Annotated in this window: 50 protein-coding genes, 1 pseudogene and 1 riboswitch (1 of these 52 only partly in view); of the genes and pseudogenes, 14 read left to right on the forward strand and 37 right to left on the reverse strand. The window is 71.2% G+C overall.

From position 1 onward, the window contains the following. The 5 genes and pseudogenes from AB0M27_RS24175 to AB0M27_RS24195 form a co-directional block, all read right to left on the reverse strand. A pseudogene (locus AB0M27_RS24175) lies at positions 1 to 128 on the reverse strand (sensor histidine kinase KdpD); the annotation flags it as partial. A 136-nt stretch (positions 129 to 264) separates the two neighbouring features. Next, complete coding sequence (locus AB0M27_RS24180; protein WP_365723952.1) at positions 265 to 987, reverse strand: ABC transporter ATP-binding protein; 723 nt, start codon at positions 985 to 987, stop codon at positions 265 to 267. Positions 988 to 1172: 185 nt separating this feature from the next. Further along, on the reverse strand, positions 1173 to 1937 hold the full coding sequence (locus AB0M27_RS24185; protein ID WP_365723953.1) for a DUF3710 domain-containing protein: 765 nt from the start codon (positions 1935 to 1937) through the stop codon (positions 1173 to 1175). A 1-nt stretch (position 1938) separates the two neighbouring features. Then, complete coding sequence (dut, locus tag AB0M27_RS24190; protein WP_365723955.1) at positions 1939 to 2490, reverse strand: dUTP diphosphatase; 552 nt, start codon at positions 2488 to 2490, stop codon at positions 1939 to 1941. Further along, positions 2487 to 3071 (reverse strand): PaaI family thioesterase, encoded by a 585-nt coding sequence (locus tag AB0M27_RS24195; RefSeq protein ID WP_365723956.1) that lies wholly within the window; start codon positions 3069 to 3071, stop codon positions 2487 to 2489. Before AB0M27_RS24195 ends, dut begins: the two co-directional genes overlap by 4 nt. 58 nt (positions 3072 to 3129) lie before the next feature. Here AB0M27_RS24195 and AB0M27_RS24200 point away from each other — a divergent pair, with 58 nt between their 5' ends. Further along, a complete protein-coding gene (locus tag AB0M27_RS24200) occupies positions 3130 to 3594 on the forward strand; it encodes a DUF3093 domain-containing protein (RefSeq protein WP_365723958.1) in 465 nt (154 codons plus the stop codon). Between the two features lie 58 nt (positions 3595 to 3652). On the opposite strand, the gene AB0M27_RS24205 is transcribed toward AB0M27_RS24200, so the two are convergent. From AB0M27_RS24205 to AB0M27_RS24220, 4 genes are all read right to left on the reverse strand, one after another. Continuing rightward, the gene (locus AB0M27_RS24205) at positions 3653 to 4567 is read right to left on the reverse strand and encodes a hypothetical protein (protein WP_365723960.1); all 915 of its coding nucleotides are present in this window, start codon (positions 4565 to 4567) and stop codon (positions 3653 to 3655) included. A 13-nt stretch (positions 4568 to 4580) separates the two neighbouring features. Then, entirely contained in the window at positions 4581 to 4877 is a 297-nt protein-coding gene (locus AB0M27_RS24210) for a DUF4193 domain-containing protein (RefSeq protein WP_003997302.1), read from the reverse strand. A 416-nt stretch (positions 4878 to 5293) separates the two neighbouring features. Further along, entirely contained in the window at positions 5294 to 6604 is a 1311-nt protein-coding gene (locus AB0M27_RS24215; RefSeq protein ID WP_365723961.1) for a HAMP domain-containing sensor histidine kinase, read from the reverse strand. Between the two features lie 6 nt (positions 6605 to 6610). Further along, entirely contained in the window at positions 6611 to 7264 is a 654-nt protein-coding gene (locus tag AB0M27_RS24220; RefSeq protein WP_031165802.1) for a response regulator transcription factor, read from the reverse strand. Between the two features lie 416 nt (positions 7265 to 7680). On the opposite strand from AB0M27_RS24220, the gene AB0M27_RS24225 reads away from it, so the two are divergent. Beyond that, positions 7681 to 7854 (forward strand): hypothetical protein, encoded by a 174-nt coding sequence (locus AB0M27_RS24225; protein ID WP_023546087.1) that lies wholly within the window; start codon positions 7681 to 7683, stop codon positions 7852 to 7854. 81 nt (positions 7855 to 7935) lie between these two features. Here AB0M27_RS24225 and AB0M27_RS24230 read toward each other — a convergent pair whose 3' ends face one another. Both AB0M27_RS24230 and AB0M27_RS24235 read right to left on the reverse strand, forming a co-directional pair. Next, positions 7936 to 8751, reverse strand: a complete 816-nt coding sequence (locus tag AB0M27_RS24230; protein WP_365723963.1) for an inositol monophosphatase family protein — start codon at positions 8749 to 8751, stop codon at positions 7936 to 7938. An 8-nt stretch (positions 8752 to 8759) separates the two neighbouring features. Then, complete coding sequence (locus tag AB0M27_RS24235; protein ID WP_365723965.1) at positions 8760 to 9887, reverse strand: ferrochelatase; 1128 nt, start codon at positions 9885 to 9887, stop codon at positions 8760 to 8762. A 172-nt stretch (positions 9888 to 10059) separates the two neighbouring features. Between AB0M27_RS24235 and AB0M27_RS24240 the strand changes: the two genes are divergently transcribed. Then, positions 10060 to 11298 carry an MFS transporter gene (locus AB0M27_RS24240; RefSeq protein ID WP_365723967.1) on the forward strand — a complete coding sequence of 413 codons (1239 nt, stop codon included), beginning with the start codon at positions 10060 to 10062 and terminating at the stop codon, positions 11296 to 11298. Next, positions 11258 to 12577 carry a D-arabinono-1,4-lactone oxidase gene (locus AB0M27_RS24245; protein WP_365723969.1) on the forward strand — a complete coding sequence of 440 codons (1320 nt, stop codon included), beginning with the start codon at positions 11258 to 11260 and terminating at the stop codon, positions 12575 to 12577. The genes AB0M27_RS24240 and AB0M27_RS24245 overlap by 41 nt, the downstream gene beginning before the upstream one ends. Here AB0M27_RS24245 and AB0M27_RS24250 read toward each other — a convergent pair. Further along, complete coding sequence (locus tag AB0M27_RS24250; RefSeq protein WP_365723971.1) at positions 12501 to 13229, reverse strand: hypothetical protein; 729 nt, start codon at positions 13227 to 13229, stop codon at positions 12501 to 12503. The two genes, AB0M27_RS24245 and AB0M27_RS24250, sit on opposite strands and share 77 nt — an antisense overlap. A 479-nt stretch (positions 13230 to 13708) precedes the next feature. On the opposite strand from AB0M27_RS24250, the gene sepH reads away from it, so the two are divergent. Continuing rightward, positions 13709 to 14749, forward strand: coding sequence for a septation protein SepH (gene sepH / locus AB0M27_RS24255; RefSeq protein WP_365723973.1), 1041 nt, complete (start codon positions 13709 to 13711; stop codon positions 14747 to 14749). Between the two features lie 144 nt (positions 14750 to 14893). On the opposite strand, the gene AB0M27_RS24260 is transcribed toward sepH, so the two are convergent. Further along, a complete protein-coding gene (locus AB0M27_RS24260) occupies positions 14894 to 15745 on the reverse strand; it encodes a sulfurtransferase (protein WP_365723975.1) in 852 nt (283 codons plus the stop codon). A 320-nt stretch (positions 15746 to 16065) separates the two neighbouring features. Here AB0M27_RS24260 and AB0M27_RS24265 point away from each other — a divergent pair, with 320 nt between their 5' ends. Further along, positions 16066 to 16857: a VOC family protein gene (locus tag AB0M27_RS24265; RefSeq protein ID WP_365723977.1), complete on the forward strand. Its 792-nt coding sequence runs from the start codon at positions 16066 to 16068 to the stop codon at positions 16855 to 16857. 100 nt (positions 16858 to 16957) lie between these two features. On the opposite strand, the gene AB0M27_RS24270 is transcribed toward AB0M27_RS24265, so the two are convergent. From AB0M27_RS24270 to AB0M27_RS24285, 4 genes are all read right to left on the reverse strand, one after another. Further along, positions 16958 to 17608 carry a thymidine kinase gene (locus AB0M27_RS24270; RefSeq protein WP_365723979.1) on the reverse strand — a complete coding sequence of 217 codons (651 nt, stop codon included), beginning with the start codon at positions 17606 to 17608 and terminating at the stop codon, positions 16958 to 16960. A gap of 44 nt (positions 17609 to 17652) precedes the next feature. Then, the gene (locus tag AB0M27_RS24275; RefSeq protein ID WP_365723981.1) at positions 17653 to 18843 is read right to left on the reverse strand and encodes a nucleotide pyrophosphatase/phosphodiesterase family protein; all 1191 of its coding nucleotides are present in this window, start codon (positions 18841 to 18843) and stop codon (positions 17653 to 17655) included. Then, positions 18843 to 19430, reverse strand: coding sequence for a DUF5998 family protein (locus AB0M27_RS24280; RefSeq protein ID WP_351805959.1), 588 nt, complete (start codon positions 19428 to 19430; stop codon positions 18843 to 18845). Before AB0M27_RS24280 ends, AB0M27_RS24275 begins: the two co-directional genes overlap by 1 nt. A gap of 153 nt (positions 19431 to 19583) precedes the next feature. Then, a complete protein-coding gene (locus AB0M27_RS24285; protein ID WP_365723983.1) occupies positions 19584 to 22463 on the reverse strand; it encodes a GNAT family N-acetyltransferase in 2880 nt (959 codons plus the stop codon). A 178-nt stretch (positions 22464 to 22641) separates the two neighbouring features. Between AB0M27_RS24285 and AB0M27_RS24290 the strand changes: the two genes are divergently transcribed. Next, positions 22642 to 22923, forward strand: coding sequence for an HPr family phosphocarrier protein (locus tag AB0M27_RS24290; protein WP_053655224.1), 282 nt, complete (start codon positions 22642 to 22644; stop codon positions 22921 to 22923). Between the two features lie 145 nt (positions 22924 to 23068). Here AB0M27_RS24290 and AB0M27_RS24295 read toward each other — a convergent pair whose 3' ends face one another. The 4 genes from AB0M27_RS24295 to AB0M27_RS24310 all read right to left on the reverse strand — a co-directional run bounded on the left by AB0M27_RS24295 (position 23069) and on the right by AB0M27_RS24310 (position 27915). Then, positions 23069 to 23755: a GntR family transcriptional regulator gene (locus AB0M27_RS24295; protein ID WP_365723986.1), complete on the reverse strand. Its 687-nt coding sequence runs from the start codon at positions 23753 to 23755 to the stop codon at positions 23069 to 23071. Between the two features lie 199 nt (positions 23756 to 23954). After that, on the reverse strand, positions 23955 to 24701 hold the full coding sequence (locus AB0M27_RS24300) for a M23 family metallopeptidase (protein ID WP_365723988.1): 747 nt from the start codon (positions 24699 to 24701) through the stop codon (positions 23955 to 23957). Between the two features lie 12 nt (positions 24702 to 24713). Further along, positions 24714 to 24877, reverse strand: a riboswitch (cyclic di-AMP (ydaO/yuaA leader). A gap of 249 nt (positions 24878 to 25126) precedes the next feature. Beyond that, on the reverse strand, positions 25127 to 26515 hold the full coding sequence (locus AB0M27_RS24305; RefSeq protein ID WP_365723989.1) for a pitrilysin family protein: 1389 nt from the start codon (positions 26513 to 26515) through the stop codon (positions 25127 to 25129). Continuing rightward, on the reverse strand, positions 26512 to 27915 hold the full coding sequence (locus AB0M27_RS24310; RefSeq protein ID WP_365723991.1) for a pitrilysin family protein: 1404 nt from the start codon (positions 27913 to 27915) through the stop codon (positions 26512 to 26514). Before AB0M27_RS24310 ends, AB0M27_RS24305 begins: the two co-directional genes overlap by 4 nt. A 381-nt stretch (positions 27916 to 28296) precedes the next feature. Here AB0M27_RS24310 and AB0M27_RS24315 point away from each other — a divergent pair, with 381 nt between their 5' ends. After that, positions 28297 to 30756, forward strand: coding sequence for a DNA topoisomerase IV subunit A (locus AB0M27_RS24315; RefSeq protein WP_365723993.1), 2460 nt, complete (start codon positions 28297 to 28299; stop codon positions 30754 to 30756). Here the strand turns inward: AB0M27_RS24315 and AB0M27_RS24320 are convergent. After that, positions 30753 to 31841: a GTP-binding protein gene (locus tag AB0M27_RS24320; protein WP_365723995.1), complete on the reverse strand. Its 1089-nt coding sequence runs from the start codon at positions 31839 to 31841 to the stop codon at positions 30753 to 30755. The genes AB0M27_RS24315 and AB0M27_RS24320 overlap by 4 nt on opposite strands. A gap of 66 nt (positions 31842 to 31907) precedes the next feature. Next, positions 31908 to 33074 carry a citrate synthase/methylcitrate synthase gene (locus AB0M27_RS24325; RefSeq protein WP_365723997.1) on the reverse strand — a complete coding sequence of 389 codons (1167 nt, stop codon included), beginning with the start codon at positions 33072 to 33074 and terminating at the stop codon, positions 31908 to 31910. A 113-nt stretch (positions 33075 to 33187) separates the two neighbouring features. Between AB0M27_RS24325 and AB0M27_RS24330 the strand changes: the two genes are divergently transcribed. The 4 genes from AB0M27_RS24330 (at position 33188) to AB0M27_RS24345 (ending at position 37929) form a co-directional block, all read left to right on the forward strand. Continuing rightward, positions 33188 to 34471 (forward strand): citrate synthase, encoded by a 1284-nt coding sequence (locus AB0M27_RS24330; RefSeq protein WP_365723999.1) that lies wholly within the window; start codon positions 33188 to 33190, stop codon positions 34469 to 34471. Positions 34472 to 34525: 54 nt separating this feature from the next. Continuing rightward, positions 34526 to 35467 carry a sucrase ferredoxin gene (locus AB0M27_RS24335; RefSeq protein ID WP_365724001.1) on the forward strand — a complete coding sequence of 314 codons (942 nt, stop codon included), beginning with the start codon at positions 34526 to 34528 and terminating at the stop codon, positions 35465 to 35467. Between the two features lie 105 nt (positions 35468 to 35572). Beyond that, complete coding sequence (locus AB0M27_RS24340) at positions 35573 to 37252, forward strand: sensor histidine kinase (RefSeq protein ID WP_365724003.1); 1680 nt, start codon at positions 35573 to 35575, stop codon at positions 37250 to 37252. Then, a complete protein-coding gene (locus AB0M27_RS24345; protein ID WP_365724005.1) occupies positions 37249 to 37929 on the forward strand; it encodes a response regulator in 681 nt (226 codons plus the stop codon). The genes AB0M27_RS24340 and AB0M27_RS24345 overlap by 4 nt, the downstream gene beginning before the upstream one ends. Positions 37930 to 37939: 10 nt before the next feature. Here the strand turns inward: AB0M27_RS24345 and AB0M27_RS24350 are convergent, their stop codons facing one another. The 3 genes from AB0M27_RS24350 to AB0M27_RS24360 form a co-directional block, all read right to left on the reverse strand. Continuing rightward, positions 37940 to 38998, reverse strand: coding sequence for an ABC transporter substrate-binding protein (locus tag AB0M27_RS24350; protein ID WP_365724007.1), 1059 nt, complete (start codon positions 38996 to 38998; stop codon positions 37940 to 37942). A 134-nt stretch (positions 38999 to 39132) separates the two neighbouring features. Next, a complete protein-coding gene (locus AB0M27_RS24355) occupies positions 39133 to 40011 on the reverse strand; it encodes an ABC transporter permease (RefSeq protein WP_365724009.1) in 879 nt (292 codons plus the stop codon). Next, complete coding sequence (locus AB0M27_RS24360) at positions 40001 to 40816, reverse strand: ABC transporter ATP-binding protein (RefSeq protein ID WP_365724011.1); 816 nt, start codon at positions 40814 to 40816, stop codon at positions 40001 to 40003. Before AB0M27_RS24360 ends, AB0M27_RS24355 begins: the two co-directional genes overlap by 11 nt. Positions 40817 to 40974: 158 nt before the next feature. On the opposite strand from AB0M27_RS24360, the gene AB0M27_RS24365 reads away from it, so the two are divergent. Then, positions 40975 to 41667 carry a response regulator gene (locus AB0M27_RS24365; RefSeq protein WP_365724013.1) on the forward strand — a complete coding sequence of 231 codons (693 nt, stop codon included), beginning with the start codon at positions 40975 to 40977 and terminating at the stop codon, positions 41665 to 41667. Between the two features lie 27 nt (positions 41668 to 41694). Here AB0M27_RS24365 and AB0M27_RS24370 read toward each other — a convergent pair whose 3' ends face one another. The 6 genes from AB0M27_RS24370 to AB0M27_RS24395 all read right to left on the reverse strand — a co-directional run bounded on the left by AB0M27_RS24370 (position 41695) and on the right by AB0M27_RS24395 (position 49344). Then, positions 41695 to 43287 carry a cation acetate symporter gene (locus tag AB0M27_RS24370; protein ID WP_365724015.1) on the reverse strand — a complete coding sequence of 531 codons (1593 nt, stop codon included), beginning with the start codon at positions 43285 to 43287 and terminating at the stop codon, positions 41695 to 41697. Beyond that, a complete protein-coding gene (locus AB0M27_RS24375; RefSeq protein ID WP_365724017.1) occupies positions 43284 to 43832 on the reverse strand; it encodes a DUF485 domain-containing protein in 549 nt (182 codons plus the stop codon). The genes AB0M27_RS24370 and AB0M27_RS24375 overlap by 4 nt, the downstream gene beginning before the upstream one ends. Before the next feature lie 69 nt (positions 43833 to 43901). Continuing rightward, complete coding sequence (locus AB0M27_RS24380; RefSeq protein WP_365724019.1) at positions 43902 to 44591, reverse strand: response regulator transcription factor; 690 nt, start codon at positions 44589 to 44591, stop codon at positions 43902 to 43904. Further along, entirely contained in the window at positions 44588 to 45739 is a 1152-nt protein-coding gene (locus AB0M27_RS24385; RefSeq protein WP_365724021.1) for a histidine kinase, read from the reverse strand. The genes AB0M27_RS24380 and AB0M27_RS24385 overlap by 4 nt, the downstream gene beginning before the upstream one ends. Continuing rightward, positions 45736 to 46257, reverse strand: a complete 522-nt coding sequence (locus AB0M27_RS24390) for a DUF1453 domain-containing protein (RefSeq protein WP_365724023.1) — start codon at positions 46255 to 46257, stop codon at positions 45736 to 45738. The genes AB0M27_RS24385 and AB0M27_RS24390 overlap by 4 nt, the downstream gene beginning before the upstream one ends. A gap of 963 nt (positions 46258 to 47220) precedes the next feature. After that, on the reverse strand, positions 47221 to 49344 hold the full coding sequence (locus AB0M27_RS24395; protein ID WP_365724025.1) for a DNA topoisomerase IV subunit B: 2124 nt from the start codon (positions 49342 to 49344) through the stop codon (positions 47221 to 47223). A 441-nt stretch (positions 49345 to 49785) separates the two neighbouring features. Between AB0M27_RS24395 and AB0M27_RS24400 the strand changes: the two genes are divergently transcribed. Further along, complete coding sequence (locus AB0M27_RS24400) at positions 49786 to 50013, forward strand: hypothetical protein (protein ID WP_365724027.1); 228 nt, start codon at positions 49786 to 49788, stop codon at positions 50011 to 50013. 101 nt (positions 50014 to 50114) lie between these two features. Here the strand turns inward: AB0M27_RS24400 and AB0M27_RS24405 are convergent, their stop codons facing one another. The 5 genes from AB0M27_RS24405 to AB0M27_RS24425 form a co-directional block, all read right to left on the reverse strand. Continuing rightward, positions 50115 to 50975: a serine protease gene (locus tag AB0M27_RS24405; protein ID WP_365724029.1), complete on the reverse strand. Its 861-nt coding sequence runs from the start codon at positions 50973 to 50975 to the stop codon at positions 50115 to 50117. A gap of 122 nt (positions 50976 to 51097) precedes the next feature. Next, positions 51098 to 52645 carry an RNA polymerase sigma factor gene (locus tag AB0M27_RS24410; protein ID WP_365724031.1) on the reverse strand — a complete coding sequence of 516 codons (1548 nt, stop codon included), beginning with the start codon at positions 52643 to 52645 and terminating at the stop codon, positions 51098 to 51100. Positions 52646 to 53092: 447 nt separating this feature from the next. Continuing rightward, positions 53093 to 53980 carry a FadR/GntR family transcriptional regulator gene (locus AB0M27_RS24415; RefSeq protein ID WP_365724033.1) on the reverse strand — a complete coding sequence of 296 codons (888 nt, stop codon included), beginning with the start codon at positions 53978 to 53980 and terminating at the stop codon, positions 53093 to 53095. Between the two features lie 162 nt (positions 53981 to 54142). Beyond that, positions 54143 to 56668, reverse strand: a complete 2526-nt coding sequence (locus tag AB0M27_RS24420; RefSeq protein WP_365724035.1) for an ATP-binding cassette domain-containing protein — start codon at positions 56666 to 56668, stop codon at positions 54143 to 54145. Between the two features lie 162 nt (positions 56669 to 56830). Continuing rightward, positions 56831 to 57054, reverse strand: the 3' end of a protein-coding gene (locus AB0M27_RS24425) for an NUDIX hydrolase (protein WP_365724037.1). The gene runs 535 nt beyond the window's last position; the window shows 224 of its 759 coding nt (coding positions 536-759); its start codon lies off the right edge, out of view; the stop codon is at positions 56831 to 56833.

Here is a 57054-nt window from a genome sequence, read left to right on the forward strand (position 1 = left end):
TGCTCGACGAAGCCCACGACACAGTCGGTGCCCCGCTCCACACGGCGGTGCGCCTCGGCGAGCATGGCGTAGGTCTTGCCCACGCCCGGTGCCGCACCGAGATAGATCCGAAGCTTGCCGCGTGCCATGGCCCCATTGTCTTCCCGTGACTGCTGCGTACGCAGCGTCGACCTTACGGCCAACAATCACGGCAAACGGGACAGGGGGACGTGCGGCGGACAACTTTGACGCATCCCTGATGAGAGTGCGGGCGGGCCGGCTGGTTCAGTGCTCGACGATCTCGCCGTCGCGCAGTTCCAGCACCCGGTCGGCCAGGTCGAGGAGCGTCGCGTCATGTGTGGCGACCAGGGCGGACGGGGGTCCGTCCTGGTCGGGGGAGGCAGGCCGCTCGCCGCGTACGACGGCCCGGAGCAGCTCCATGACGGCGTGCCCGGTCTCGGCGTCGAGCTGGCCGGTCGGTTCGTCGGCGATGAGCAGGGCCGGCCTGTTGGCGAGGGCGCGGGCGATGGCGACCCGCTGCTGCTGTCCGCCGGACAGCTCGCCGGGCCGTTGGGCGGCGTGTCCCGCCAGCCCGACGAGGGAGAGCAGCAGCTCGACCCGCTCCTCGCGCTCGCGCGGGTCGGCGCGGCGCAGCCTCAGGGGTACGCCGACGTTCTCGGCCGCCGTGAGGATCGGGATGAGCCCGAAGGACTGGAAGACGAACCCGATCCGGTCCCGGCGCAGCCGCAGCAGCTCGCTCTCGCCCAGCTCCCCCAGCTGCCGCCCGTCGACCTCGACCCGTCCCCGGTCGGGCGTGTCGAGCCCGCCGACGACGTTCAGCAGGGTGGTCTTCCCGGACCCCGAACGCCCCTTGAGCGCGACGAGCTCACCGCGCCGCACCTCGAGCGAGACGCCACGCAGGGCGTGAACGGCCGCGGCACCCCGCCCGAACGACTTGTGGACGTCCTCGACCCGAACCATGGTCTCGGTGACCACCCGACCGCCCATACCGCCTCCCCCGTCGACCGGGCGCCAGTATGGCGCCCCGAAAGGGGCGCGGGGAACTGCGCGAGCAACCACAACGAACCCGCACTCGGCAACGGCGGCGATCCGCCGACGGCGGGACCCCGCGAAAACGGGCCGCACCCCTCAGAGGCACGGCCCGTGTATCCCTGCTGAACCCAGCGGGGCGCCTAGCGGACCTCGGTGATCTCCGGCCCGCGCTGAAGCTGGCCCATCCCACCCGAGAACCGGGAGGACTCGTCCTGCTGGACACCCTCGGGCACCATCTGCGCGTCGTTCGGCAGCTTCAGGACGATCGGGTCGCGGGGCGCCATCGGCCCCTCACCACGCACCACGACGGCGTCGCGGAAGATCTGCTCCAGCAGCCCGGCGGCCTGCGGCTGCACCGCGCCCTGCCCGGAGATCACACCGCGCAGGAACCACCGCGGGCCGTCCACGCCCACGAACCGCACGACCTGGAACCCACCCGTGCCGTCCGGCAGCTGCACCGGCACCTGAGCGCGCAGCTCCCAGCCCAGCGGGCCCTCGACCTCGTCGACGATGCCACCCTGCTGCGTGATGCCGGACGCGATCTCCTCGCGGACCTCGCCCCAGATCCCCTCGCGCTTGGGCGCGGCGAAGGCCTGGAGCTGGATGGCGCTGTCGCGCAGCACTACGGTCGCGGCGACGATCGCGTCACCGGCGACCTCGACCCGCAGCTCCATGCCGTCGACGCCCGGGACGAAAAGACCACCGAGGTCGACACGTCCCTCACCCGGCTCGCGCACCTCGCTGCTGTCCCAGGGCCCGTCGGGCCGGGGCCCGGGCTCCAGCCGGACGCGCTCGCGCTCGGCCTCCACTTCCTCGTCCGCCTCGGTGTCGACGCTGTCGACGACCTGCTCGGCCTCGCCGGCCGCGTCCTCGGCGGCACCCTTCTTCTTGCGACGTCCGAACACGTCACTGTCCTTCCCGGTCGGATACGACCGAAGCGTATCGATTCCCACCCGTCGGACCGCCCTCGGCGGCCTGACCGTTTGTGCCGCTCTCGCCGCCCACCGCGGCATGGCCGCCGGTGGACCCGAAGCCCCCTTCGGCCCGCGTCGAATCGGGAAGCTCCGCGACCTCCTGGAAGCGGACCCTCTCGACCTGCTGGACGACCAGTTGGGCAATCCGGTCGAAGCGCTCGAACCGCACACTCTCACGCGGGTCGAGATTCACCACGATCACCTTGATCTCCCCACGGTACCCGGCATCAACCGTCCCCGGGGCATTGACGAGGGCGACACCGCAGCGAGCGGCGAGACCGGAGCGCGGGTGCACGAAGGCCGCGTACCCCTCGGGCAGGGCGATCGACACCCCCGTGGGAAGAACGCCGCGCTCCCCGGGCCCCAGTTCGCACGGCTCGGTGGTGCGCAGATCGGCTCCGGCGTCCCCCGGATGCTCGTAGGCCGGAAGCGGTACGTCGGGGTCGACACGCCGGAGCAGCACGTTCAGGGGGCCGCGGCTCACGGGTTCACCTCGAAGGCGCGGGCGCGGCGGATCTGATCCGGGTCGCTCATGGCGGCCTGGATCTCCTCCTCGCGGCCGTGGTCGATGAAGTGGTCGACCTTGACCTCGATGAAGAGGGCGTCGGCGCGGACCGCGAGGGGCCCGTCGGGGCCGCCGATGCGTCCGGTGGCGGTGGAGTAGATCTTGCGCCCGGCGACGGCGGTGACCTCGGCCTCCAGGTACAGCGTGGTGCCGACGGGCACGGGCCGCGCGAAGTCGGTCTCCAGCCGCCCGGTCACGGCGATGGTCCGCAGCAGCCAGTTCAGCGAGCCGAGGGTCTCGTCGAGGGCCGTGGCCAGCACTCCGCCGTGCGCGAGGCCCGGGGCACCCTGGTGGGCGGGCTGGACGGTGAACTCGGCGGTCAGCGAGACGCCGTCACCGGCCCGCGCCTCCAGGTGCAGTCCGTGCGACTGCCCGGGGCCACAGCCGAAGCAGTGTTCGTAGTGGGCGCCGAGGAGTTCTCCGGGCGCGGGCGCGTCGGGGTGCCGTACCGGTTTCACCGCGTCGGCGGGGGGCTGAAGGGTTGCGGAACTACCACTCACAGGCGCAGACCTTACCCGCGCGTCGGCCGTAACCGGATGCCGTGCCAAGCTTGGCTTCATGCAGCTCTCCGCCACCCCCTACGAAGAACGCCTCACCGCCCCCCGCTCGTGGTGGTTGATCAGCTTCCTCGTGGGCGTCTCCTTCGCCCTGATCCTGCTTCCCTTCGGCACCCTGCCGCTGCTCGGCGGACTGGTCGGCGGTACGGCCGCGGCGGCGGTGGTCGCCAGTGCGTACGGCTCCCAGCGCATCCGGGTCGTGGGCGACTCGCTGATCGCGGGCGAGGCGAAGATCCCGGTGGCGGCGCTGGGCGAGGCGGAGGCGCTGGACGCGGAGGAGGCCCGCGCCTGGCGGACGTACAAGGCCGACACCCGCGCCTTCCTGCTGCTGCGCGCCTACATCCCCACGGCGCTGCGGGTGGAGGTCACGGACCCGGAGGACCCGACGCCGTACCTGTACCTCTCGACGCGCGAGCCGGAGCGGCTGGCGGCGGCGATCGAGGCGGCGCGCAAGGCGATCGCCTAAGGCTCTTCGCGAACGCCTGGAGCTCTTCGCCCGACGGCCTGGAGTCCTTCGCCGGCGCCTAGAGCTCTTCGGGAAGGTCGCGCAGTTTCAGCGGTTCCGCCGGCTCCTCCAGCGGCGGCAGCTCGGCCAGCTCCTCCCAGGGGACCTGGATCTTGCGCAGGTCGGCCCGGACGTGGGCGGCGAGTCTCTTGGTGTCCCGGCGGTTCATGACCGCCCCGACCGCGGCGCCCACCATGAACGGCATGAGGTTGGGCAGGTCGCGGACCATCCGCTTCATGATCTGCTGGCGCAGTTCGCGTTTCATGCGGACGCTGAGGGCCGCGTCGTACGTCGACGGTTTCATCACGTCGATCCCGCGCTCCCCCGACCAGGAGGACAGATACGCGGCACTGCGGGTCTTGAGGTTCCCAGGCGGTCGCACGCCGTAGACCTCGTGCAGTTCGGCGACGAGCTTCAGCTCGATCGCGGCGACCCCGGTGATCTCCGCAGCCAGTTCGGTCGGCATCGCGGGAGGCACCGGCAGCATCGCCGCCGCTCCGATCCCGGCTCCGACCGTCGAGGTGCCCGCCGCCGCGCCCGCCACCAGCTTGTCGGCGAGTTCTTCGGGTCCGAGGCCCGGGAACTGCCGACGCAGGGTCGCGAGGTCGCGTACGGGGATGCGCGGGGCGATCTCGATGATCCGGTCCGCGAGGTAGGCCAGGCCCGCGCGGGCGCCGCTGCCGCCCCTGCGGACCCCTTCCCGGGCCATGTCACGGGCCTTTTCACCCATCACCGCCGCCCGTCGCCGGGCGACGGGCGCGGGCTGCCGCACCGGCGCCGGGTGGTCCGCCCGGTCGGTCGCCGGTTCGAGCGGGGCCACCACTCCTGGTGCGCCCCGCTCGTCGTCACGCGCGCCGTACGGGCCGTCGGACGGCCCTTCGTCCGCTTTCCCGAGGGAGAAGCGGCGCTTCCGGGGAGGGGTCGAGCCAGCCACGGCCGACCCGACCTCAGTCGCAGTCGCGGCAGATCGGCTGACCGTTCTTCTCACGGGCCAGCTGGCTGCGGTGGTGCACCAGGAAGCAGCTCATGCAGGTGAACTCGTCCTGCTGCTTGGGCAGCACCCGGACGGCCAGCTCCTCGTTCGAGAGGTCGGCGCCGGGCAGCTCGAGGCCCTCGGCGGCCTCGAACTCGTCTACGTCCACCGACGAGGTGGACTTGTCGTTCCGCCGGGCCTTCAGCTCTTCCAGGCTGTCCGAGTCGACGTCATCGTCGGTCTTGCGTGGAGTGTCGTAATCGGTTGCCATATCGCTCTCCCCCTCTGGGTGTCTGCGGTGTCTCCAGCGCACGTAACGCGTGAGAGGCCGGACTTGTGCCCGACCTGAGGCGGAGATTTTGCCTCACATCAAGGTCTGTTACTCAATCGACACCCAACCCGACCCCTCAAGAGTGATCGGCTTGGATGGCGGTGAGGACCGTACACGGTTCGAATGCCGCACCTCAAAGGCGCCTCACCGTGTACTTCCCGTGATCATGAGCCCTGAAAACTGGGACTTTCCCGGCTTTCTGCCATGTTTCATGATCACAGAGAGTACATGGCTGAAAATCCGTGCATGTGATCGATCACACAAGGGGAAGCTCATTCGGCGGATGAAAAATTCCGCGTGAAGCGAACATCGCCCGCGTGTGTCCATTCCGTGCCCCCCGGCGACCCCGTCACGGATCACAGCGGCAGGGTGACCCGCATCACCAGACCGCCCCCCTCGCGGGGCTGCGCCACGATGTGGCCGCCGTGCGCGCGGGCGACGGACCGGACGATGGACAGCCCGAGGCCGACCCCCTTGTCGCTGCCCGTGCGCTCCGTACGGAGCCGTCTGAAGGGCTCGAAGAGGTTGTCGATCTCGTACGCCGGCACCACCGGCCCGGTGTTCGTGACGGTCAGCACCGCCTGGCCGTGCTCGACCTCCGTGGTCACCTCGACCCAGCCGCCCTCCCGTCGCCCGCCACCGCCCTTGTTCGGAAGCGCTTCGCGCTGCACCTCCTCATTGGCCACGTTGTACCGGACGGCGTTCTGCACCAGGTTCAGCGCGATCCGCTCCAGCAGCACGCCGTTGCCCTGCACCACCGCAGGCTTGCGCTCGCCGCGGATCTTCACGCCCTTGGCCTCGGCCTCGGCGTGCACCTGGTCGATGGCCTGGGTCGCAACCTCGGCCAGGTCGACGGGCCCCCGCTCGACGATCTGGTTGTCGCTGCGGGCGAGCAGCAGCAGGCCCTCGACCAGCTGCTCGCTGCGCTCGTTGGTGGCCAGCAGCGTCTTGCCCAGCTGCTGCAGTTCCACCGGCGCGTTCGGGTCCGACAGATGGACCTCGAGAAGCGTTCTGTTGATCGCGAGCGGGGTGCGCAGCTCATGGGAGGCGTTGCCGACGAAGCGCTGCTGGGCGGTGAAGGCCCGTTCCAGCCGCTCCAGCATGTCGTCGAAGGTGTCCGCCAGCTCCTTCAGCTCGTCGTCCGGGCCGTCCAGCTCGATCCGGCGGGACAGGTCGGAACCGGCCACCTGGCGGGCGGTACGGGTGATCCGGCCGAGCGGGGACAGCACACGACCGGCCATCGCGTAACCGAACGCGAACGCGATCACGGCGAGGCCCAGCAGGGCCAGCAGCGAGCGGCTGAGCAGGTTGTCCAGAGCGGCCTGGCGCTGCTGGTCCACGCAGTGGGCGATCACTTCGTTGAAGTCCGACAGCGGCACCGGGTTGGAGTTGATCGCGGTGATCGCGGGGCAGTTGTCGCTGGTGACCCGGATGTTCGTCCCGCTGACGATCTTGAACAGCGGCTGGTTGCCCGTACTGATCGCCTGTGCGGCCAGCAGGTAGATGATCGACAGCAGCAGGATGCCGGCGATCAGGAACATGCCGCCGTAGAGCAGCGTGAGCCGTATGCGGATGGTGGGGCGCAGCCAGGGGAACGGGGGCTGCGGTCTCCTGGGGTCCCAGGTGGGCTTCGGTGGCGCCTGGGGCGGCGCGGGTGTGGCGGCCATGGCGGATCAGATCCGGTAGCCGGAGCCGGGGACGGTGACGATCACCGGCGGCTCGCCCAGCTTGCGCCGCAGGGTCATCACGGTCACCCGCACGACATTGGTGAACGGGTCGGTGTTCTCGTCCCAGGCCTTCTCCAGCAGCTGCTCGGCCGAGACCACCGCGCCCTCGCTGCGCATGAGCACCTCCAGCACCGCGAACTCCTTGGGCGCGAGCTGGATCTCCTTGCCATCGCGGAAGACCTCGCGGCGGTTCGGGTCCAGTTTGATGCCGGCGCGCTCCAGGACCGGCGGCAGGGGAACGCTCGTACGGCGGCCGAGGGCGCGCACGCGCGCGATCAGTTCGCTGAACGCGAAGGGCTTGGGCAGATAGTCGTCGGCGCCGATCTCCAGGCCCTCGACGCGGTCGCTGACGTCGCCGGACGCCGTGAGCATGAGCACGCGCGTGGGCATGCCCAGCTCGACGATCTTGCGGCAGACGTCGTCGCCGTGCACCAGCGGGAGGTCGCGGTCGAGGACGACCACGTCGTAGTCGTTGACGCCGATGCGCTCCAGGGCGGCCGCACCGTCGTACACGACGTCGACGGCCATGGCCTCCCGGCGCAGTCCGGTGGCCACCGCATCGGCGAGCAGTTGCTCGTCCTCGACGACGAGTACGCGCACGTCGCTTGTCCTTCCTCATGTCCACCCGCGTAGCGCGCCGTGGGCGCGTGCGGGCAGAGGTGTTCGTGGGGTGTGACCTCCATCCTGCCCTTTTCGGCCGTAAGTCGGCTGTAAGGCGGGTTGTGGACCGCACAGATCCGCGCTGCGGGGCGGGAATACGAGATTTTCTCCTCCGGTTGAGGTTTCCGGGTGAGGGAGCGGGGGGAGGACGGCTTTACACCCCGCGATCACGCTCTGCATGTGCCGCAGCACCATGCGGTACTCCGCGATCCGCTTCCGCAGAGTGGGCGCGGGTGTCCGGCACCGTCGCCGCCCAGCAGGGCAGCGCTGGGCACCCGCGAGAGACGTGATCGCCCCTTTCCCAACAGGCACACCCCCGTGCCACCGACCCACGACCCAGGACGAGGGGGCGCAGCATGGACGCTTTCACCGCAGGACTTCTGCAGCGCATAAGGGCGACCGAGTCCGACCTGTCGCGGGCTCGTGACGAGGGTGACGACTTCCTCGTCGAAGTGGAGCAGGCAGAGCTCGACGACCTGCGACGCCTCGCCGCCGAACACGGTGTGGAGGTCGGCGCGTCACGCGTCTGATCGGCCCGAAAGCGCAAGAAGGGACCCCGGCGAATCCAGCGCCGGGGTCCCTTTGCGTTCAGCGGTCGGAGACGATCGGGCTCAGTCGTGCCAGGCCCCGAACTCCTCCAGCAGCCCCTGCAGCCGCTCGAACACCCCCGGCGACCCGGCGACCGTGAGCTCCCGCGACGGCCGCTCCCCGGGCCGCCCGCCGACCAGCGCGCCCGCTTCCCGGGCGATCAGGTCACCCGCCGCGAAGTCCCATGCGTTCAGCCCCCGCTCGTAGTACCCGTCGAGCCGGCCGCAGGCCACATCGCACAGGTCGACCGCCGCCGAGCCGCTGCGCCGGATGTCCCGCAGCAGCGGGATCAGCCGGCCGGCCACCTCGGCCTGGTGCGCGCGGACCTCGGAGACGTAGTTGAAGCCGGTGGAGACCAGCGCCTGGTCCAGCGGGGGCGCGTGACGGCAGGCGAGCGCCCGCTCCCCCTCCCACGCGCCGGTCGCCCACGCCCCGCCCCCGCGCACGGCGTGGTACGTCTCGCCGCGCATCGGAGCGGCGACGACCCCGACGACCCTCTCGCCGTCCTGCTCGGCGGCGATGGACACCGCCCAGGTGGGCAGCCCGTACAGGTAGTTCACCGTGCCGTCGAGCGGGTCGATCACCCAGCGGACGCCGCTGGTGCCCGCCACGGAGGCGCCCTCCTCGCCGAGGAAGCCGTCGTCGGGCCGCCGGCCGGAGATCAGATCGGTGATCAGCTTCTCCGCCGCGATGTCCATCTCGGTGACGACGTCGATCGGGCTGGACTTGGTCCTCGCCACGGCCAGGTCGGCCGGTCGGCCGTCCCGCAGCAGCTCACCGGCGCGGCGGGCGGCCTCCTGGGCCAGCTCCAGCAGTTCCCGGTGCAGGGGGTCGGTCACGGGTCTCCTCACGCGTAGGGGCTGTCGGCGCCGGCGGCGGCCGGGCGGGGCGCACGGGCGGGGCAGCAGCCGACCGGGCAGAGGTTGTGGCTCGCGCCCAGCGCGCCCAGGGCGCACGGGGTGACGTCCTGCCCGCGCTCCAGGGCGGCGCGCTCCGTGATCAGTTCACGGACGGCGGCGGCGAACCGCGGGTCGGCGCCCACGGTGGCCGAGCGGCGCACGGGCAGGCCGAGCTCCTCGGCCTTGGCCTCGGCCTCGGTGTCGAGGTCGTAGAGGACCTCCATGTGGTCGGAGACAAACCCGATGGGCGCCATGACCACGGCCGGGACGCCCGCCGCGTGCCGCTCCTCGAGGTGGTCGCAGATGTCCGGCTCCAGCCACGGGATGTGCGGGGCGCCGGAACGCGACTGGTAGACCAGCCGCCAGGGGTGGTCGACGCCGGTGCGCTCGCGGACGGCGTCGGCGATCAGCTGGGCCACGTCCAGGTGCTGCTCGACGTAGGCGCCGCCCTCGCCGTGGGTCTCGACGGGGCCGGAGGCGTCGGCGGCGGAGGTCGGGATGGAGTGGGTGGTGAAGGCGATGTGGGCGCCGGCGCGGACGTCCTTTGGGAGGTCTTCGAGGGAGCGCAGCACGCCGTCGATCATGGGCTCGACGAAGCCGGGATGGTTGAAGTAGTGCCGCAGCTTGTCGATCTTCGGCAGCTGCAGGCCCTCGGCCTCCAGCGTGGCCAGCGCGTCGGCCAGGTTCTCGCGGTACTGCCGGCAGCCCGAGTAGGAGGCATAGGCGCTGGTGGCGAGCACGAGGATGTGGCGGCGGCCGTCGGCGACCATCTCGCGCAGGGTGTCCGTCAGATACGGCGACCAGTTGCGGTTGCCCCAGTAGACCGGCAGGTTCAGGCCGTGCTCGGCGAAGTCCTTGCGCAGGGCGTCCAGCAGGGCGCGGTTCTGGTCGTTGATGGGGCTGACCCCGCCGAACAGGAAGTAGTGCTGCCCGACTTCCTTCAGGCGTTCCTTCGGGATGCCGCGCCCGCGCGTGACGTTCTCCAGGAACGGGACCACGTCGTCCGGGCCTTCGGGGCCGCCGAAGGAGAGCAGGAGCAGGGCGTCGTACGGGGTGGCATCGAGCGCGTCTGGCATGTCTCGATCCTGCCACCCGCTGCTGACGGCCGGGAAACAGCGGGGTGACGAGTCGGGTTCCAGTGGGTTTATGCCGGTTTTTCCCATGGTCAAACGAGGTGCGATTAGGGTCACCTAACTCGTAAGCTGTATCAGTCGCATTCGCGCCTTACCGAGCCGCTTCGGAGACCACGTGCCCAGCCCCTACAGAGCCCTGTTCGCCGAACCCGGCACCCAGGCGTTCTCCACCGCGGGATTCCTCGGCCGGATGCCGCTGTCGATGATGGGCATCGGTGTGGTCACGATGATCTCCCAGCTGACCGGGCGGTACGGGCTCGCGGGGGCGCTGTCGGCCACCATCGCGCTGTCCGCCGCGGTGATCGGGCCACAGATCTCCCGGCTGGTCGACCAGCACGGGCAGCGCCGGGTGCTGCGTCCCGCGACCCTGGTGGCCCTCACGGCGGCGGCCGGGCTGCTGCTCGCCGCGCACTTCGAATGGCCGGCCTGGCTGCTGTTCGTCTGCGCGGCCGGGATCGGCTCGGTGCCGAGCCTGGGCGCGATGATCCGGGCCCGCTGGGCGGCGCTGTACCGGGGGACCGACAAGCTGCACACCGCGTACTCGTTCGAGTCGGTCGTCGACGAGGTCTGCTTCGTCTTCGGCCCGATCATCTCCATCGGGCTGTCCACGACCTGGTTCCCGGAGGCCGGGCCGCTGCTCGCCGCGTGCTTCCTGGCCGCCGGCGTCTTCTGGCTCACCGCCCAGCGCGCCACCGAGCCGGAGCCGCACCCGCGCGAGCACCACGGCGGCGGTACGGCCCTGCGCGCGGCCGGACTGCAGGTTCTGGTGGCGACCTTCATGGCGACCGGCGCGATCTTCGGGTCGGTGGACGTGGTCACCGTCGCCTTCGCCGACGAGCGCGGGCACAAGGGCGCCGCGAGTGTGGTGCTGGCGCTGTACGCGGCCGGTTCCTGCGTGGCCGGGGTGGTCTTCGGGCTGCTGCGGTTCGCCGGGGCGCCGGAACGCCGCTGGCTGCTGGGCGTGGCGGCGATGGCCGTGAGTATGATCCCCCTCCTACTGGTCGGAAACCTGCCGCTTCTGGCCGTGGCGCTGTTCGTTTCGGGGCTGTCCATCGCACCGACGATGATCACGACGATGTCCCTCATCGAAGAGCACGTACCTCGCGCGCAGCTCACCGAGGGCATGACCTGGGTGAGCACCGGCCTCGCGGTCGGGGTCGCGCTCGGCTCGTCCGTGGCCGGCTCGGTGATCGACGCAGCCGGGGCGCGGGCCGGGTACGGGGTTCCGGCCGTGTCCGGGGCCGTCGCGGTCGCGGTCGGTTTCCTCGGGTACCGCCGGCTGCGCAGGCCGGCCGCGGGTCGGGGAGGCACCGTTGAGCAGCACAGCGAGCGGGAAGAACGGCACCTGGCGTAACTGGGGCGGCAACGTCTCCGCCCGGCCCGCCCGGCAGGTCGCGCCGGCGTCGGTGGCGGAGCTGGCAGCGGCGGTGCGCCGGGCCGCCGAGGACGGCCTGAAGGTGAAGGCCGTCGGGACCGGGCACTCCTTCACGTCGATCGCGGCCACCGACGGTGTATTGATCCGTCCTCAACTGTTGACGGGAATCCGCAACATTGACCGGACCGCCATGACCGTCACGGTCGAGGCCGGCACCCCGCTCAAGAGACTCAACGCGGCTCTGGCGCGCGAGGGTCTGTCGCTCACCAACATGGGCGACATCATGGAGCAGACCGTCTCCGGGGCCACGAGCACCGGCACGCACGGCACGGGCCGTGAGTCGGGCTCGATCGCCGCCCAGATCAAGGGACTCGAACTCGTCACGGCGGACGGCTCGGTGCTCACCTGCTCCGAGAAGGAGAACCCGGAGATCTTCGCGGCCGCCCGAATAGGCCTCGGCGCCCTCGGCATCGTCACCGCGATCACCTTCGCCGTGGAGCCGATCTTCCTGCTCACCGCGCGCGAGGAGCCGATGACCCTCGACCGGGTCCTCGCCGAGTTCGATCAACTCTGGGCGGAGAACGAGCACTTCGAGTTCTACTGGTTTCCGCACACCGGCAACACCAACACCAAGCGGAACAACCGCAGCGCCGGTCCCGAGCAGCCCGCGGGGCAGCTGGCCGGCTGGTTCGAGGACGAGTTCCTCTCCAACGGCGTCTTCCAGCTGGCCCAGTGGGTCGGCCGCGCCGCCCCCGCCACCATTCCCGCCATCGCGCAGATCTCCAGCAAGGCCCTGTCCGCGCGGACGTACACGGACATCCCTTACAAGGTCTTCACCTCGCCGCGCCGGGTGCGCTTCGTGGAGATGGAGTACGCCGTCCCCCGCGCGGCCCTGGCGGAGACGCTGCGCGAGCTTAAGAGCATGGTCGAACGCTCGGGGCTGCGGGTCAGCTTCCCCGTCGAGGTGCGCACCGCCCCGGCCGACGACATCACGCTGTCCACCGCCTCGGGCCGGGACAGCGCCTATGTCGCCGTCCACATGTTCCGGGGCACGCCGTACCAGGCCTACTTCACCGCCGCCGAGCGGATCTTCACCGCTCACGAGGGCCGGCCGCACTGGGGCAAGGTGCACACGCGGGACGCCGAGTACTTCGCGCGCGTCTACCCGCGCTTCGAGGAGTTCACTGCGCTGAGGGACCGCCTTGACCCGGAACGGCTGTTCCAGAACGACTACTTGCGGAGGGTTCTGGGGGCCTAGGCGTGTCAACGGACCCACTGGGCGTGGGAGTCGGCGACGGGCTCGGGCCGTCGCTCGTCTCCCCGCCCGGGGAGTCGCCGGGCGTCGGCGTCGCGCTGTGGGCCGGACCGCCACCGGCATCGGGCACGTACCCACGGGACGGGGCACCCGAAGGGACCGGCACCTCCTCGGACTTGGCGGGAGACCCGGACGTGCCGGAGGAGGACGAGCCCCGTCCGGTCACCGCGTCGCTGACCGTCGTGCCCGTGCCGCCGCTGAAGCTGTTGCCGGACGCCAGTTCATACGTCGTGATGCCGGCCATCGTCACCCCGAACACGACGGCGGCCGCGACCACCGGCCGCCGCCAGCTCTTCACCCGTGCGCGGTAGACGGTGCCCTCGGTGAACTCGCCCGGAGCCGGTGGCACTTGTTCCCTCGGCCGCGCCGGGACCGTCGCCTCCCTCAGCTGCTCCCCGGTCCGCTTGAAGAAATGCTGGAACAGCGTGCCCCCACAGGTGGCGACGACACTGACGACTCCCGCGCCGAGGATCGTGCCGTACACCCCGAAGTACGACGCCAGTCTGGCCGCCACGACGGCCGCAAGGGCACTGCCCGCGACCTGGGGGACGCTCAGGTCGATCCGCTTGCGACCCGCATCGGGCGTTTCACGCATACCCGGAACTTGCCTGCCTTCCCGTACCTGATCGACATTGGGCTACCGACTGCACGAGATAGGGACGCGCAACGGAAACCATTAGTTCCGTTTCTGGGGATTACGTGAAGTTCGCCACGTTCATGATCGGCAAAACCAGTTGCCAAGGACCAAGTCGCAAGCCTTGCCAGAAGTTGGGCGGCGCGTCCATCCACGCACATGGTCCAAATGGAGTACTGTTGCGAGCCCTGGGTCCGGTCCCCCACCAGGGTGTCCGCGGCCTTGAAGGACCGCCGGGAGGGGGCTAGTTGCACAGGGTGACGAATTCAGTCACTTAGCGTTGCGAATAGGTAACCGTGCCATAACGGCGGCCCAGGGCCCGTGCCCGACACGCCGGGCAACTCGGCAAGGTTGTGGCAGGCTGCACCCGGGCAGGCCACACTCGACTAGCGGAAGCAGCGACGCACGTGACGTCGGCAGGCACCACCCGGGAGGTCCCCATGCCCGAACTGCGTGTCGTGGCCGTCTCGAATGACGGCACACGGCTGGTGCTCAAGGCTGCCGACGCAACGGAGTACACCCTTCCGATCGACGAACGGCTCCGCGCCGCCGTGCGCGGCGACCGGCCGCGCCTCGGGCAGATCGAGATCGAGGTCGAGAGCCATCTCCGCCCCCGTGACATCCAGGCGCGTATACGTGCCGGTGCCACCGCGGAAGAGGTCGCGCAGCTCGCCGGCATCCCCGTCGACCGGGTCCGGCGCTTCGAGGGCCCCGTGCTCGCCGAGCGCGCCTTCATGGCCGAGCGTGCCCGCAAGACCCCGGTCCGCCGCCCCGGCGAGAACTCGGGGCCGCTGCTCGGCGAGGCCGTGCAGGAGCGGCTGCTGCTGCGCGGCGCGGAGAAGGACACCGTGCAGTGGGACTCCTGGCGCCGTGACGACGGCACCTGGGAGGTGCTCCTCGTCTACCGGGTCGCGGGCGAACCGCACTCGGCGAGCTGGACGTACGACCCGCCCCGGCGGCTCGTCCAGGCCGTGGACGACGAGGCGCGCTCGCTGATCGGCGAGTCCGACGACCTCGCCGTGCCCGAGCCGAGCTTCCCGTTCGTGCCGCGCATCGCCCGCCTGCCACGCGAGCGTTCGATGGACCGCGCGCTGGACCGGGGCGAGCGGGAGCGGCTGAGTCTGCCCGCGCAGGCGTCCGAGCCTCCCGAGGAGAGCACGGGCGAACGCGACTCGCTGACCAGCCTGCTGGAGGCGGTACCGAGCTTCCGGGGTGACCTGGTGGTCCCGGAGCGCCCGGCGGAGACGCCGGAGGAACCCGTCGGCGAACCGGCCGCCGAGGAGCCGCCGGCCCCCGCCGCCTCGGCCGGTTCGGCCTACGCGGACGTCCTCATGCCCCGCTCCGTGGGCAGCCACCGCGACCGGCTGACCGGCGCGACCGACCGGCAGGCCGAGGCCGACGGCGTCCGCCCCGGCCGCCGCGCCGCCGTGCCGAGCTGGGACGAGATCGTGTTCGGCACGCGCCGCAAGAAGCAGGAGTAACGGGCCGTACGGAAACGGAAAAGTGGGGGCACGTGTACGTGCCCCCACTTCCGGCTGCACACGCGCGTGCCCGGCTTTCAGGTTGCGCGCGTGCGTGCCTGGCTTTCCGGCCGCACGCGTGCGCGCCCCGCCGCTCGGCTGCCGCTACTGCGGATCCGCGCCCACGGCCACCGGCCGGGACGGGTCCGAGGACCACTCCGACCAGGAACCGACGTACAGGGCCGCAGGAATGCCGGCCACCGCGAGTGCGAGGACCTCGTGGGCGCCGGAGACGCCCGAACCGCAGTACACGCCCACCTCGGTGTCCGAGGAGACGCCCAGGGCCTTGAAGCGGTCCCGCAGCTCGGCCGCGGGCAGGAAGCGGCCGTCGGGCCCCATGTTCTCCGTCGTCGGCGCCGACACCGCGCCCGGGATGTGCCCGCCGACCCGGTCGATCGGCTCCACCTCACCGCGGTACCGCTCCCCCGCCCGCGCGTCCAGGAGCACGCCCGCGCGGGCCAGGGCCGCCGCGGCATCCGCGTCCAGCAGACCCGGCGCGTCCGGCGCCGGTCGGAAGTCGCCCTCGGCCACAGCCGGCACCTCGGTGGACACCTCGCCCTGCCAGGACGGCAATCCGCCGTCGAGAACCCGCACGTCCGGGTGACCCGTCCAGCGCAGCAGCCACCAGGCGCGCGCGGCTGCCCAGCCCTGGCCGCCGTCGTACACGACGGCCGGCCGACCGGCCGACACGCCCGCGCGGCGCATCGCGGCGCCGAACTCCGCGAGGTCCGGCAGCGGATGCCGGCCGTTCTCCCCGGGCTCTCCCGCCAGTTCCCGGTCCAGGTCGACGAAGACCGCGCCCGGGATGTGCCCGGCCGCGTACTCGGCCCGCCCCTCGAAGGCCGGCGCGCCCGCCGCCTTCGCCACGCTCAGCTGCCAGCGCACGTCCAGCAGTACCGGAGGGCGGTCCCCGGCGAGCTCATGTGCGAGATCGGATGCGGTGATGATGGCTGTCATGGGGCCATGCATACGCCAGGGGTGGCCGCGGCGTCCAGGTCCGGCTACTCTGCTCGGCCGGACAGGCTCGATCACGAGGCGTATGGGATCGAGCACGTGCTGTACAGCCGGTCGACACCCGCCGGCCATCGTCAGGAAGCGGCGAAAGACAGCAGACCGGGCATCCTCCCGGAGGTGTCGCCGAGCGTCGGCGCGGTAAGTCCCGTCCCGGCGTGGAGGATGCGGGCACCGGCACGGGCGTACCCGCCGTCGGCGTGGACACCCCTTCCGGGGAGCGGAAGCGACATGGCCACCGCGAGGGGCCGGGGAGAGAGTGATCGATGACCGAGGCACGGGAGCCGGCCGGCCCGCACGCGCGGCGTGCGCCCGGCACGCCCTGCTGGGTGAGCCTGATGGCGCACGGGCTGGCCGCCACCGAGGAGTTCTACGGTGAGTTGTTCGGCTGGGAGTTCCGGCCGGGCCCGCAGCAGCTCGGCCCGTATGTGCGGGCACTGCTCGACGGGCGCGAGGTGGCGGGCATGGGGCAGCTGCCGCCGGACCGCCGGCTGCCGATCGCCTGGACGCCGTACCTCGCCTCGGACGACGTGGACCAGACGGCCGACACGGTACGGGAGTGCGGCGGCACCGTGGCGGTCGGACCGCTGGACGCCGCCGAGGCGGGGCGGATGGCCATCGCCTCGGACCCCTCCGGGGCGGTGTTCGGCATCTGGCAGGGCTCCGCGCACCTCGGCACCGCGATCACCGGAGTGCCCGGCACGCCCGCGTGGAACGAACTGGTGACCTTCGAGACCGAGAGCGTCTCCAAGTTCTACGCGACCGTCTTCGGTTACGAGCGGGAGCCGGTGGTCTCCGCCGACTTCGATTACGTGACCCTCCATCTCGCCGGCCGTCCGGTGGCCGGACTGCACGGCGTGGGCCATGGCCTGCCCCGCGACCGCGGACCGCACTGGCAGACGTACTTCGAGGTCGCCGACGCCGACGCGACGGTGCGGCAGGTGGCGGACCTCGGCGGCCGCGTCATCAGACAGCCGCAGAACAGCCCGCACGGCCGGGTGGCGACGGTGGTGGACCCGGAGGGCGCGGAGTTCTCGGTGATCGAGAGCCCGCGCTGAGCACTCCGGGGAGGATCAGGGCCCTCAGTGGGCCTTCGGGGCGGGATCAGAGCCCGCAGTGGGCCTTCGGGGCGGGATCAGCCGGTCCGCCGAGTCGGAGTCAGCCGGACGAGACCGGCAGGACGTCCGGGGACAGGGCCGCCGCGCGGGCCGTCGCGGCGGTCATCCGGCGGCGGTGGTGGCGCCGGCAGAGCACCTCGTAGCCGATCTCGCCGGCCGCATGGTTGACGTCGCCGACGACCACCTGGGCGCCCTCGACGACCATCTCGCCGTCTATCGTGCGGGCGTTGTGCGTGGCGCGGGCCCCGCACCAGCACAGCGCCTCCACCTGGAGCACCTCGATGCGGTCGGCCAGCTCCACCAGCCGCTGCGAGCCGGGGAAGAGCTTGGAGCGGAAGTCGGTGGTGATCCCGAAGGCGTACACGTCCAGGCCGAGATCGTCCACCACGCGCGCGAGCTGGTCGATCTGCTCGGGCGCCAGGAACTGCGCCTCGTCCGCGATCACGTAGTCGGCCCGGCGGCCCTTCGAGAGGTGGTCCACGAGGGAGGCGTACAGGTCTTGGTCGTCGGCGACCTCCACCGCGTCGGTGACCAGGCCGAGCCGGGAGGACAGCTTGCCCTCGCCCGCGCGGTCGTTCCGGGTGAAGATCATGCCGACGAGGCCGCGCGCGGAGCGGTTGTGCTCGATCTGCAGAGCCAGCGTCGACTTCCCGCAGTCCATCGTTCCGGAGAAGAACACCAGCTCGGGCATGAGGAGTTGAGCACCTTTCGGCGAGTAGTCACAAGGGGGGAGCGTCAGGAGCGTACTTCGAGCAGCGGGACCAGCTGCTCGGCGGGCGTCATCGAACCGTGGTTGCCGACCAGCGACGACTCCTTCGGCTCCCGCTCCGACGCGATGATCAGGACGTCGTCGTGCGCGGCCGCGACCACGTCCCCGAGCCGTGAGTACACCCGCTCGTCGATGTGCGGACCGAACCAGCCCGCGGCGATCGCCTCGTCCCGCGAGGCCACCCAGAACTGCTCGCCGAGCACCTCGCGCCAGACGGTCAGTACGTCGTTCCCGGCGCCCGGCACCGCGTACACGTGCCGCGCCCGGCCCTCGCCGCCCAGCAGGGCGACTCCGGCGCGCAGCTCCCAGTCGGTGTCGAAGTCGATGCGGTGCTCGTCGTCGAACGGGACGTCGACCATGCCGTGGTCGGCGGTGACGTAGAGCGCGCTGCGCGGCGGCAGTTGCTCGGCGAGGCGCTGGGCGAGCCGGTCGACGTACATCAGCTGGCCGCGCCAGGTGTCGGAGGCGACGCCGTAGCGGTGTCCGGCGCCGTCCAGTTCGGAGTAGTACGTGTAGACCAGCGAGCGGTCCCCGGCGGCCAGTTGCTCGGCCGCGAGGTCCATGCGCTCCTCGCCGCTGAGCCGTCCGTGGAAGCTGCCGCCGCTGAGCGCGATCTTGGTGAGCGGAGTGTGCTCGAAGATGGGCGAGGTCACCTGGGCGGCGTGCACCCCGGCCGCCTGGGCCAGCTGGAAGACGGTGGGGTACGGCTGCCAGGCGCGCGGATCGGTGTACGGCTGCCAGCGGAGCTGGTTCATCAGCTCGCCGGTGTCCGGGTTGCGCACGGTGTAACCGGGCAGGCCGTGCACACCGGGCGGCAGGCCGGTGCCGACGGAGGCGAGGGAGACGGCGGTGGTCGCCGGGTAGCCGGCGGTGAGCGGACGGCCGGTGCCGCCGCGCGAGGTGCCGAGCAGCGAGGTCAGGAAGGGTGCCTCGTCGGCGTGCGCCCGCAGCTGCTCCCAGCCGAGCCCGTCTATCAGCAGGACACAGACCCGGTCGGCCGCGGTCAGCTCGGGAATCGTGGCGCTCAGTCCGGGGACGCCCATGCCGGCGGCGAGGGTGGGCAGCAGATCGGCGAGGGAGCCGGTGCCGTACTCGGGCAGCGGCGCGGTGTGCAGGGCGAGCGGTTCCGGGTGTTCCCAGGCGGAGAGCTGGGACATCAGCGGGCGATGTCCGCGGTCGCCTCCGAGATGGCCTGGGCGAAGGCGAGCGCCTGGCGCACCGTCTCCGGGCCGTCCCCGGCCTCGCTGACGCGCAGGCTGAGGTCGTCCGCCGTGGAGCTGCCCGTGTAGCCGTGGTCGGCGTCGCAGTTGGGGTCGCCGCAGGCGGCGGGCTCCAGGTCGATGCGGCTGACCGCGCCCCAGCCGATGGTCAGCACGACCTCGCGGGGCAGGGTGCCCGGCGTGTACTGCTCGGGATTGGCGACCACCCGGCTGACCACGACCGACGAAATCCGGCCGAGCTTCACGGACTCGGTGGAGGTGGTGGCGTACGGCGTCGGGGAGGTGCTGTCGGCGGCCTGCTCGTCGGTGTGGCTGACGATGAAACGGTTGCCGGTGAGAACGAGCACGGTCACATGCCGCCGCACCTCGTTCTGGTCGAACGTCGTCTCCTGGTGGACCAGGTACGACTGGATGGGCTCGCCGCCCACAGCGGCCTCCACCGCCTCGGCCACGAGGGCCGGGTAGTAGCCGCTGCGCTCGATCGCCGCGCGCAGCCCCTGGGTCGTCGTACTGGTCTTGGCCATGGCGTCCATCCTAATCCGTGGGCAAGGGGGGTCCGGGCCAGTCGCGCAGACCGGCGGCGGCCTGCGGTCACCGGGAGCCGGCACCGGGGCAGCCGGCCTCAGGGGCATGGGGCTCTGCTCGATTCGCGGCTCCGCCGCGTCCCCCTCCCCCGATCAGTAGGCCGGCATCGTGCGCGGGCCGAGGTCGTCGCGGGCGGGCGGCGGCGCGAGCCGTACGGTGGCGCCGAGGACGCTCACGCCGTGCGGGGCGACGACGACCGGTTCCAGGGTGACGGCGACCACCTCCGGGTGATCGTCGACCAGTCGGGACACCCGCAGCAGCAGCTCCTCCAGCGCCGGGGTGTCGACGGGTGTGGAACCGCGCCAGCCGAACAGCAGCGGTGCCGTACGGATCGACCGCACCAGGGAGGTCGCCTCCCGGTCGGTGACCGGCACGAGCCGGTGCGCCATGTCCCCGAGCAGCTGGGAGGCGGCCCCGGCGAGCCCGAAGGACAGCACGGCCCCGGCCGCCGGGTCGATCACGGCCCGTACGACGGTGTCGACGCCGCGCGGTGCCATGCCCTGCACCACCGGGCGCAGCTCCTCCGGCTTGCCGAACAGCTCGATCAACTCGGCGTACGCGCGGCGCAGTTGCTCCTCGTCCGCGAGGTCGAGACGTACGCCGCCCAGGTCGGCGCGGTGTCTGAGGTGCGGGGCGGTGGCCTTGAGGGCGACCGGGTAGCCGAGGCTGCGGGCGGCTTCGGCGGCGGCGTCGGGGGTGGGCGCGGGCAGAGCGCGCCGTACGGGGATGCCGTACCTGCCGAGCAGCTCGCAGGTCTCCGCCTCGGAGATCGTGAGCCCTTCCCCCCGCGCGAGCAGCTCACCGATCTGCCGCGCGGCTCCCTTCTCGTCGATGTCGTCGTACTCGGGCACCTTCCCGGGATCAGCCGTCTCCCGCCGCCACTGCCCGTACCTGACGGCTTCAGCCAACGCCCGCACGGCACGTTCGGCGGCGGGGTAGGCGGGGATGAGGTGCGTGCCCTCCGGAGGGCCGGCCGCTTCCGCTGTCGCGGTGGGCAGTCGCCCCGCAGGGCGATGGGGGTCCCCCCGCTCGAGCGGAGCCGACAGCGGGAGAGGGTGGGCACCGCCCTCGGTGCCGGGTGCCTTTTCAACGGCCGCGGGTGCGGTACTGGCCGCAGCCGACAACGCCTCCGCAAGCCCCCCGAGCTCCACATGAACCACCAGCACCGGCTTCCCCGGAACGGCGGCCGCGGCCGACCGCAACGCCGCGGCCAGTTCCGCATCCCCCGGCGACGCTTCCCCGATCACGGGGATCGCCGTCACCACGACGGAGTCGCACGTCTCGTCGGCCAGCGCGGCGCCCAGCGCCCGATGGAAGTCCTCCGCCGTCGCCCCGGTCGTCAGGTCCAGCGGACGCGAAGGCCGCAGCCCCTCCGCCAGACACCGGTCGTACGTCAGTACCCCCAGCGACTCGGAGTTCCCCAGGATCGCCACCCTCGGCCCCGCCGGCAGCGGCTGCCGGGCGAGCAGCAGCCCCGCGTCGACCAGCTCGGTGATCGTGTCGACCCGGATCACCCCGGCCTGCCGCAGCAGCGCGGAGACGGTGGCGTGCGGCAGCCGGGTGGCGCGTACCGCGTGTCCCTGGGGCGCGGAACCGTCCCCCTGCACCACGACCAGCGGCTTCGCCGCCGCCGTCCGGCGCGCGAGGCGCGTGAACTTGCGCGGGTTGCCGATGGACTCCAGGTACATGAGGGCGACGTCGGTCTCGGGGTCGTCGTACCAGTACTGGAGGACGTCGTTGCCGGAGACGTCCGCGCGGTTGCCGGCGGACACGAACGTGGACACGCCGGTGACCCCGGTGACCCCTCCCCCGCGCCGGTGCAGCCGGGACAGCAGGGCGATGCCGATGGCGCCGGACTGGGCGAACATCCCGATGCGGCCGGGGCGGGGCATCTCCGGGGCGAGGGAGGCGTTCAGCCGGACGCCGGGCGCGGTGTTGATGATCCCGAAGGCGTTCGGGCCGATGATGCGCATGCCGTACGCGCGTGCCTGCCGGACGAGGGCCCGCTGCCGCTCGCGCCCCTCGGGCCCGCTCTCGGCGTACCCGGCGGAGAGCACGACGAGCCCCTGCACTCCGTGCTCCCCGCACTCGGCGACCACGGCGGGCACGTGCTCGGCAGGTACGGCGACCACGGCGAGGTCCACCGGACCGCCGATGTCCCGCACGCACCGGTACGCCGGCACCCCGTCGACCTCGCCGAGGTCCTCCGGGAAGGCCTTGTTCACGGCGTACAGCAGGCCGCCGTAGCCGGCGTCCCGGATGTTGCCGAGGACGCTGCGGCCGACACCACCGGGGGCGCGGCCGACACCGACGACCGCCACCGAGCCGGGCATGAGCAGCCGCCGTACCGAACGGGCCTCGGCGCGCTGCTCCCGCGCGCGCTGCACGGCGAGGGAGCGGTCGGTGGGTTCGAGGTCGAACTCCAGGCGGACGACGCCGTCCTCGAAGCTGCGCTTCTGGGTGTAGCCGGCGTCCGTGAACACCTTGATCATCTTGGTGTTGGCGGGCAGCACCTCGGCGGCGAAGCGGCGGATGCCGCGCTCGCGGGCGACCGCCGCGATGTGCTCCAGCAGGGCGGAGGCGACCCCGCGGCCCTGGTGCGCGTCCTGCACCAGGAAGGCGACCTCGGCCTCGTCGGCGGGCGCGGTGGCGGGCATGCCGTCGGTGCCGATGCGGTCATAGCGTACGGTGGCGATGAACTCGCCGCCGATGGTGGCCGCGAGTCCCACCCGGTCCACAAAGTCGTGGTGCGTGAAGCGGTGGACGTCCTTGGCGGAGAGCCTGGGGTACGGCGCGAAGAAGCGGTAGTACTTCGACTCGTCCGAGACCTGCTCGTAGAAGCTGACAAGGCGGTCGGCGTCATCAACGGTGATGGGCCTGATGCGCGCGGTACCACCGTCGCGCAGCACCACGTCCGCCTCCCAGTGGGCGGGGTACTGGTGCCGGTCCTGCCGGTCCGCCGAGGTCTGCATGGGCCCCAGAGTACGGCTCGCGTCCGACAACGGCGCGGGGCAGTCTGTGGAGGACGGAAGCCGGAACCGAGGCCGCGGTTTTGGCGCCACACCGGAGCGGACGAAGGTCCGCTCCAGGCACGCTTCGCGATATGGGAAACTGGTCTAGACAACCCTGAAGACTGAAGGGCAGCAACACATGGCTGAGCGCCGCGTCAACGTCGGCTGGGCCGAGGGCCTCCACGCCCGCCCCGCCTCCATCTTCGTCCGAGCCGCCACGGCCGCAGGCGTCCCGGTGACGATCGCCAAGGCTGACGGCAACCCCGTCAACGCGGCCTCCATGCTGGCTGTCCTGGGCCTGGGCGCCCAGGGCGGCGAGGAGATCGTGCTGGCCTCCGACGCCGAGGGCGCGGACGTCGCCCTGGACCGTCTGGCCAAGCTGGTCGCCGAGGGTCTTGAGGAACTGCCCGAGACGGTCTGAACAGCAGCACGCTGATACGCCGGAGCCGCGTCGCCTTTTCGGGCGGCGCGGCTCTGTGTTTCCGGGCTCATTGCGCGCACACCGGAATCAGGGCAGCGGAAATACAACGCAGCCGAATTACTCTTCTTTGTATACGGCGTCCGTGTTAATGCCGGAGGCCCGACATGTTTACGGCGTGTTGCGATGTCCTCACACGCTCGCCGGCCCCGGAAAAACGCAGCCGGTGCACGGCCGTCGCGCGCTCGGTGTGCAGCGCCGTGAGCGCCCGCGCACGCTCGCCGTCGCCGCGCGCCACCGCGTCGACGATGGCGCCGTGTTCCGCCCAGTAGTCCACCGGGCTCGGTGGCGCCTCCACGGCGTACATCCAGGCGATCTTGTGCCGGAGCTGGGTGAGCATCGCGGTCAGCGAGGGGCTGCCGCAGGCCTGGGCGAGCGTCTCGTGGAACCAGCCGCCCAGCGAGCGCAGATCCTCGCTGTGTCCCCGCCTGGCCCGCTCCTGGCCCAGCCTGACCAGGCCGCGCAGCACTTTCAGATGGGCCTCGGTGCGCCGCTGGGCAGCCCGGGCGGCCCCGAGCGGCTCCAGCAGCAGGCGCATGTCCAGCAGGTCGGCGGCCTCCTGCTCGGTCGGCTCGGCCACACACGCGCCCGCGTGCCGGCGGGTCACCACGAAGCCCTCGGCCTCCAGGGTGCGCAGGGCCTCGCGGACGGGGACGCGCGAGACGCCGTAGCGGCGGGCGAGGACTTCCTCGGTCAGTCGGCCGCCGCGCTCGTAGACACCCGCGACGATGTCATCCCGGATGGCCGTGCACACCGAGTGCGCCGGAATACGCATGACCGACCTCCGCCTTAATCCCCGTGAAACGTCGACGATGGACGCGTGTTCCGTGACTCTATTCCAATGAGCCGGAATTTCCGACGGCGGACCGGAATCCATGGATATTTTTTGGTCAGCGGATCGGGTCGCGCCCGCGAAAAAACGACGAAAGCCCGGCTCGGTGAGCCGGGGCTTCGCATGCCGCGCGAGGGGGGCGTCAGACGTTCACGCCGTGCTTGCGGAGGTAGGCGACGGGGTCGACGTCCGAGCCGTAGTCGGGGGTCGTGCGGGCCTCGAAGTGCAGGTGCGGGCCGGTGGTGTTGCCGGTCGCGCCGGACAGGCCGATCTGCCGGCCCGGGGTGACCTGCTGGCCCACCGAGACGCCGATCGACGACAGGTGGCCGTACTGGGTGTACATGCCGTCGGCCATCTTGATCACGATCTGGTTGCCGTACGCGCCGCCCCAGCCGGTGGAGACGACGGTGCCGGAGCCGACCGCGTGGACGGGGGTGCCGCTCGCCGCGTGGAAGTCGATGCCGGTGTGCGAGCCGGAGGACCACAGGGAACTGCTCGCCCGGTAGCCGGTGGAGACGTAGGAGTTCGCGATCGGGGCGACGAAGGTGTTCATCAGGCGCTTGCGCTCGGCCTCCCGGGCGGCGCGGGCCCTGGCCTCGCGCTCCTGCTTCGCCTTCTCGGCGGCGGCCTCCTCGGCCGCCTTCTGCTCGGCGGCCTGCTGCTGCGCGGCGGCCTGCGCGTCGATGTGCTCGGCCACGTCGTCGCTCAGGGTGAGGACCGGCGTGAGGCCGGTCTGCTCCACGGTGTTCTCGGCGGCGAGCGCCGGGGAGGCGGCGAGGGTGCCGATGACACCGGTGGTGGTGAGGGCCGCGATGCCCGCCGCCTGAGCGGTGGTGCGCTTGACCCGGCCGGGCTTGCGGTGCTTCCCGGTGGCGCACATGAACGCCATGGAGTGGCTGGTCCTTTCCTTCCCTCTCGCCTACCGGGTTAGCTGACGGGTTCGGAGCAGGAAGGTCTCCTACGGGCCCCCTCGCGGCTCGCGCGGGCGCCCGATTCACCCCAGGGACTGCGTGGGTCCCCGGCTCCCCTGGCTCGCGCCGTACGGGGACTCGGCGATGGCTGTCCGGTGCCGCGGGTGCGGCGCACTGCCTACCGACGAACAGCCTGGGCGACGCTACGTAAGCCCGCTTTCGAACCCCAAACCGATCCGGGCTTTTGTAGCGCATCCCACAGGGCAGACAGGCAACCTCCGCCTCAAATCGGGCATCTGGGGAAGGGTCTGGAACAGCGGAGGCCCTGACGGTCCGTAGACCGTCAGGGCCCCACGCGCGTGTGCGGCCTCTCGGGCGTACCCGGCCGCTGCGACGGCTCGCCCTACTCGGCCGACACCACGGTCACTTCACCGATGCCGAGCGCCTCCACCGGCGCCTTGATCTGGGCGGCGTCACCGACGAGGACGGTCACCAGGCGGTCCACCGGGAAGGCGTTCACGACGGCCGCCGTGGCCTCCACCGTGCCCGTCGCGGCCAGCTGCTGATACAGCGTCGCCTGGAAGTCGTCGGGCAGGTACTGCTCGACCTGGTCGGCCAGCGTGCTCGCGACGGCCGCCGCGGTCTCGTACTTCAGCGGCGCCACCCCGACGAGGTTCTGCACGGCCACGTCCCGCTCGGCGTCGGTCAGGCCGTCCGCCGCGAGGGCGCGCAGCACCTTCCACAGGTCCTCAAGCGCCGGGCCGGTGTTGGGGGTGTCCACGGAACCGCTGATGGCGAGCATCGACGTGCCCGTGCCGTCCGGCGCGGACCTGAGGACCTGGCCGAAGGCGCGCACACCGTAGGTGTAGCCCTTCTCCTCGCGCAGGACGCGGTCCAGGCGGGAGGTGAGGGTGCCGCCCAGGCAGTAGGTGCCGAGCACCTGGGCGGGCCACACACGGTCGTGCCGGTCGGGGCCGACGCGGCCGATGAGCAGCTGCGTCTGCACGGCGCCGGGCCGGTCCACGATAACCACGCGCCCGGTGTCGTCGGCGGTCACCGGCGGCACGGGCCGCGGCTCGCCCGGGGTGCCGGTCCAGGCGCCCAGGGTGTCGCCGAGCAGCGCGTCCAGGTCGACGCCGGTGAGGTCGCCGACCACGACCGCCGTGGCCGTGGCGGGGCGTACGTGCCGGCCGTAGAAGGCGCGTACGGCGGCGGCGTCGATCTTCTCGACGGTCTCCTCGGTGCCCTGGCGGGGGCGTGACATGCGCGAGACCACCGGGAACAGCTCCTTGGAGAGCTCCTTGGCGGCCCGGCGGGAGGGGTTGGCCAGCTCGTGCGGGATCTCGTCCAGGCGGTTGCGGACCAGCCGCTCCACCTCGCTGTCGGCGAAGGCGGGCGCGCGCAGCGCGTCGGCGAGCAGGCCGAGGCCCTTGGCCAGGCGGGAGGCCGGGACCTCCAGGCTGAGCCGGACGCCGGGGTGGTCGGCGTGCGAGTCCAGCGTGGCGCCCGCGCGCTCCAGCTCGGCGGCGAACTCCTCGGCGGAGTGCTTGTCGGTGCCCTCGGAGAAGGCCCGCGCCATGATCGTGGCGACGCCGTCCAGGCCCGACGGCTCGGCGTCCAGGGGCGCGTCCAGCAGCACCTCGACGGCGACGACCTGCTGGCCGGGGCGGTGGCAGCGCAGCACGGTCAGGCCGTTGTCGAGCGCGGTGCGCTCGGGCGCCGGGAACGCCCACGGCCTGGCCTCGCCGGGCTGCGGCTGGGGGTGGAAGTCCATGGTGGCGAGCTGGGTCACTTGGCCGTCTCCTCGTTCTCGTTCTCGTCGGCGCCCGCCTCTACGGTGGCCTCCTGCTCCGGGTCCTCGGGGACGTCGGCGTCCGGGGCCTTCTCCGGGGACTTCGGCTCGTAGACCAGGACCGCGCGGTTGTCGGGACGCAGGCGGGCCCCGGCGACCTCCTGGACCTCCTCCGCGGTCACCTCCAGGACGCGCTTGACGGCGGTGAGGGCGAGCTGCGGGTCGCCGAACAGGACGGCGTAGCGGCACAGTTCGTCGGCGCGGCCGGCGACCGTGCCCAGCCGGTCCAGCCACTCGCGCTCCAGCTGGGCCTGGGCCCGCTCCATCTCCTCGGGGGTGGGGCCCTCCTCGGCGAACCGGGCCAGCTCCTCGTCGATGGCGGTCTCGATGACCGGCACCTCGACGTCACCGGAGGTCTTCACGTCCAGCCAGCCCATGGAGGGCGCGCCGGCCAGGCGCAGCAGGCCGAAGCCGGCGGCGACGGCCGTACGGTCGCGGCGCACCAGCCGGTTGTACAGGCGGGAGGACTCGCCGCCGCCGAGGATGGTCAGGGCGAGGTCGGCGGCGTCGCACGCGCGCGTGCCGTCGTGCGGCAGCCGGTAGGCGGCCATCAGGGCGCGCGCCGGGACCTCCTCGACGACCACTTCGCGCTTCTGCTCGCCGATGACGTCCGGCAGGGAGCCCTCGCGGGGGGCGGGCTTGCCGTCGTGGGACGCGATCGACCCGAAGTACTTCTCGATCCAGGAGAGGGTCTGCTTGGGGTCGATGTCGCCGACCACGGAGAGCACCGCGTTGTTCGGCGCGTAGTAGGTGCGGAAGAACCGGCGGGCGTCCTCCAGGGTGGCCGCGTCCAGGTCCGCCATCGAGCCGATCGGCGTGTGGTGGTAGGGGTGGCCCTCCGGGTACGACAGGGAGGTCAGCTTCTCGAAGGCGGTGCCGTAGGGCACGTTGTCGTAACGCTGGCGGCGCTCGTTCTTGACGACGTCCCGCTGGTTCTCCATGGACTCGTCGTCCAGGGCGGCCAGCAGCGAGCCCATGCGGTCGGCCTCCAGCCAGAGGGCGAGCTCCAGCTGGTGGGCGGGCATGGTCTCGAAGTAGTTGGTGCGCTCGAAGCTGGTGGTGCCGTTGAGCGAGCCGCCGGCCCCCTGCACGAGCTCGAAGTGGCCGTTGCCCTTGACCTGCGCCGAGCCCTGGAACATCAGGTGCTCGAAAAGGTGAGCCAGGCCGGTACGCCCCTTGACTTCGTGGCGGGAGCCGACGTCGTACCAGAGGCAGACCGCCGCCACCGGGGTCAGGTGGTCCTCGGAGAGCACCACGCGCAGACCGTTGGCCAGGCGGTGCTCGGTCGCTGTCAGGCCCCCGGAGCCTGCCTCGGCTGTGGTCGTGTGACCCATGGGCATGTACATCCCTTCGCGAGCGGAGGCGGTTGTGGAAACCGCGGTTTTCCTGCCGTTCCTGCCACTGTATGCAAACCGTGCGGGGCCTCGGCGAAGTTCCGGCGGGACGTACGCCCACAGCGGATCCCGTAACCTGCCTCGAACCCGCCCGGGGGTGCCGGGAAGGCCGCCGGGACCGGGTCGTGGCACAGGTTGTCAGTGCCTCGGTCCACAATGGTCGGCGTCAGATCCGTCCCACGCTTCAGCAAGAGTGAGCCGGAGGGGCGCGTGGGTGTCGAGAGGGCGAGCGCGCGGAGGCCCGAAGGGTTGAGCACAGTCGCCCTCTCGACACCGACATAAGGCGCCCCGCAGGCGAGCGACCAGATCAGAAGGAGCCAGGCAGCGATGGCCCGCCGCAGCACGAAGACCCCGCCGCCCGACGATTCGTTCGAGGAGAGAATCCTCGACATCGACGTCGTGGACGAGATGCGTGGCTCCTACCTCGAGTACGCGTACTCGGTCATCTACTCGCGCGCCCTGCCGGACGCCCGTGACGGCCTCAAGCCGGTGCACCGCCGGATCGTGTACCAGATGAACGAGATGGGCCTGCGCCCCGACCGCGCCTATGTGAAGTGCGCGCGTGTCGTCGGCGAGGTCATGGGCAAGCTGCACCCGCACGGCGACGCGTCGATCTACGACGCCCTGGTGCGCATGGCCCAGCCGTTCTCCATGCGCGTGCCGCTGGTCGACGGCCACGGCAACTTCGGCTCGCTGGGCAACGACGACCCGCCGGCCGCCATGCGGTACACCGAGTGCCGGCAGGCCGAGGCGACGAGCCTGATGACCGAGTCGATCGACGAGGACACGGTCGACTTCGCGCCGAACTACGACGGCCAGGAGCGGGAGCCGGTGGCGCTGCCGGCCGCCTTCCCGAACCTGCTGGTCAACGGCTCCTCGGGCATCGCGGTCGGCATGGCGACGAACATGCCGCCGCACAACCTCGGCGAGGTGATCGCGGCCGCCCGCCACCTGATCCGGCATCCGAACGCGGACCTGGACGCGCTGATGAGGCACGTCCCGGGCCCGGACCTGCCCACCGGCGGACGGATCGTCGGCCTGGACGGCATCCGGGACGCGTACGCGACGGGCCGCGGCACCTTCAAGATCCGTGCCACGGTGTCGGTGGAGGCGGTGACGGCCCGCCGCCAGGGCCTGGTCGTCACCGAACTGCCCTTCACGGTCGGCCCCGAGAAGGTCATCGCGAAGATCAAGGACCTGGTCAACAGCAAGAAGGTCCAGGGCATCGCCGACGTCAAGGACCTCACCGACCGTGAGCACGGCCTGCGCCTGGTCATCGAGATCAAGAACGGCTTCGTGCCGGAGGCGATCCTGGAGCAGCTGTACAAGCTGACCCCGATGGAGGAGTCCTTCGGCATCAACAACGTCGCCCTGGTCGACGGCCAGCCGCTCACGCTGGGCCTGAAGGAGTTGCTGGAGGTCTATCTCGACCACCGCTTCGACGTGGTCCGGCGCCGCAGCGAGTTCCGCCGCACCAAGCGCCGCGACCGGCTGCACCTGGTCGAGGGCCTGCTCACCGCGCTGGTCGACATCGACGAGGTCATCCGGCTGATCCGGTCCAGCGAGAACTCCGCGCAGGCCAAGGAGCGCCTGATGCGGCGCTTCTCGCTGAGCGAGGTCCAGACGCAGTACATCCTCGACACTCCGCTGCGCCGGCTCACCAAGTACGACCGCATCGAGCTGGAGGCGGAGAAGGACAAGCTCACCGCGGAGATCGCGGAGCTGACCCGGATCCTGGAGTCCGACGCGGAGCTGCGCAAGCTGGTCTCGGCCGAACTGGCCGCCGTGGCCAAGAAGTTCGGCACCGACCGGCGTACGGTCCTGCTGGAGTCCGCGGGCGCCCCCGCGGCCACGGTGCCGCTGCAGGTCGCCGACGACCCGTGCCGGGTGCTGCTGTCCTCGACGGGTCTGCTGGCCCGTACGGCGACCGCCGAGCCGTTCCCGGAGCAGGAGGACGCCAAGCGCGTCAAGCACGATGTGATCGTCTCCGCGGTCCCGGCTACCGCGCGCGGCGAGATCGGCGCGGTGACCTCGGCGGGCCGGCTGCTGCGGATCAACGTCGTCGACCTGCCCCAGCTGCCGACGACGGCGGCCGCGCCGAACCTCTCCGGAGGCGCGCCGCTGGCGGAGTTCGTCTCCCTGGAGGACGACGAGACGGTGGTCTGCCTGACCACGCTGGACGAGTCGTCCCCGGGCCTGGCGCTCGGCACCGAGCAGGGTGTCGTCAAGCGCGTGGTGCCCGACTACCCGTCCAACAAGGACGAGTTGGAGGTCATCACGCTGAGGGAGGGCGACCGGATCGTCGGCGCGGTGGAACTGCGCACCGGCGAGGAGGACCTGGTCTTCATCACGGACGACGCCCAGCTGCTGCGCTTCCAGGCGTCCATCGTGCGCCCGCAGGGCCGCCCCGCCGGCGGTATGGCGGGCATCAAGCTCTCCGAGGGCGCGAAGGTCATCTCCTTCACGGCGGTCGACCCGGCGGCCGACGCGGTGGTGTTCACGGTCGCGGGCTCGCGCGGCACGCTGGACGACTCCGTGCAGACGACCGCCAAGCTGACCCCGTTCGACCAGTACCCGCGCAAGGGCCGGGCCACCGGCGGTGTGCGCTGCCAGCGGTTCCTGAAGGGCGAGGACTGCCTGTCGCTGGCCTGGGCGGGCGTGGTTCCCGCGCGCGCGGCACAGAAGAACGGCACCCCGGCGGACCTGCCGGAGCTGGACCCGCGCCGGGACGGTTCGGGCACGTCGCTGCCGAAGACGGTGGCGGTGGTCGCGGGACCGGTGCTCTAGGCGGGTGGATCTTCCAGGTCCGCCTCGTCCGGGCCTCGTACGTAGCGCAGGACGCCCCACATGCCGTGTTCCTCGGCGTGTGGGGCGCCGTTCCGGCACCCCTTGAGCTCCTGGCCGAGGGCCTCGGTGTCGATGCCGCGGCCGATCAGCACGAGCTGGGTCAGGCGGTCGCCGGCAGCGCCCCAGGGCTCCGGGTAGAAGCGCAGGAACCGGCCGACGGCGTGCACGGCGTACCGGTTGAGGGTGTCGTACGGCCCGAAGTCGACGTACCCCTTGATCCGGTACAGCCGCTCGGGGCGGCTGTCCAGGAACCGCATGAGCCGGCGGGGTTCCAAGGGGATCTCGGAGGTGAAGGCCAGGCTGTCGTAGCCGGTGTGCAGATGACCGGCGAGCTCATCGCCCCCGGTGTGCTCATGGAGGTCGTCGAAGGACAGCTGCCCGATGCGCTCCTCGCTCGGCTTGCAGTCGAAGAGCAACTCGGGGTCGATACGGCCGTAGGTGGCGGGGACGACGGCGGCGCGGTCGGTGAGCGAGCGGACGAGGCCCAGCATCCGGTCGGCGTCGTCCGCGCGGTCGAGCTTGTTGACGACGACGAGGTCGGCGAGGGCCAGATGCCGGTCGATCTCGGGGTGCCTCGCGCGCGTGCCGTCGAACTCGGCGGCGTCCACGACCTCCACCAGGCCGCCGTAGACAACCCTCGGGTGCTCGCTGGCCAGCGCCATCCGCACGAGTTCCTGCGGCTCGGCGAGCCCGCTGGCCTCGATGACGATCACGTCGATGCCGGTGCCGGGGTCGGCGAGCCGGTCCAGGTAGAGGTCGAGTTCGCTCGCGTCGACGGCACAGCACAGGCAGCCGTTGCCGAGCGAGACGGTCGAGTCGCCGAGGGCGCCCGCGACGGCCATCGCGTCGATCTCGATGGCCCCGAAGTCGTTGACGATCGCTCCGATCCGGCTGCCTCCGCTGCGGTGCAGGAGGTGGTTGAGGAGCGTGGTCTTCCCGGATCCGAGGAAACCGGCGAGCACGACGACCGGGATCTGCTGCGGGCTACGGCTGCTGTCCGGGCTGTTCGCCAGGCTGTTCCCCAACGGGCGACCTCTCTTGTGTGGACCGACTGCCGGTCCAGGATAGGAGGGGCCCCTGGGGCGGGTGCGTCAGCCGGCGGCCGGCACCGCGACCGGTGGCGTCGGCCCCACATACCGCGCGACCGGACGGATGATCTTCGAGTCGGCCGCCTGTTCCAGGATGTTGGCGCTCCAGCCCACCACCCGCGCCGCGGCGAAGGTGGGGGTGAACATCTCGCGGGGCAGTCCGCAGACTTCCATGACCACGCCGGCGTAGAACTCGACGTTGGTGTGGAGTTCGCGGCCGGGCTTCAGTTCGGCGAGGATCGCCTCGACCCGGCGTTCGACCTCCACCGCGAAGTCCACGCGCGGACCGCCGAAGCTCTGGGCGATCTCCCGCAGCATCCGCGAACGGGGGTCCTCCGTGCGGTAGATGGCGTGTCCGAAGCCCATCATCCGGTCGCCGGCGAGCACTCGCTCGCGGATCCAGGGGTCGATCCGGCCCGGCGTGCCGATGGCGTCCAGGGTGTCCAGGGCCCGGCTGGGCGCGCCTCCGTGCAGCGGCCCGGACAGGGCGCCCACGGCTCCGGTCAGACAAGCGGCCACGTCGGCTCCGGTGGAGGCGATGACGCGGGCCGTGAAGGTTGATGCATTGAATCCATGATCAATGGTTGAGATCAAGTATTGCTCGACCGCACGCGCCCGCCGCGGCTCGGGCTCCTCACCCGTGAGCATGTACAGGTAGTTGGCCGCATAAGGGAGTTCCTCGCGCGGCTCGACCGGGTCCAGGCCCTCCCCCAGCCGGTACAGCGCGGTGAGCAGCGTGGGTACGGCCGCGCAGACGGCGAGGGTGTCGGCGCGGCGCCGGTCGGCGTCGATGTCGTACACCGGTCGCAGTCCCCGCGCCGAGCCCAGCAGGGACAGGGCCGTGCGCAACCCGGACAGCGGGCCGGAGACGCGGCTCGCCGCGGCGATCGCGGGCAGCACCGCGCGGACCTCCTCGGGCAGCCGCCGCAGCGCCGCGGTCTCGGCGGTGAAGTCGGCGCGGCGCTCCGCGTCCGGGAGCGTGCCGTGGACCAGGAGATGCCAGACGTCCTCGAAGCCTCGGGTCCGCGCGAGTTCGACGGCCGAGTACTGGCGGTAGTGGTAGAAGCCCTCCCGCCCCCGGACGTCACCGATCTCGGTCTCGGTGACGACGACGCCGGCGAGTCCGCGCGGTGCGTCTATGAGCGGGGTCGCGGTCCTGTCGATGGTCATGGTTCTCCTCCCTGGACTTGATCCGACTGTCCATGCTTGACTATTCCATTGTCAATATTGATTCAATCAATGCGAACCGCTCAACATGTGCAGAGACGGCTACGGTGACCCCCATGCGCGATCACGAACCCGCTCCCGGCCGTCCCGGGCGCCGCCTGACCACCAAGGAGACCGCCGAACTGCTCGGCGTGAAGCCGGAGACGGTGTACGCGTACGTGAGCCGCGGCCTGCTCAGCAGCAGACGTGAACCCGGCGGCCGTGCCAGCACCTTCGAGGCGAAGGAGGTCGAGGCCCTCGCCCGGCGCCACCGCCGCGAGGCGGCCGGCACCCCGGGCTCCGGCGGGGACCTGTCCGTCCGAACGCGCATCACGCTGATCGAGCGGGACCGGTACTACTTCCGGGGCGTGGACGCCGTCGAGCTGGCGCTGCGTCACTCCTACGAGGAGGTCGCGGAGTGGCTGTGGACGGGCCGGCTCACCCCGGGCGTGACCTTCTCCGCGCCCCGCCCCACCGTCGAGGTCGCGCGCCGCGCGGTGAACGCGCTGTCCGAGCACGCCTCCCCGACCGACCGGCTGCGGGTGGCGGCCGTCGCCGCGGCGGCCGAGGACCCGTTGCGCTTCGACCTGTCCGAGGACGCCGTGCTGAACACCGCGCGGATCCTGATCCCCACGCTCGTCGACGCGCTGCCGCCGGTCCGGCGTGACCACAAGGACGACGGCCCGCTCGCCCGGCGGCTCTGGGGCCGGCTGACCGGCCGCTCCGCCGACGAGGCGTCGCTGCGCGTCCTGGACACCGCCCTCGCCCTGCTCGCCGACCACGATCTGGCCGCCTCCACGCTCGCGGTCCGGGTCGCCGCCTCGGCCCGCGCGCACGCCTACGCGGCCATCTCGGCCGGGCTCGGTGTCCTGGAGGGCCCGCTGCACGGCGCCGCGAGCGGCAACGCCCACCGCATGCTGCTCGACGTACTCGACCAGGGCACGGCGGTCCCGGTGATCGCCGACGAACTACGCGCGGGCCGCCGGGTTCCGGGGCTCGGCCACCGTCTGTACACCGGCGAGGACCCGCGCGCGAGCGTGCTGTTCGGCCTGCTGGAGCAGGTCCCGCGCGCGGAGTCCGCCCTGCTCGCCGCCCGGGACGTCGTCGCCACGACCGCCCGGCACACCCCGCTGCACGCCAACGTCGACCTGGCCCTGGCAGTGTTCACGGCGTCCAGCGGCATGCCCGCCACGGCCGGCGAGACGATCTTCGCCGTCGCGCGGACGGCGGGCTGGATCGCACACGCCCTGGAGGAGTACGGCGAGCGCCCGCTGCGCATGCGCCCGGTGGGCCAGTACGTCGGCCCGCGGCCTCCGCAGCCGCTGCCGGAACTGCTCCGCCCCGAAACCCTTCCGGAGTAGGACACAATCGCGGCCGGAAGTCGCCCCAGGGAGAGTCAGGTTAGGCTCACCTCTGTGAGTAGGTGTGCGACCGTCTCCCGGAGCCTCGACGAGCCCGTCTCCGGTACGGCGGCGACGGCGACGACGTGGCTGCTGCTGGAACAGCCCGGCCCGTGGGGCGCCAAGGCGCTCACTTCGAGCCACCTGGATCCCGCGGTGGGGCGGGCGCTGGAGGCGGCCGCCGAGGGAACCGGCGTACGCGTCGTGCTCATCCGGCGCCCAGGGCGCCACGCCGACCCCGGCACGCACGCCGTCCGGCAGGTGTACGCCGCCCACACCGTGCCCGGCCGTGTGTGGCTGCACGGCGCCACGACCCGCGATCCGAACCGACTGCTCGGCCTCGACTTCGCCGCCCTCGGAGCGGGTGACCATCGTTCCTTCGGCGCCGCGCTCGGCGGGCGCCCGTACCGCGGCGACCCGCTCGCGCTCGTGTGCACCAACGGCAAGCGCGACCGCTGCTGCGCCCTTCTGGGCCGTCCCCTCGCCGCCGAACTGTGCGCCTCGGGGGTGCGCGGCGTCTGGGAGGTCACCCATCTGGGTGGACATCGCTTCTCGCCGACCGTGCTCGTCCTGCCGTACGGCTACGCCTACGGCCGCGCCGAGGCGCACACCATCAAGGAGGCGCTGCACGGCGCGCAGGAGGGGCGCGTGGTGGTCGAGGGGTGTCGCGGCTGCTCCGCCTGGGAACGGCCCGGTCAGGCGGCCGAGCTGGCCGTCCGGTCGGTGGCGGGCGAGTACCGGGCAGGGGCGCTGAGTGTCGTACGGAACGACGGCGCGGCCCCGCGCTGGGAGGTCACCGTCGGGCACGCCGACGGCCGCCGCTGGCGGGTGACCGTGGTCCAGGGAGCGTCGCTGCCACCCCGCCCCGAGAGCTGCGGCGCGGCGGTGCTCGGCACGCCGGCCCGGATGGACGTCGTGTCCGTGCGCGAGCTGAGGCCGACGGCGCTGGCGAGCTGAGCGACCGGCTCCTTCCAGCGGCGACCGTCTCGTTCAAGACCTGGTCAAGAGATCCCCACCACACCCCCTGGGGGCGGGCGTGCCCGTCCACGTACCTTCGTGGGTATGAGCCCCACTCCCCCCGCACGCCGTCTGCGCCTCGGTCTGCCGCGGCGGGTGTTCTCGCAGGTGCTGCTGATGCAGGTGGCGATCGCCGCGGGGGTCGCGGTGCTCGCGACCGGGCTGTTCCTGGCGCCGCTGAGCAAACAGCTGGACCAGGAGGCGATGCGCCGCGCGCTGGCCATCGCCGAGACCACGGCCCAGGACCCGCAGATCGCCGAGGGCGTCCTGAGCACCCCGCCGACCAGTGATGGCCCGGTGCAGAAAGCGGCCGAGCGTATCCGCAAGGCCACGAACGCCGAGTACATCGTGGTGCTGGACACGCACTGGGTGCGCTGGTCGCACCCCACGCCCGCGCAGATCGGCCATCTCGTCTCCACCAGCCCCGAGGACGCCCTCGCCGGCAACGAGATCATGGAGATCGACAACGGCACCCTGGGCCGCTCGGCCCGCGGCAAGGTGCCGCTGTACGACACGCACCACCGGATCATCGGGGCGGTGTCGGTCGGTATCGCCTACGACAGCGTGCGGGCGCGGCTGATCAGCGCGATCCCGGGCCTGTTCGCGTACGCCGGCGGCGCTCTCGCGGCGGGCGCGCTGGCCGCCTGGCTGATCTCCCGCCGGGTCCAGCGGCAGACCCGGGACCTGGCCTTCTCCGACATCTCGGCGCTGCTCGCGGAGCGCGAGGCGATGCTGCACGGCATCCGGGAGGGCGTGGTCGCCCTCGACCGCGGCGGCCGTGTCCGCCTGCTCAACGACGAGGCGCGGCGGCTGCTCGGCATCGGCGACGAGGCGGTCGGGCGGACCCCGGACGAGGCGCTCGGCGCGGGCCGTACGACGGACGTGCTGGCCGGCCGGGTGACCGGCACCGATCTGCTCACCGTGCGCGGCCAGCGGGTGCTGGTCGCCAACCGTATGCCCACCGACGACGGCGGCGCCGTGGCCACCCTGCGCGACCGCACCGAACTGGAACAGCTGGGGCGCGAACTCGACTCCACGCGCGGGTTGATCGACGCCCTGCGCGCCCAGGACCACGAGCACGCCAACCGCATGCACACCGTGCTCGGACTGCTGGAGCTGGAGATGTACGACGACGCCGTGGAGTTCGTCGGCGAGGTGGTCGGCGACCACCGGGCTACCGCCGAGCAGGTCACCGAGAAGATCCAGGATCCCCTGCTGGCCGCGCTGCTGGTCGGCAAGGCGACCGTCGCGGCCGAGCGCGGAGTGGCGCTGTGGGTGTCCGAGCACACCAAGCTGCCCGACCGGCTGATCGATCCGCGGGGTCTGGTCACGGTCGTGGGCAACCTGGTGGACAACGCCCTCGACGCGGTCGCCGGCACGCTCCATGCGCGCGTGGAGGTCGAGTTGCGCACAGAGGGCCGTGCGGTCGTCCTCAGGGTGCGCGACACGGGCCCCGGAATCCCTGCGGACCAGCGGGAGCTGATCTTCACGGAGGGCTGGTCCACCAAGAAGCCGCCCGCGCACGGCAAACGGGGTCTCGGGCTCTCGCTGGTGAGCCGGCTCACCCAACGGCAGGGCGGAAGCGCGACGGTGGGCGAGGCGGCGGGCGGCGGCGCGGAGTTCACCGTGGTCCTGCCGGAGGCGCTGACCGAGCCGGAGCTTCAACCCGCGGCGCTGGAGAAGTCCCTCGATCCCGCTGCCGTCGCCGAGGAGGAGACCCGATGATCGAGGTCCTGGTCGTGGACGACGACGCCCGCGTCGCCCGGGTCAACGCCGCGTACGTGGAGAAGGTGCCGGGATTCCATGTCGCCGGCGAGGCGCACAGCGCCGCCGAGGCGCTGCGGCAGGTGGAGACGCTGCCCCGGCTGGACCTGGTCCTCATGGACCACTACCTGCCCGACGACACCGGTCTCGCGGTCGTCCGGGAGATGCGCCGGCGCGGCCACCAGGCCGACGTGATCATGGTGACGGCCGCGCGGGACGTGTCGACCGTGCAGGCCGCGATGCGACAGGGGGCGCTGCAGTACCTGGTGAAACCGTTCGCCTTCACCGGTCTGCGCGCCAAGCTGGAGGCGTACGCACGGCTGCGGCGCACGCTGGACGGCGGAGGCGAGGCCGAACAGGCGGAGGTGGACCGCATCTTCGGCGCCCTGTCCGCGCCGTCGGAGCCCGGGCTGCCCAAGGGGCACTCCCCCACGACGGCCGAGCTGGTCCGCCAGGCGCTGATGAACGCCGAAGGTCCGCTGTCCGCCCAGGAGATCGCCGAGCGGACGGGCGTCAGCCGGCAGACGGCCCAGCGCTATCTGAAGCTTCTGGAGCGCACCGGACGGGCACGTCTGACCCTCAAGTACGGCGACGCGGGCCGCCCCGAACACCGTTACGTGTGGGCGACCCGCGTCTGAGCGCACTCGTCTACTTGGCAGCGTCGACGAACTCGGTGGTGTACGTCTTGCTCAAGTCGACCTTGGCGTTCTTGATGTTGGGGTTGAACGACTTGAGAACCTTCTCGACGGTCTCCGGGCCGCCCTGGGGCATCACGCCGTCGTCGGTGAACATCGGCAGCGTGCTCTTGATGGCCTGCGCGTAGAGCGTCTTGCTGCCCTGGGAGTAGTCGGCGGGCATCTTGGCCGCGATCTCGTCGGCGCTGTGGGTGGACATCCACTTGAGCGTCTTGACGAATGCGTTGACCAACTTCTGGACGGTGTCCTTGTGTCCGTTCACCCAGTCCGTCTGCATGTACAGACTTGACGACGGGTACGGCCCGCCCAGCGCCTTCTGCGAGCCCTCGGGGGTGCGCATGTCGATGAGGACCTTGCCCACCTTCTTGTCCAGGATCGTCGCGACGGTCGGGTCGGTGGTCATGCCGCCGTCGATCGCCCCCTTCTGGAGGGCCGCGATGAACGTCGGCCCGGCCCCCACGGCGACGGGACTGAACTCGTTGACCTGTACGCCGTTCTTCACCGCGAGGTACTTGGTGAGGAAGTCGGTGGAGGAACCGAGCCCGGTCACACCCAGCTTCCGGCCCTTGAAGTCCTTGGGCGACGTGAGGTCGCCGGCCGCCTTGTTCGAGACCACCTCGACCTCGCCGGGCGCGTGCGAGAACTGCACGACCGACTCCACGGACTTGCCCTTGGTCTGCAGGTCGAGGGTGTGGTCGTAGAAGCCGACCGCCCCCTGCACCTGGCCGGAGACGAGCGCGGTCTCGGCCTGGACACCGGCGGGCTCGCTGAGGAGCTGGACGTTCAAACCCTCCGCCTTGAAGTAGCCGAGGCGCTGGGTGAGCATCGCGGGCAGGTAGATGACCTTGTCCAGGCCGCCGACCATGATCTTGACGGTCTCGCCCTTGCCGCCGCCCGAGTCGCTCCCGGTGTCGGTCGTGGAGCTCGCCGCGTCGTTGGCACAGGCGGTGAGGGAGGAGAGCGCGAGCAGGCCTGCGGCGGCGAGGGAGGCGTATCTGGCGGTGTTGCGCATGCGGTTCACGTCCTTGTGAGAGGGCGGTACGAGGAAGGCGTGGGGGGCTGGTCCAAGGGCCCAGGGGCCCAGGGAGGGGCCGGGGATGGACCGGTGGGGGCCGATGAGAGGCGGTGGGGCCGGTGAGGGGCCGGTCAGCTGTCGGAACCGGTGGGCTTCCAGCGGAAGATGCGGCGCTCGGCGAAGGTCAGCAGTCCCTCGGCGGCGAGGGCGACCACGGCGAGGATGACCATCGCGGCGTAGACACCGGCCGCGTTGAAGGTGTTCTGCGACTGCGCGACGAGCAGGCCGATGCCCTTGGTCGCGCCGATGTACTCGCCGACGATGGCGCCGATGAGGGCGAAGCCGAAGCTGACGTGGAGGCTGGTGAAGATCCACGAGGTGGCCGAGGGGATGACCACCTGGAGCGTCACCCGGCGGTCGCTTGCGCCCAGGATGCGGGCGTTGGCCACCAGGTTGCGGTCCACCTCCCGGGCGCCCTGGAAGGCGTTGAAGAACACCGGGAAGAACACCAGCACGACGGCGGAGGCCACCTTGGAGGACGGGCCGAGCCCGAACCAGATCAGGAAGATGGGCGCCAGGACGATCCTGGGGATCGAGTTGAGCACCTTGATGTATGGACCAAGGACCTCGGCGAGCAACCTGATCCGCCCTAGTGCGATACCGAGGAGCACACCGGCGACCACACCGATGACCCAGCCGAGCAGTGCCTCGTAGAGCGTGTACCAGATCTGTTCGCCCAGCGAGCCGAGTGCGGTTCCGTGCATCACCCAGGTCGAGATCTGGTCCCAGATCTTCGAGGGCATCGAGAAGTTGAACGGATCGATGATCTTCGCCCGGGACAGTCCCTCCCACAGCCCGAGGACGGCCACCAGCAGCAGCACACGCGCGGCGATGACGAAGGCCTTGCGGCGGCGGGCGGCCTGGGCGCGGGTCTGCGCGCGGTTCGTCTTGTCGACGGGCTCGGTCCTGGCCAGTGCGGCCTGGGCCTCGGGCATGACGTCAGGCGACATGGGCGGCACCCCTCTCGCGGGTGATGCGGACCTCTTCGCCGAGGGACTCCCAGATCTCACGGTAGATCTCGATGAACTGCGGCTCCAGGCGCACCGACTCCACCTTGCGTGGCCGGGGCAGGTCGATCTCGAAGACCTGCTTCACGGTCGCGGGTCCGGCGGTCATCACGACGACCTTGTCGGCGAGCGCGATGGACTCCTCCAGGTCGTGGGTGACGAAGACGACCGAGGCGCCCGTGCCCTCCCACAGCTCCAGCAGCTCGTCCGACATCAGTGCCCGGGTCTGCACGTCCAGCGCCGAGAACGGCTCGTCCATCAGCAGGATCTCGGGGTCGTTGACGAACGTGGCGGCGAGCGCCACGCGCTTGCGCTGACCACCCGAGAGCTGGTGCGGGTAACGGTCCTCGAAGGCGGCGAGGCCGACACGGGCCAGCCACTCCCGGGCCTTCTCCTTGGCCTCGGCCTTCGCTACGCCCCGGAAGCGGGGGCCGGCCATGACGTTGGACAGGACCGTGCGCCAGGGGAAGGTGGCGTCCTGCTGGAAGACGAAGCCGACCTTGTCGCCAACGCCGTCGACCGGCTCGCCAGCCACCAGCACCTCGCCCTCGGTGGGCTCCTCCAGGCCGCTGACCAGCGTGAGCGTGGTGGACTTGCCGCAGCCGGTCGGGCCGACCACGGCCACGAACTCACCGCGCTCGACGGTGAGGTCCAGACCGCGCACGGCTGTGTGCAGTCCCCCTGACGGGGTTCTGAAGGTCTTGCTCGCGCCCCGCAGCTCGATGGCGGGGCTGGTGTGTGCGCTCATGGCCCGGGACGGTAGGTGTGGCCCCGGCCACAGCAGGAGTCTTGTGAGCGCAAGCCGTTCTTTTGCTCGCAAGAGCCTGTTGTGCTCTTTTTGCTCGCGCTACAACTGCGGAGCCGAAACACGGGCTTAACGCCCGGCGGCCTTGAAGGAGAGGCCTGATGATTGACGTCCTGGTCGTGGACGACGACTTCCGCGTCGCCGAGATAAACGCCAAGTACGTGGGAAAGGTTCCCGGCTTCCGGGTGACCGCCCGCGCGCACAGCGCTGCCCAGGCCCTGGCCGCCGTCGAACGAGGCACCATCGACCTGGTCCTGCTCGACCACTATCTGCCGGACCAGACAGGTCTCGATCTCGTGCACCGCATGCGGGAGCAGGGCCATGGCACCGACGTCATCATGATCACCGCGGCCAGCGATGTGACGACCGTCCAGCAGGCGATGCGCCTGGGCGCCCTGCACTACCTGGTCAAGCCCTTCACCTTCGCCGCCCTGCGCACTCGCCTCGACTCCTATGCCGCGCTGCGCCGCACGGTGGACCGGGTCGGCGGCCGTGGCCTGACCGGGCAGGAGCAGGTGGACCGGATCTTCGGTGCGCTGCGGACGTCTCCCGCACCGTCCACGCCCGGCCTGCCGAGCGGCCACTCGGAACCCACAACCGATCTGATCTGCGGCGTCCTGCACCGCGCCGACCAGCCGCTGTCCGCCCACGAGGTGGCCGTCAGGACCGGCCTGAGCCGCTCCACGGCCCAGCGCTATCTCCGCCACCTGGAACAGGCCGGCCGGCTCCGGCTCTCCCTGAAGTACGGCGACACCGGCCGGCCGGAACACCGGTACGCCTGGGTGGCGCCGTAGTGATCCGTGCGAGCCGCTGGTGACCGGCTACACGGCACCGGCGCCGGTCAGCGACCGTACCTCCGTCTCGGCGTACTTGGCCTCGTCGGCGCCCTCGTCGGACGTGATCGTGCCGAGCCAGCCGGCGAGGAAGCCGAGCGGGATGGAGACGATGCCCGGGTTCTGCAGCGGGAAGTACTGGAAGTCGACGTCCGGGAACAGCGAGGTGGGGTTGCCGGACACCACCGGGGAGAGCAGCACCAGTCCGAGCGCCGGGATCAGCCCGCCGTAGACGGCCCACACCGCGCCCCGGGTGGTGAAGCCGCGCCAGAACAGCGAGTACAGCAGCACCGGGAGGTTCGCCGAGGCAGCGACGGCGAAGGCGAGGCCGACGAGAAAGGCGACGTTGAGGTCACGGGCCAGCAGACCGAGCGCGATCGCCACGACGCCGATGCCTACCGCCGCCCAGCGCGCCACCGCCACCTCGCTGTGCGCCTTGCCGCGCGAGCGCCGCAGCGACGCGTACAGGTCGTGCGCCACCGACGCCGAGGAGGCGAGGGTGATACCGGCGACCACGGCGAGGATCGTGGCGAAGGCGACGGCGGCGACGACCGCGAACAGGACCGTGCCCCCGGTGGAGCCCGCGCCACCGCCCAGGTCGAGAGCGAGCAGCGGCACCGCCGTGTTCCCGGCCGCGTTCGAACCGCGCACGGCATCCGTCCCCACCACCGCGGCCGCCCCGAAGCCGAGGACGATCGTCATCAGGTAGAAACCACCGATCAGCCCGATGGACCACACGGCGGAACGGCGGGCGGCCCGCGCGGTGGGCACGGTGTAGAAGCGGGACAGGATGTGCGGCAGTCCCCCGGTGCCCAGTACGAGGGCGAGTCCCAGGCTGATGAAGTCGAGGCGGGCGGTCCAGGTCCCGCCGTACTTCAGGCCCGGCGCCAGGAACGCCCTTCCGTGACCGCTGTGGTCCGCGGCCGTGAGCAGCAGACGGTCGACATCGCCGTGGAAGCGGAGCAGGACGAGGGCGGTCAGCGCGATCGTGCCGCTCAGCAGCAACACTGCCTTCACGATCTGGATCCAGGTGGTGGCCCGCATCCCTCCCAACGACACATAGATCACCATGAGCGCGCCGACCCCGATGACCGCCCAGGCCTGCGCGGCCCCGCTCGTTCGCCCCAGCAGCAGCGCCACCAGACTGCCCGCGCCGACCATTTGCGCCACCAGATACAGAACGGACACCGTGACAGAGGAAGTTCCCGCGGCGATCCGCACCGGCCGCTCGCTCATCCGCGCGGCCACCACGTCGGCCAGGGTGAACCGCCCGCAGTTGCGTACCAGTTCGGCCACCAGGAACAGCACGACCAGCCAGGCCACCAGGAAGCCCACGACGTACAGCATCCCGTCGTACCCGTACAGCGCGATGAGACCGGTGACCCCGAGGAAGGAGGCGGCCGACATGTAGTCACCCGCGATGGCAAAACCATTCTCCATGGGAGAGAACAGCCGTCCTCCGACGTAGAACTCCTCCGCCGAACCACGCCGGCGACGGCTCACCCACGTCGTGATCCCGAGGGTGACGGCCACGAATCCGCTGAACAGCAGCAGCGCCAGCTTCTGATGATCACCGGTCACGAGGCACCTCCCCGCACTTCGCGGGTCAGTTCCTGGGTGTCCCAGCGCAGCTCCAGCGCCGCCCGGTCCCGGCGCAGCCGCGCGTGCCGGGCGTAGGCCCAGGTCAGCAGGAACGTGGTGAGGAACTGTCCGAGCCCAGCCAGCATGGCCACGTTCACCGCTCCCGCCACGGGCCGGGCCATGAGCCCCGGCGCGATCGTGGCGGTGACCACATAGCCCACGTACCAGGCGAGGAAGGCGGCGACTCCCGGCACGACGAACCGTCGGTACCTGGTGCGCACCTCCTGGAAGGCCGCGCTGCGCTGCACCTCGACGTACACGTCGCGTGCCCCAACCGCCGTTCCGCCCCGCTCCCCGCGAGCGGGTGGCACCGCCTGCGCCGGCACACCGGTCCCGTCCAACTCGCCCCAGCCAGAGGCCAGTGCGTCGTACCAAGGGTCTTCGTACGTCACGTCGCGGGCGGGCGCGCCGTGGTCTTGCCGGTTCTCGGACGAACTCTCGGAACCGTCCCCGCCGCCGCGGGCACGACCATCGCTTGACTGCATGCCCAAGGATGGACAGATCGGGCAGATCCCTGACTCTTCTTCCTCCGGCTCTTCACCCCATCAGGTGACTCACTGTGTGGGCGGCCGCACCAGCCCCTTGCTGTAGGCGTAACGCACCGCCTGCGCCCGGTCCTTGAGGCCCGTTTTGGCGAAGAGGTTGTTGATGTGTGTCTTCACGGTCGCGGTCGACACATGCAGCTTGCGGGCGATCTCCTGATTGCTGAGCCCTTCGGCGATCAGCAGCAGCACCTCGGTCTCCCGTGCGGTCAGTCCGTCGGGCGGCGCCTCCACGGTCGCCGGCGAGCTGGGCTCGGGCTGTGACAGCCGCTCCAGCAACCGGCGCTGGACACTGGGCGACAGACCTGCTTCCCCCGACAGCACGCTCTCCACGGCACGCACGATCTCGTCACCGCCCGCGTCCTTGGTCAGATACCCCCGGGCGCCGGCGCGCAGCGCGGGGAACAGCGACTCGTCGTCCGCGTACGTGGTGAGCACCACGACCTGGGTCCCGGGGTACTGCGCCCGGATCCTCCGGGTGGCCTCCACACCGTCACAGCGGGGCATCCTGAGATCCATCAGGACAACGTCCGGGGCCAGTTCCCCGACCAGCCGCACCGCCTCCTCGCCGTCTCCCGCGGCACCCACGACCTCCACCCCGGGCAGGAGTCCGAGCAGCATCACGATGCCCTCCCGGACGACGGTCTGGTCGTCGGCGACCACCACTCGTGCGGGCTTCTTCTCCCCCTCCGTCTCGGTCATACAGGCACCTTCAGCGTCACCACGAACCCCTCCTGCTCCGGCCGCGCGTCCAGTGAGCCGCCCAGCAGCTCGGCCCGCTCGCGCATACCCAGCAGACCGTACCCGGCTCCGGATCCCGTGAGTTCGCCCGGCCGCCCGCCCGTGTCCCTTACGTCCAGCGTCACTTCGTGCTCGCTGTAGTCGAGTCGCAGCTGCACCTTGGCGCCGTGTGCGTGCTTGCGGACGTTCGTCAGCGCCTCCTGGGCGACCCTGCGCACAGCCTGGGAGGCGTCGGCCGGCAGAGGTCTGCGCTCACCGGTCACGGAGACTTCTGCGCCGTCGGCCCCGCTGACGAGTTCGCTCAGGAAGTCCTCCAGCGGGGTCAGCTCGCCCCGCAGCGCGGACAGGGCCTGCCGGGTCTCGGCGAGTCCGTCGCGGGCCATGCCCCGGGCGGCCACCACCCGCTCCCGGATGCGTTCACGGTCCGCGCCCTTCTCGATCAGCAGCCGGGCCGCCTCCAGGTGCACCAACTGCGCCGAGAGGCTGTGGGCCAGCACGTCGTGGATCTCCCGTGCGATGCGGGCTCGCTCGGCCAGCGCCGCGGACTCCGCCTCGGCGGCCCGGGCGGCGCGCTCCTGGGCGAGCAGTTGCTGCGCGTGGCCGCGGGCTTCGGCGTCCAGCCGCAGGACGTAGCCGGCGAGGGCCATGCCCGCGACCGAGGCGGCCGTGGTCAGCCATACGTCGTTGTTGAAAGCGGCGTATGCGGCCAGGCCCACCGTGGTCACCGGAGCCGCGGCCGCGAGCGGCAGCCGCTCCAGGGCGACGATCCCACAGCCACACCAGATCACGAGGGCCAGCCCTTTGAACCCCGCGGCCTCGGCGGCGATCGCCATGGCCATGAGTGCGCCCATCAGCGTCAGGGAGGGAACCAGCCGGTGCTGGTAGGTGGTCCTGAAGAAGGCCCAGGCAAGGAGGGCGGCGACGAGGACCCCCGCCATCGCAGCGAGCGCGCCCCAGAGCCCGACGTGTCTCTGGTTGTACGCGCCCCACAGGAGCACGCCGATCACCAGGCACCTCATGGACCAGGCGATCAAACGCCGGGGCCGGGAGGTTCCCTCGCGGCCGAGCGCCTCCCGTGACGGCCAGCGCGTCCAGGCGTTCTCCTTCACGCGCGCTCCCTCCTGACCGACCGCATGCCGTCACCGTACGCCGGGGCGGGGCGGCTCGCGGTGTCGAGGGACTGCGCCCGCCAGACCAGAATTCCGCCGCGGACCAGCAGGGTGGCGGCGAGAGCGCACATCAGGGCGGAGCTGTCCTGGTGCAGGCCGAGCACGGCGCCGACGGCGTAGACACCGATGCGCAGGGTTATCCCCACGATCCATACCGCAATGCTCGCCTTGGTGCTCTTGGTCCACACGACACCGTCCGGTTCTGTCCAGATGCGAGTCGTCCAGGCCCAGCCGACGCCGGTGGCCACACCGATGAACAGCTCCACCGCGAGCAGCACGGCCGATTCCGCATGGTGGTTGACGTCGAGGATGCCGGGCTCGCGCAGCGCCAGGACGGCGAGGATCACGGGGATCAGCCACCAGCGCCGGTCGGTGTTGATCGCGCGGGCACGGAACTGCCGCAGGATCACTATGGCGGCGACGGCCACGATCAGCAGCGCGTTGACGAGCCCGGACATCAAAGCCTCCGTGAACGAGAAGGTGCTGTCGGGAGCGGGTGCTGCCGACACCTACGAAGCTACGGAAAAGCGCAGGTCGGGAGATCGGAGCCGGGGTGGATCACGGGTGGAAACCCGGAGCGGCTCTTCTCCACCCACGGGTGTAGATCCCGCAGGTGCATACTGCGCCGCGGCGAAGGCGAAGGCGGAGGCGGAGGCGGAGGTCGGTCGGGCAGGGGTTCCGCCCACCGACTGGGAGCGGCGCGGGCTCCTGGCCGACAGTACCGGTGGCGGGGCGGGCGCGGAGTCCGGCACCACCTTAGGCAGGTACCCGTCAGAAACGCCGGGCCACCCACTGCTCGCGACGACTCGGCCTGGAATGGGGGAAGTTGAGGGAAGCGTCTGCGAGCACCCGGGGCCCGGGAACCCCGACCGCAACCGGCCGGACCAAGCTTGTCCTGCCCGGCGGGATCAGGGCTCATGTACGGCCCGGCAGGAACAGACCCTGTCCGGCCCGGAAGGATCACGCCGTGCCAGGCCCAGAAGGATCAGCCCACACACGCCGACAGTGACGCCGGTGGGCGGCAGGCTGTGGCTTCGGCGATCAGCGACCGGCCGTGGCGGTCGCAGGCGCGGTCTGCGGTGTCCAGACCACGACCCACCGGCCGCCGCACCCGACCGGCGAAGAAAGACCATCCGCCAGGTGACGAAAGCCCAGCTGGCGGGCTCGGAGGACCACAGGTTGCGACAGAGGCCCCGAGCCGCCCACGGAGGACCACCCGGCTACCGCAGAGCAACCCGACCGACCACTGAGGACGACCCGGGCGGCCACAGAGAACCACTCGGCCGACCGAGCAGGATCACGGGACCTGCGGAGGCAGACCACCGTCCCTCTCCGCCGGTCACCAATCCTCGTCGCCGCCCCTCGGCCGACCAGGTCAGCCCACCTCGGGCAGCCCCGTCGGCCGAGGCCCAGCGCAGCGGCTACGCGTCGATGCGCGACCGGTCCAGCGTCGCGGCCGAGCCGGAGATGAACTCCTTGCGCGGCGCCACGTCGTTGCCCATCAGCAGGTCGAAGACCTGCTCGGCGGCCTCCAGGTCGGACAGGTTGATCCTGCGCAGCGTGCGGTGACGCGGGTCCATCGTGGTCTCGGCCAGCTGATCGGCGTCCATCTCGCCCAGACCCTTGTACCGCTGGATGGAGTCCTTGTACCGGATGCCCTTGCTCTGGAACTCCATCAGCTTGTCCCGCAGCTCGCGGTCGGAGTACGTGTAGACGTACTTGTCCTGGCCCTTCTTCGGCTGGACGATCTCGATGCGGTGCAGCGGCGGCACCGCGGCGAAGACCCGGCCGGCCTCGACCATCGGCCGCATGTAGCGCTGGAACAGCGTGAGCAGCAGACAGCGGATGTGGGAGCCGTCCACATCGGCGTCGGTCATCATGATGATCTTGCCGTAGCGGGCCTGGTCGATGTCGAAGGTGCGGCCCGAGCCCGCTCCTATGACCTGGATGATCGCGCCGCACTCGGCGTTCTTGAGCATGTCGGTCACCGACGACCGCTGCACGTTGAGGATCTTGCCGCGGATCGGCAGCAGAGCCTGGAACTCGGAGTTCCGGGCCAGCTTGGCCGTACCGAGCGCTGAGTCGCCCTCGACGATGAACAGCTCGCTGCGGTCGACGTCGTCGCTGCGGCAGTCGGCGAGCTTCGCCGGCAGGGACGAGGACTCCAGGGCGGTCTTCCGGCGCTGGGCGTCCTTGTGCTGGCGGGCCGCGACGCGCGTACGGGCGGCGGCCACCACCTTCTCCATGACGACCCGGGCCTGCGCGGCGGCGTCCCGCTTCGTGCTGGTCAGGAACGCCTTGAGCTCCTTGGTGACCACGTTGTTCACGATGCGGCGGGCCGCCGAGGTGCCCAGAACCTCCTTGGTCTGGCCCTCGAACTGCGGCTCGGCCAGGCGCACGGTCACGACGGCGGTGAGGCCTTCGAGGGCGTCGTCCTTGACGATGTTGTCCTCGGCCACCCGCAGCAGCTTCTTGGCACGCAGCACGTCGTTGAACACGCCCGTCAGGGACTGTTCGAAGCCGGAGACGTGAGTGCCGCCCTTGGGGGTGGCGATGATGTTGACGAAGGACCGGATGGTGGTGTCGTACCCGGTGCCCCAGCGCAGCGCGATGTCCACGCCCAGTTCACGGGTGACCTCGGTGGGGGTCATCTGGCCGTGCTCGTCGAGGACGGGGACGGTCTCCTTGAAGGTGCCCTTGCCCGAGAAGCGGACGATGTCGCAGACCGGCTTGTCGCCCGCCAGGTACTCGCAGAACTCGCTGATGCCGCCGTCGAAGCGGAAGGACTCCTCGCCCTTGCTGCCGCCCTCGCCCAGGCCGAACTCGTCGCGCACGATGATCGTCAGCCCCGGCACCAGGAAGGCGGTCTGCCGGGCGCGCTGGTGCAGGTTCTCCAAGGAGAGCTTGGCGTCCTTGAGGAAGATCTGCCGGTCGGCCCAGTACCGCACGCGCGTGCCGGTACGGGTCTTGGGGATCTTTTTGGTCTTGCGCAGGCCGCTCTTGGCCTCGAACTTCGCGTCGGCGCCGTCGGCCGCGAAGGCGCCGGGCACGCCACGGCGGAAGCTGATGACGTGCGTGTGACCACCCCGGTCCACCTCGACGTCGAGGCGGGCGGAGAGGGCGTTGACCACGGAGGCGCCGACGCCGTGCAGACCGCCGGAGGCGGCGTACGAGCCGCCGCCGAACTTGCCGCCGGCGTGCAGCTTGGTCATGACGACCTCGACGCCGGACAGGCCCGTCCTGGGCTCGACGTCCACGGGGATGCCACGGCCGTTGTCGCGCACCTCCACGGAACCGTCGTCGTGGAGGATCACCTCGATGCGGTCGCAGACGCCCGCGAGGGCCTCGTCCACGGAGTTGTCGATGATCTCCCACAGGCAGTGCATCAGACCGCGGCTGTCGGTCGAGCCGATGTACATGCCCGGGCGCTTGCGCACGGCCTCGAGGCCCTCGAGGACGAGCAGGTGCCGCGCGGTGTAGTTGGAACCGTCCCGGTCTGCTCCTGCCAGCAGCGCTGTGGACGGCACGGACGTGTCGGCGGTCACGCGGTTCGCTCCTCGCTGAATTTCAGTTGGCCCCCTACTGGGTAAGGGGACGGCTTCGGTCGCCGCTCAGAGGGTACCGAGGCCTGGTAGAGCCGGTGTAACGCCACCCTCGGTCGGGAACTCAGACTAGTCCAGGCTCGCATACCTGTTCGATCCCCCTATGGAGTGAAGTACATATCACGTTCCCTTGGAGGCATGAACCATTTAGGCTCCGGGCACGTCCTCCTGAACAACAGGCAACCCGGCCTGGAGGACCGAAACACAACACTGCGCGAAACCGTAAGCACCACAAGAGACGCACTACGGCACATTCGCCGCCAACCGGCAGCAGACAGCCGCCCCGGAAGATTCTTTCGAGGAAAAGCCACGAGCGGGAACGTTTTCGGGCTGGTTGGATGTTGACCCTGGTACGACAGCTCGTCGAGCTAGAGAAGAGGCGACGTGACTACTGTTCTGACCCCCGCGAGCCCGTTGACGGCCGCCGATCGCTGCGACCGCTGCGGCGCCCAGGCATACCTGCGCGTCGTCCTGCTCAGCGGCGGAGAACTGCTCTTCTGCGCCCACCACGGTCGCAAGTTCGAGCCGGAACTCAAGAAGATCGCCGCTGAGATACAGGACGAGACGGAGCGGCTGACGTCCGCTCCGACCGCTTCCGAAGAAGAGCGCTGAATCTCGCACACACGACGAGCCAGCCCCGGTACAGGCCGGTGAACGGGCGGCCGCTCCTCTTCAGGAGCGGCCGCCCGTGCTCGTATCCCGGTGCGGGCACATCAGGAGCGTCCGTGGGGCCTCTTCCGGCTCCCTGAGGCCGCCTCCAGGGCTGTCACGACGTCGGAGACGCGCGTGTACACCCCGGGACTGCCCGGCCTGCCGCAGCCGCTCCCCCATGACACGAGGCCGATCAGCCGCCCCTGCGCCACCAGCGGCCCGCCGCTGTCCCCCTGACAGGCGTCCGGGCCTCCGCCGGCCTCCCCGGCGCAGAGCATGCTGCCGGGCCGGTAGGTGCCGTCGGGACCGCCCGGATAGGCGCGGGAGCAGAGGTCGTCGGGCAGCACGCGCATGTGTGCGGCATAGAGCCGGTGCGCATAGCCGCCCCCGCCGGTCGTGTCCCCCCATCCGGAGACCGTGGCCTGCGTGCCCGGCGTGTAGGCCGGATCGCCCGCGCCCGCCATGCCGACGACCGCGCTCTGCGGCAGCGGCTTGGCGAGGGTGAGTACGGCGAAGTCGCCGACGTTGGTCCCGGAGTCGTACCCCGGATTGACCCAGGCATCGCTTACGGAGACCTCCTGCCCCTCACTCGACAGCAGATCGGTGCGGCCCGCGATGACCCGGAAGTCGCGCACGCGGTTTAGGGGCGCCCCGAGGACGTCCTCGGCCAGACAGTGGGCCGCGGTGAGCACCGCCGTACGCGCGACCGCCACGCCGCCGCAGAACTGGCCTGCCCGGGTACCTCCGAACCGGTCACGGCTGGACAGCGCTACCGTCCACGGGGCCTGGGAGACGTCGATCGGAAAGCCGCCGACCACGACGCTGTCGGCGGCCACGGGAGCCGCACTCACCAGGGGTATGGCGGCCACGGCGACCGTCAGGGCCAGCGGCCGGATCAGTGCCTGGGCAACGGAACGGCGCATGCGGTTTCCTCACTCTCGGGTTGTGCCGGAAAACCCAGAGTGATCCACTACGCGGTCGCGCGCAGCACGAAGGCCCGGCTCCCGCGAGGGGAGCCGGGCCTTCGCCGTCGTACGACCGTGGCCTAGTCGAGGTAGTCGCGCAGCACCTGGGAACGCGACGGATGCCGCAGCTTCGACATGGTCTTGGACTCGATCTGGCGGATGCGCTCACGCGTCACGCCGTACACCTTGCCGATCTCGTCGAGGGTCTTCGGCTGACCGTCGGTGAGACCGAACCGCATGGAGACGACGCCGGCCTCGCGCTCGGACAGGGTGTCCAGAACCGAGTGCAGTTGCTCCTGCAGAAGCGTGAAGCTGACGGCGTCGGCAGGAACGACGGCCTCGGAGTCCTCGATGAGGTCACCGAACTCGCTGTCGCCGTCCTCACCCAGCGGGGTGTGCAGCGAGATGGGCTCGCGGCCGTACTTCTGAACCTCGATGACCTTCTCCGGGGTCATGTCGAGCTCCTTGGCCAGCTCCTCCGGAGTGGGCTCGCGGCCCAGGTCCTGGAGCATCTGGCGCTGCACGCGCGCAAGCTTGTTGATGACCTCGACCATGTGCACCGGGATACGGATGGTGCGGGCCTGGTCTGCCATGGCGCGGGTGATGGCCTGACGGATCCACCAGGTGGCGTACGTGGAGAACTTGTAGCCCTTGGTGTAGTCGAACTTCTCGACCGCGCGGATCAGACCGAGGTTGCCCTCCTGGATGAGGTCCAGGAAGAGCATGCCGCGGCCGGTGTAGCGCTTGGCCAGGGAGACCACCAGACGGAGGTTGGCCTCCAGGAGGTGGTTCTTGGCGCGGCGGCCGTCCTCGGCGATGATCTCCAGCTCGCGCTTGAGCTTGGGCGCCAGCTTGTCGGCGTTGGCCAGCTTGTCCTCGGCGAACAGACCCGCCTCGATGCGCTTGGCCAGCTCGACCTCCTGCTCGGCGTTGAGCAGGGGGACCTTGCCGATCTGCTTCAGGTAGTCCTTGACCGGGTCGGCGGTGGCGCCGGCCGCGGCGACCTGCTGCGCGGGCGCGTCGTCCTCGTCCTCGTCGGACAGGACGAAGCCCGCGTTCTCGGCACCCTCGGGCTCGTCGGCGACCTTGGTGTCCTCGAGAACCTCGTCCTCGAGAAGCTCGGCGTCGTCCTTCTTGGCCGTGGTCTTCTTGGCCGCCGTCGCCTTCTTGGCGACGGTCTTCTTGGCGGCCGCCTTCTTGGCGGTCGTCTTCTTGGCCGCGGCCTTCTTGGCGGGTGCGGCTTCCTCGGCGGAATCGGCTGCGGCCGGAGCGACGGGCGCCGCGGGGGCGGCCGTGGTGGCGGTCGCCTTCCTCGTCGTCGTCACCGTCTTCGCCGCGACCGTCTTGGTGGCGGTGCGCTTCGCCGGGCTCTTCGCTGCGACGCTCTTGCGGGTGCGCTTGGGCTCTGCGGCACTGACCATCAGCGTCACACCCTCTTCCTCAAGAATCTGGTTGAGGCTGCGCAGTACGTTCTTCCACTGAGTGGCCGGAATCTGGTCAGCTTCGAAGGCCCGACGCACATCGTCGCCGGCGATCTGCCCCTCAGCCTTTCCCCGCTCAATGAGCGCCATGACAGAGACGGACTCGGCGATCTCCGGCGGGAGCGTACGGGATGTGCTGGCCGACACGAACAACCTCTCGGAACGTTGGAAAACGGCTTCCGGCACCGTCCACTGCGGACAGGAGCCGACCACCGGCCTGGGGATGGGCCGACGGCGCGGGCGGGGGCCGGGGGAGATACACAGCGCCTGTGATGGCGTCCGTATTCCCTCCGCGGCTGTCACCTCTTAGGTCATCGCGCTGTTTCCACGAGCGTTACGCCCAATCTGCGTGGCCCGAGTCACACCCCGTAAGCGGTCAAAAGCAGTCAGACATGGGCATACGAGATCGCCATTGCCATCCTGCCCGGTCGCGCCCATGACCCCGGCGGCCCGTCGCGCCGCTGGACCCCGCCGGACCGCACAGGGTCCGGCGGGGTCCAGCGGCGGCCGGCAACGAGCCCGGCGCCGACACGAGCGCCACGAGAGCCGGGCTGACCCCGCACACCGGCGACCGCACCGCCCTGGCCGCGGGGGTCAGTGCTCGCGCGGGGCGGGCACCACGCGCTCGACCTCGGGGTGGACCGTCAGCAGTTGACGCATGGCCGTCTCGGCGGCCGCGCCGTCGCCGGTGCCCAGCGCGTCGACGATCCGCGCGTGCTGGGCGAGCGATGCCTCGTTCGGCCGGTCACAACCCGTGACCGGACCGCCGGAGACCTGGAGGGCCGCCGAGACGATCCCGGAGAGGTGCTCCAGCATGCGGTTGCCGGCGATCTGGATGAGCAGCGAGTGGAACTCGTTGTCGGCGCGCGAGTACGTCAGCGCGTCGCCCTGTGCCATGGCATGGCTCATGATCTCGACCATGTCACAGAGGCGCTGCTGCACATCCTCCCGTCCGTGGCCGGCGGCGAGGCGGGCGGCGAGCGGCTCGATCGTCCAGCGCAGCTCGCTCAGCTCGCGGCGCTGATCGTCGCGCTGGGGCCCGAAGGCCCGCCACTCGATGATGTCCGGGTCGAGCAGGTTCCAGTCGCTGACGGGACGCACGCGGGTGCCGACGTTCGGGCGGGCACTGACCAGGCCCTTGGCCTCGAGGACACGGAGGGACTCGCGGACGACGGTGCGGGAGACCTCGAAGCGCTGGCCGATCTCCTCGGGCACCAGCGGGCGGTCCGCGCCCAGGTCGCCGGAGACGATCATCTGTCCCAGCTGTTGAACGAGTTGGCCGTGCAGCCCGCGTCCGCGGCTGCCCGCGGCACGCCGGCCGACGCGGCCCAGCTCGGGATCCGCGCCCTCCCAGGAGGGCGCTCCGACGCGGTCGGCCACCTGGGGCTCTGCGTAGGGGTAGCGGTCGAGTTCGCCCGGGCCGGCCAGACCGGAGTCGGTGGAGCGGGCGGCGGTCATCATGGTGTGCGCAAGGGTACTCACGGATCCTTTGTCGGCGTCGCCTCCAACTCCCTTGAGGTCTTTGGTGAAAAGCACACGAAAGGGTGATCGCTCACCCCGTCGCAATTGACGCCTTATCGGAAAGAAATGGGCTTTCCCCGGGGAGTTGTGCGCACCGCGGAATCGGAAGTGGACGCACGCTCGTCACCGGAGCCGGGTGCGCAGTGTCGTGAACAGATAGGCGCACAGCAGCGTCGACAGCGACAACGCCATTGCGCTGCCGACGGGTTGGGCGAGCACCCGCACCATCCCGAGCAGGTAACGGTCGCCGCCGAAGGGCCACTGCGGCAGGAAGATCTCTCGCATCCGCACTGGGAATCCGGCTGCCACGCGCAGGGCGGGCCCCTGCATCGCCTTGTGCACGAGGGGGACGACGACAACGGGTACGGCGAGTACGGCGGCCAGGCCGCCCGTGGTGGACCGGAACACACCGGCCGCCAGCACACCCGCCCAGGCGCAACCGACGACCAGACAGAACCAACTCGCGCCCAACGAGAGCCAGTCCGGGGGAACTTGGGTGAGCTCCCGTCCGTAGACGATGTAGAGCGCTTCGGCGTCGCAGCCCACGGTGAGGAGGGCCAACATGGCCGCGGTGGCTCCGGAGACGAGCAGTTTCGCGGTGAGCAGCCCCAGCCGGCGGGGCACGGTGCCGCGGTCCGCAGCGAGGGCGGGGTGGCGGAACTCGTCCCCGAAGGCCAGCGCACCGAGCAGCCCCGCCGCGAGCGCCGCGGGCGGCAGCGGCAGCTCCCGCGGCCACGCGGCGAACAACCGCGCCTGCGGAGTGTGCCCGATCCTGGCCAGCAGTACGGCGGTGAGCGCGGACACTGCCAGTACGGCACCGCAGGTGACGAAGCCGACGCCGATGCCGGTGGCACGCCGGATCTCGTAGCGAAGGGGGCGGAGGGGGCTGGGGGCGGGGCGGACGGAGATGGGGGGCGGGAGGGCGGACAGGGGATCGGGAGAACGTACACCATCGGGGCTGGCGGCGCGGGTGGCCTGCGGCTGACGGGTGCCGCGGTTCCTGGCGCCGGGGAGGCGGGTGCGCAGGGCGGAGATACCCGCTGCCACAGTGCTCACGCCGCCGGTGTGCGGCTCCTGGGCCGCCGAGGCCGCATCGCGCCCGGTGTCCGCGGTGTGGCCACCGTCGGCTCCCGCGAGCACCTCGGCGGGTACCACTCCGGCATCTCGGTCGAGCGTGTTCTCACCCACGGGCCCGACCTCGCCGTATGCCGTCCCGTCGGTTCCCGGGGCCGCGTCGTCCGGCGACACACCCTCGGCCGGTACGCGCTGGGTGGACTGCGTGTGCTCCGTTCCCGGCCGGGCCTTGGGCGTCTCGCCGAGCGACGGATGTTCACCGCTGAGGGCCTGTGCCCGCTCGCCCACCGACGGTTCCTCGTCCGAGGCGACGCTGGGCACAGCCCGCTGCGGCGCCGGGGCGTTCGCCCGCTCTCCCACCGAGAAGCCGAACGGCAGGGCGACGCGTTCCCTCCCCGAGGAACCCGACGCCGTGACACCCGGCTCACCCGACGAGAGGCCAGACGCCACGGCGGCCTGTTCCCAGACGGACGCGTCCAACGCCGACGCGCCGAACTCAGCCGCCGACGAACCGGGCGCCGGAATGCCGGACACGGACGCCGCCAGGACGACCCCCGAGGCGCCCGGCTCCACCGTCGGCAAGCCGCGCATCGTCGGCTCGGCCTCCGCGGGCGGGGAACCGGGCCCGGCGTGTTCCATCTCCGCGTGTGGCCCGTTCGCCGCCTCTGCGGACGGGACTTCGATCCCGGCACCGGAACCCGGCCCCATGTCGCCGATTTCGTCGGCGAGTTGGTGCACGAGGATGCCGTGGCGGAAGGCCGTCTCGCCGACATCGGCGGTCGTCGATCCGTACACCGAGAGGCGATTTCCGCCCTCCCGTACGACCTCGACGGACCGGCGCGCGGTACGGGCCTCCTTGGCGAGCAGGGCCGCGAGGCGTGCTGCCTGCGGGCTGCGAACGGCCACCCGCGGACGGAGCCGGGTGCGGGCGAACTCGCTGGCCGCCTGGTCGGCGACGAGTCTGCCGCCGTCGAGGGTCACGACACGGTCGGCCGTGCACGCGGCCTCCTTGGGGTCGGCCGTGGTGAAGAGCACCGTGCCACCCTGGCCGGCGTGGGCTCGCAGCGTGACGTGCAGCCATTGAGCCTCACGGACAGAGAGACCGTCGGCGGGCTCGTCCAGGACGAGCGTGTGCGGATCGGGCAGCAGGGCGCAGGCCAGGCCGAGTCTGCGGTCCACCCCGCGCGAGAGCGTGCCGAGGCGTTCCTCGCGAAGGCTGACGAGGCCGAGCACTTCGAGGACCTCGTCGGCCCGTCGCGCCGGAAGTCCCGACGCCGCGCACAACATGCGCAGATGTCCGCGCACCGAGCGGGCCGGATGCCCCGGCACGTCGCCGAGGAGCACGCCGACCTCCCGCGCGGGTTGGGCGATCCGATGCAGGGGCCGCCCTCTGAAGTAGGTGATGCCGCGCCCCGGTTGAAGCTCGAGCATCAGTCTGAGCGCCGTCGTCTTGCCCGCGCCGGCGCCTCCCAGGAGCACGGTGACATGCCCCGGGCGCGCTGCGAAGGAGACGTCGTCGACGGCGGGCGGGTGCGCCTTGCGGGGATTGCTGGTCAGTCCGAAGGCCTGGATCACCTGCAGCAAGATAGCGCGCGATGTCCCTTTTTTCGGGTATCACCCGGTCCTTTACCACACGTGGTGCCGATCGATCCGGTTAACGTCCGCCGTTCGGGGGAAGCCGCCCCGCCCGTACGATCGGTCCACCTGGCCGTCCGGGCGGCCGACCGCCTGCGCCCCTCAGACCTCGGGGCGCAGCATCGGCGGGTTGAGCAGAGTGGCACCGCCCGCCCGGAAGAGCTGCGCCGGCCGACCGCCCTGGCGCGTGGTCGTTCCTCCGGTGGGGACGAGGAATCCGGGGGTTCCGGTGACCTTGCGGTGGAAGTTGCGCGGGTCGAGGGCCACTCCCCACACCGCCTCGTACACCCGGCGCAACTCGCCGACGGTGAACTCGCTCGGACAGA

It is taken from the genome of Streptomyces sp. NPDC052107 (assembly GCF_040680215.1).
Taxonomy (GTDB): Bacteria; Actinomycetota; Actinomycetes; order Streptomycetales; family Streptomycetaceae; genus Streptomyces.

Bases quoted from the DNA above. Each gene is read 5' to 3' on its own strand.
- AB0M27_RS24365 (WP_365724013.1), top strand. From the start codon at position 40,975: ATGATTGACGTCCTGGTCGTGGACGACGACTTCCGCGTCGCCGAGATA.
- sepH (WP_365723973.1), top strand. From the start codon at position 13,709: ATGCCCGAACTGCGTGTCGTGGCCGTCTCGAATGACGGCACACGGCTG.
- AB0M27_RS24345 (WP_365724005.1), top strand. From the start codon at position 37,249: ATGATCGAGGTCCTGGTCGTGGACGACGACGCCCGCGTCGCCCGGGTC.
- AB0M27_RS24180 (WP_365723952.1), bottom strand. From the start codon at position 987: ATGGGCGGTCGGGTGGTCACCGAGACCATGGTTCGGGTCGAGGACGTC.
- AB0M27_RS24210 (WP_003997302.1), bottom strand. From the start codon at position 4,877: ATGGCAACCGATTACGACACTCCACGCAAGACCGACGATGACGTCGAC.
- AB0M27_RS24330 (WP_365723999.1), top strand. From the start codon at position 33,188: ATGCGCGATCACGAACCCGCTCCCGGCCGTCCCGGGCGCCGCCTGACC.
- AB0M27_RS24280 (WP_351805959.1), bottom strand. From the start codon at position 19,430: ATGGCCAAGACCAGTACGACGACCCAGGGGCTGCGCGCGGCGATCGAG.
- AB0M27_RS24285 (WP_365723983.1), bottom strand. From the start codon at position 22,463: ATGCAGACCTCGGCGGACCGGCAGGACCGGCACCAGTACCCCGCCCAC.
- AB0M27_RS24275 (WP_365723981.1), bottom strand. From the start codon at position 18,843: ATGTCCCAGCTCTCCGCCTGGGAACACCCGGAACCGCTCGCCCTGCAC.
- AB0M27_RS24325 (WP_365723997.1), bottom strand. From the start codon at position 33,074: ATGACCATCGACAGGACCGCGACCCCGCTCATAGACGCACCGCGCGGA.
- AB0M27_RS24265 (WP_365723977.1), top strand. From the start codon at position 16,066: ATGACCGAGGCACGGGAGCCGGCCGGCCCGCACGCGCGGCGTGCGCCC.
- AB0M27_RS24315 (WP_365723993.1), top strand. From the start codon at position 28,297: ATGGCCCGCCGCAGCACGAAGACCCCGCCGCCCGACGATTCGTTCGAG.
- AB0M27_RS24350 (WP_365724007.1), bottom strand. From the start codon at position 38,998: ATGCGCAACACCGCCAGATACGCCTCCCTCGCCGCCGCAGGCCTGCTC.
- AB0M27_RS24295 (WP_365723986.1), bottom strand. From the start codon at position 23,755: ATGCGTATTCCGGCGCACTCGGTGTGCACGGCCATCCGGGATGACATC.
- AB0M27_RS24250 (WP_365723971.1), bottom strand. From the start codon at position 13,229: ATGCGTGAAACGCCCGATGCGGGTCGCAAGCGGATCGACCTGAGCGTC.
- AB0M27_RS24340 (WP_365724003.1), top strand. From the start codon at position 35,573: ATGAGCCCCACTCCCCCCGCACGCCGTCTGCGCCTCGGTCTGCCGCGG.
- AB0M27_RS24300 (WP_365723988.1), bottom strand. From the start codon at position 24,701: ATGGCGTTCATGTGCGCCACCGGGAAGCACCGCAAGCCCGGCCGGGTC.
- AB0M27_RS24260 (WP_365723975.1), bottom strand. From the start codon at position 15,745: ATGACAGCCATCATCACCGCATCCGATCTCGCACATGAGCTCGCCGGG.
- AB0M27_RS24360 (WP_365724011.1), bottom strand. From the start codon at position 40,816: ATGAGCGCACACACCAGCCCCGCCATCGAGCTGCGGGGCGCGAGCAAG.
- AB0M27_RS24310 (WP_365723991.1), bottom strand. From the start codon at position 27,915: ATGCCCATGGGTCACACGACCACAGCCGAGGCAGGCTCCGGGGGCCTG.
- AB0M27_RS24235 (WP_365723965.1), bottom strand. From the start codon at position 9,887: ATGCCAGACGCGCTCGATGCCACCCCGTACGACGCCCTGCTCCTGCTC.
- AB0M27_RS24215 (WP_365723961.1), bottom strand. From the start codon at position 6,604: ATGGCCGCCACACCCGCGCCGCCCCAGGCGCCACCGAAGCCCACCTGG.
- AB0M27_RS24270 (WP_365723979.1), bottom strand. From the start codon at position 17,608: ATGCCCGAGCTGGTGTTCTTCTCCGGAACGATGGACTGCGGGAAGTCG.
- AB0M27_RS24390 (WP_365724023.1), bottom strand. From the start codon at position 46,257: ATGTCCGGGCTCGTCAACGCGCTGCTGATCGTGGCCGTCGCCGCCATA.
- AB0M27_RS24375 (WP_365724017.1), bottom strand. From the start codon at position 43,832: ATGCAGTCAAGCGATGGTCGTGCCCGCGGCGGCGGGGACGGTTCCGAG.
- AB0M27_RS24200 (WP_365723958.1), top strand. From the start codon at position 3,130: ATGCAGCTCTCCGCCACCCCCTACGAAGAACGCCTCACCGCCCCCCGC.
- AB0M27_RS24355 (WP_365724009.1), bottom strand. From the start codon at position 40,011: ATGTCGCCTGACGTCATGCCCGAGGCCCAGGCCGCACTGGCCAGGACC.
- AB0M27_RS24290 (WP_053655224.1), top strand. From the start codon at position 22,642: ATGGCTGAGCGCCGCGTCAACGTCGGCTGGGCCGAGGGCCTCCACGCC.
- AB0M27_RS24225 (WP_023546087.1), top strand. From the start codon at position 7,681: ATGGACGCTTTCACCGCAGGACTTCTGCAGCGCATAAGGGCGACCGAG.
- AB0M27_RS24405 (WP_365724029.1), bottom strand. From the start codon at position 50,975: ATGCGCCGTTCCGTTGCCCAGGCACTGATCCGGCCGCTGGCCCTGACG.
- AB0M27_RS24380 (WP_365724019.1), bottom strand. From the start codon at position 44,591: ATGACCGAGACGGAGGGGGAGAAGAAGCCCGCACGAGTGGTGGTCGCC.